This window comes from Streptomyces termitum, assembly GCF_014650175.1.
Taxonomy (GTDB): Bacteria; Actinomycetota; Actinomycetes; order Streptomycetales; family Streptomycetaceae; genus Streptomyces; species Streptomyces termitum.
Genome location: NZ_BMUL01000020.1, coordinates 57,672 through 113,786, shown reverse-complemented (window position 1 = coordinate 113,786; position 56,115 = coordinate 57,672). Strand labels below are relative to the sequence as shown.

Annotated in this window: 51 protein-coding genes, 5 tRNA genes, 1 other RNA gene and 2 pseudogenes (2 of these 59 running past the window's edge); 25 read left to right on the top strand and 34 right to left on the bottom strand. The window is 73.2% G+C overall.

Annotated features, from left to right (window positions below; all coding sequences use genetic code 11):
- The 5 genes from IE219_RS28310 to IE219_RS28290 all read left to right on the top strand — a co-directional run.
- Positions 1 to 575 carry the 3' portion of a sensor histidine kinase gene (locus tag IE219_RS28310; RefSeq protein WP_229850114.1) on the top strand. 940 nt of this gene lie to the left of the window's left edge, so only the last 575 of its 1,515 coding nucleotides appear in the window; its start codon lies off the left edge, out of view; the stop codon is at positions 573 to 575.
- Positions 576 to 601: 26 nt separating this feature from the next.
- Positions 602 to 1,885, top strand: a complete 1,284-nt coding sequence (locus IE219_RS28305; protein ID WP_229850100.1) for a bifunctional glycosyltransferase family 2/GtrA family protein — start codon at positions 602 to 604, stop codon at positions 1,883 to 1,885.
- Positions 1,882 to 4,125 (top strand): ArnT family glycosyltransferase, encoded by a 2,244-nt coding sequence (locus tag IE219_RS28300; RefSeq protein ID WP_189982597.1) that lies wholly within the window; start codon positions 1,882 to 1,884, stop codon positions 4,123 to 4,125. Before IE219_RS28305 ends, IE219_RS28300 begins: the two co-directional genes overlap by 4 nt.
- A 76-nt stretch (positions 4,126 to 4,201) precedes the next feature.
- Positions 4,202 to 5,737 (top strand): MFS transporter, encoded by a 1,536-nt coding sequence (locus IE219_RS28295; protein ID WP_189982595.1) that lies wholly within the window; start codon positions 4,202 to 4,204, stop codon positions 5,735 to 5,737.
- Between the two features lie 245 nt (positions 5,738 to 5,982).
- On the top strand, positions 5,983 to 6,774 hold the full coding sequence (locus IE219_RS28290) for a TetR/AcrR family transcriptional regulator (RefSeq protein ID WP_189982593.1): 792 nt from the start codon (positions 5,983 to 5,985) through the stop codon (positions 6,772 to 6,774).
- Between the two features lie 145 nt (positions 6,775 to 6,919).
- On the opposite strand, the pseudogene IE219_RS28285 reads toward IE219_RS28290, so the two are convergent.
- A pseudogene (locus IE219_RS28285) lies at positions 6,920 to 8,413 on the bottom strand (MDR family MFS transporter); the annotation flags it as partial.
- 123 nt (positions 8,414 to 8,536) lie between these two features.
- Positions 8,537 to 8,980, bottom strand: coding sequence for a MarR family winged helix-turn-helix transcriptional regulator (locus tag IE219_RS28280; protein WP_189982632.1), 444 nt, complete (start codon positions 8,978 to 8,980; stop codon positions 8,537 to 8,539).
- Between the two features lie 215 nt (positions 8,981 to 9,195).
- Between IE219_RS28280 and IE219_RS28275 the strand changes: the two genes are divergently transcribed.
- Positions 9,196 to 9,423 carry a hypothetical protein gene (locus tag IE219_RS28275; RefSeq protein ID WP_189982589.1) on the top strand — a complete coding sequence of 76 codons (228 nt, stop codon included), beginning with the start codon at positions 9,196 to 9,198 and terminating at the stop codon, positions 9,421 to 9,423.
- Positions 9,424 to 9,529: 106 nt separating this feature from the next.
- Here IE219_RS28275 and IE219_RS28270 read toward each other — a convergent pair whose 3' ends face one another.
- The 9 genes from IE219_RS28270 to IE219_RS28230 all read right to left on the bottom strand — a co-directional run bounded on the left by IE219_RS28270 (position 9,530) and on the right by IE219_RS28230 (position 15,112).
- A complete protein-coding gene (locus IE219_RS28270) occupies positions 9,530 to 10,333 on the bottom strand; it encodes a hypothetical protein (RefSeq protein ID WP_229850116.1) in 804 nt (267 codons plus the stop codon).
- A gap of 50 nt (positions 10,334 to 10,383) precedes the next feature.
- Entirely contained in the window at positions 10,384 to 11,316 is a 933-nt protein-coding gene (locus IE219_RS28265; protein WP_189982587.1) for an RNA polymerase sigma factor SigF, read from the bottom strand.
- Between the two features lie 236 nt (positions 11,317 to 11,552).
- Positions 11,553 to 12,401 (bottom strand): RNA polymerase sigma factor SigF, encoded by an 849-nt coding sequence (locus IE219_RS28260; protein ID WP_189982585.1) that lies wholly within the window; start codon positions 12,399 to 12,401, stop codon positions 11,553 to 11,555.
- A 243-nt stretch (positions 12,402 to 12,644) separates the two neighbouring features.
- Positions 12,645 to 12,938, bottom strand: a complete 294-nt coding sequence (locus IE219_RS28255; protein WP_189982583.1) for a Dabb family protein — start codon at positions 12,936 to 12,938, stop codon at positions 12,645 to 12,647.
- Between the two features lie 9 nt (positions 12,939 to 12,947).
- Positions 12,948 to 13,088 (bottom strand): hypothetical protein, encoded by a 141-nt coding sequence (locus IE219_RS28250; RefSeq protein WP_189982640.1) that lies wholly within the window; start codon positions 13,086 to 13,088, stop codon positions 12,948 to 12,950.
- A gap of 425 nt (positions 13,089 to 13,513) precedes the next feature.
- Positions 13,514 to 13,601: transfer RNA gene (locus IE219_RS28245), tRNA-Ser, on the bottom strand.
- Between the two features lie 65 nt (positions 13,602 to 13,666).
- A complete protein-coding gene (tadA, locus tag IE219_RS28240; protein WP_189982628.1) occupies positions 13,667 to 14,095 on the bottom strand; it encodes a tRNA adenosine(34) deaminase TadA in 429 nt (142 codons plus the stop codon).
- A gap of 68 nt (positions 14,096 to 14,163) precedes the next feature.
- Positions 14,164 to 14,688, bottom strand: a complete 525-nt coding sequence (locus IE219_RS28235) for a tRNA adenosine deaminase-associated protein (protein ID WP_189982581.1) — start codon at positions 14,686 to 14,688, stop codon at positions 14,164 to 14,166.
- A gap of 199 nt (positions 14,689 to 14,887) precedes the next feature.
- A complete protein-coding gene (locus IE219_RS28230; RefSeq protein WP_189982637.1) occupies positions 14,888 to 15,112 on the bottom strand; it encodes a hypothetical protein in 225 nt (74 codons plus the stop codon).
- A 92-nt stretch (positions 15,113 to 15,204) separates the two neighbouring features.
- Here IE219_RS28230 and upp point away from each other — a divergent pair, with 92 nt between their 5' ends.
- Positions 15,205 to 15,840 carry a uracil phosphoribosyltransferase gene (gene upp, locus IE219_RS28225; protein WP_189982579.1) on the top strand — a complete coding sequence of 212 codons (636 nt, stop codon included), beginning with the start codon at positions 15,205 to 15,207 and terminating at the stop codon, positions 15,838 to 15,840.
- A gap of 43 nt (positions 15,841 to 15,883) precedes the next feature.
- Here upp and IE219_RS28220 read toward each other — a convergent pair whose 3' ends face one another.
- The 8 genes from IE219_RS28220 to IE219_RS28185 all read right to left on the bottom strand — a co-directional run bounded on the left by IE219_RS28220 (position 15,884) and on the right by IE219_RS28185 (position 23,868).
- On the bottom strand, positions 15,884 to 16,507 hold the full coding sequence (locus IE219_RS28220; protein WP_189982577.1) for a LytR C-terminal domain-containing protein: 624 nt from the start codon (positions 16,505 to 16,507) through the stop codon (positions 15,884 to 15,886).
- Between the two features lie 144 nt (positions 16,508 to 16,651).
- Positions 16,652 to 16,948, bottom strand: coding sequence for a type II toxin-antitoxin system VapB family antitoxin (locus tag IE219_RS28215; protein ID WP_003949502.1), 297 nt, complete (start codon positions 16,946 to 16,948; stop codon positions 16,652 to 16,654).
- A 241-nt stretch (positions 16,949 to 17,189) separates the two neighbouring features.
- Positions 17,190 to 18,740 (bottom strand): M28 family metallopeptidase, encoded by a 1,551-nt coding sequence (locus tag IE219_RS28210; RefSeq protein ID WP_229850092.1) that lies wholly within the window; start codon positions 18,738 to 18,740, stop codon positions 17,190 to 17,192.
- 199 nt (positions 18,741 to 18,939) lie between these two features.
- Positions 18,940 to 19,905 carry a prolyl aminopeptidase gene (gene pip / locus IE219_RS28205; protein ID WP_189982573.1) on the bottom strand — a complete coding sequence of 322 codons (966 nt, stop codon included), beginning with the start codon at positions 19,903 to 19,905 and terminating at the stop codon, positions 18,940 to 18,942.
- A 10-nt stretch (positions 19,906 to 19,915) separates the two neighbouring features.
- Entirely contained in the window at positions 19,916 to 20,491 is a 576-nt protein-coding gene (locus tag IE219_RS28200; protein ID WP_189982572.1) for an RBBP9/YdeN family alpha/beta hydrolase, read from the bottom strand.
- A complete protein-coding gene (locus IE219_RS28195) occupies positions 20,488 to 21,216 on the bottom strand; it encodes a TetR/AcrR family transcriptional regulator (protein ID WP_189982570.1) in 729 nt (242 codons plus the stop codon). The genes IE219_RS28200 and IE219_RS28195 overlap by 4 nt, the downstream gene beginning before the upstream one ends.
- 136 nt (positions 21,217 to 21,352) lie before the next feature.
- Positions 21,353 to 21,640: a metal-sensitive transcriptional regulator gene (locus IE219_RS28190; protein WP_189982568.1), complete on the bottom strand. Its 288-nt coding sequence runs from the start codon at positions 21,638 to 21,640 to the stop codon at positions 21,353 to 21,355.
- A gap of 143 nt (positions 21,641 to 21,783) precedes the next feature.
- Positions 21,784 to 23,868, bottom strand: a complete 2,085-nt coding sequence (locus IE219_RS28185; RefSeq protein WP_189982566.1) for a TerD family protein — start codon at positions 23,866 to 23,868, stop codon at positions 21,784 to 21,786.
- Between the two features lie 252 nt (positions 23,869 to 24,120).
- Between IE219_RS28185 and IE219_RS28180 the strand changes: the two genes are divergently transcribed.
- Positions 24,121 to 24,747, top strand: coding sequence for a MarC family protein (locus IE219_RS28180; RefSeq protein ID WP_189982564.1), 627 nt, complete (start codon positions 24,121 to 24,123; stop codon positions 24,745 to 24,747).
- Positions 24,748 to 24,811: 64 nt separating this feature from the next.
- On the opposite strand, the pseudogene IE219_RS32015 reads toward IE219_RS28180, so the two are convergent.
- Positions 24,812 to 25,150, bottom strand: a pseudogene (locus tag IE219_RS32015) (aldo/keto reductase); the annotation flags it as partial.
- A 31-nt stretch (positions 25,151 to 25,181) separates the two neighbouring features.
- Entirely contained in the window at positions 25,182 to 26,021 is an 840-nt protein-coding gene (locus IE219_RS28175) for an alpha/beta fold hydrolase (RefSeq protein ID WP_229850090.1), read from the bottom strand.
- A 123-nt stretch (positions 26,022 to 26,144) separates the two neighbouring features.
- Here IE219_RS28175 and IE219_RS28170 point away from each other — a divergent pair, with 123 nt between their 5' ends.
- A complete protein-coding gene (locus IE219_RS28170) occupies positions 26,145 to 26,615 on the top strand; it encodes a carboxymuconolactone decarboxylase family protein (protein WP_189982562.1) in 471 nt (156 codons plus the stop codon).
- A gap of 421 nt (positions 26,616 to 27,036) precedes the next feature.
- Here the strand turns inward: IE219_RS28170 and IE219_RS28165 are convergent, their stop codons facing one another.
- Positions 27,037 to 27,711 (bottom strand): ABC transporter ATP-binding protein, encoded by a 675-nt coding sequence (locus IE219_RS28165; RefSeq protein WP_189982560.1) that lies wholly within the window; start codon positions 27,709 to 27,711, stop codon positions 27,037 to 27,039.
- 301 nt (positions 27,712 to 28,012) lie between these two features.
- Entirely contained in the window at positions 28,013 to 28,498 is a 486-nt protein-coding gene (locus tag IE219_RS28160) for a DUF1269 domain-containing protein (protein WP_189982558.1), read from the bottom strand.
- A gap of 188 nt (positions 28,499 to 28,686) precedes the next feature.
- Here IE219_RS28160 and IE219_RS28155 point away from each other — a divergent pair, with 188 nt between their 5' ends.
- On the top strand, positions 28,687 to 29,247 hold the full coding sequence (locus IE219_RS28155) for a hypothetical protein (RefSeq protein WP_189982556.1): 561 nt from the start codon (positions 28,687 to 28,689) through the stop codon (positions 29,245 to 29,247).
- Between the two features lie 70 nt (positions 29,248 to 29,317).
- Here IE219_RS28155 and IE219_RS28150 read toward each other — a convergent pair whose 3' ends face one another.
- Positions 29,318 to 33,151 (bottom strand): NACHT domain-containing protein, encoded by a 3,834-nt coding sequence (locus tag IE219_RS28150; protein ID WP_229850087.1) that lies wholly within the window; start codon positions 33,149 to 33,151, stop codon positions 29,318 to 29,320.
- 65 nt (positions 33,152 to 33,216) lie between these two features.
- Complete coding sequence (locus IE219_RS28145; RefSeq protein WP_229850084.1) at positions 33,217 to 33,597, bottom strand: hypothetical protein; 381 nt, start codon at positions 33,595 to 33,597, stop codon at positions 33,217 to 33,219.
- Positions 33,598 to 33,913: 316 nt separating this feature from the next.
- Between IE219_RS28145 and IE219_RS28140 the strand changes: the two genes are divergently transcribed.
- The 6 genes from IE219_RS28140 to IE219_RS28115 all read left to right on the top strand — a co-directional run bounded on the left by IE219_RS28140 (position 33,914) and on the right by IE219_RS28115 (position 40,436).
- Positions 33,914 to 35,257 (top strand): helix-turn-helix domain-containing protein, encoded by a 1,344-nt coding sequence (locus tag IE219_RS28140; protein ID WP_189982554.1) that lies wholly within the window; start codon positions 33,914 to 33,916, stop codon positions 35,255 to 35,257.
- 122 nt (positions 35,258 to 35,379) lie between these two features.
- Positions 35,380 to 36,162: a toll/interleukin-1 receptor domain-containing protein gene (locus tag IE219_RS28135; RefSeq protein ID WP_189982552.1), complete on the top strand. Its 783-nt coding sequence runs from the start codon at positions 35,380 to 35,382 to the stop codon at positions 36,160 to 36,162.
- Positions 36,159 to 38,114, top strand: a complete 1,956-nt coding sequence (locus IE219_RS28130) for a hypothetical protein (protein ID WP_189982549.1) — start codon at positions 36,159 to 36,161, stop codon at positions 38,112 to 38,114. Before IE219_RS28135 ends, IE219_RS28130 begins: the two co-directional genes overlap by 4 nt.
- Positions 38,111 to 39,379, top strand: coding sequence for a hypothetical protein (locus IE219_RS28125; protein WP_189982547.1), 1,269 nt, complete (start codon positions 38,111 to 38,113; stop codon positions 39,377 to 39,379). The genes IE219_RS28130 and IE219_RS28125 overlap by 4 nt, the downstream gene beginning before the upstream one ends.
- Entirely contained in the window at positions 39,376 to 40,143 is a 768-nt protein-coding gene (locus tag IE219_RS28120; RefSeq protein ID WP_189982544.1) for a hypothetical protein, read from the top strand. Before IE219_RS28125 ends, IE219_RS28120 begins: the two co-directional genes overlap by 4 nt.
- Positions 40,140 to 40,436, top strand: coding sequence for a hypothetical protein (locus IE219_RS28115; RefSeq protein ID WP_189982543.1), 297 nt, complete (start codon positions 40,140 to 40,142; stop codon positions 40,434 to 40,436). Before IE219_RS28120 ends, IE219_RS28115 begins: the two co-directional genes overlap by 4 nt.
- A gap of 44 nt (positions 40,437 to 40,480) precedes the next feature.
- Here IE219_RS28115 and IE219_RS28110 read toward each other — a convergent pair.
- Positions 40,481 to 40,568: transfer RNA gene (locus IE219_RS28110), tRNA-Ser, on the bottom strand.
- Between the two features lie 105 nt (positions 40,569 to 40,673).
- Between IE219_RS28110 and ffs the strand changes: the two genes are divergently transcribed.
- The 6 genes from ffs to IE219_RS28080 all read left to right on the top strand — a co-directional run bounded on the left by ffs (position 40,674) and on the right by IE219_RS28080 (position 49,225).
- Positions 40,674 to 40,768: signal recognition particle sRNA small type (gene ffs, locus IE219_RS28105), an RNA gene on the top strand.
- 204 nt (positions 40,769 to 40,972) lie between these two features.
- Positions 40,973 to 43,027, top strand: coding sequence for a DNA polymerase III subunit gamma and tau (locus IE219_RS28100; RefSeq protein ID WP_189982541.1), 2,055 nt, complete (start codon positions 40,973 to 40,975; stop codon positions 43,025 to 43,027).
- Between the two features lie 61 nt (positions 43,028 to 43,088).
- A complete protein-coding gene (gene purD / locus IE219_RS28095; RefSeq protein WP_189982539.1) occupies positions 43,089 to 44,339 on the top strand; it encodes a phosphoribosylamine--glycine ligase in 1,251 nt (416 codons plus the stop codon).
- A 262-nt stretch (positions 44,340 to 44,601) separates the two neighbouring features.
- Positions 44,602 to 46,563 carry a M48 family metalloprotease gene (locus tag IE219_RS28090; RefSeq protein ID WP_189982536.1) on the top strand — a complete coding sequence of 654 codons (1,962 nt, stop codon included), beginning with the start codon at positions 44,602 to 44,604 and terminating at the stop codon, positions 46,561 to 46,563.
- Between the two features lie 216 nt (positions 46,564 to 46,779).
- The gene (locus tag IE219_RS28085; protein ID WP_189982535.1) at positions 46,780 to 48,240 is read left to right on the top strand and encodes a N,N-dimethylformamidase beta subunit family domain-containing protein; all 1,461 of its coding nucleotides are present in this window, start codon (positions 46,780 to 46,782) and stop codon (positions 48,238 to 48,240) included.
- Between the two features lie 76 nt (positions 48,241 to 48,316).
- On the top strand, positions 48,317 to 49,225 hold the full coding sequence (locus IE219_RS28080; protein WP_189982533.1) for a phosphoribosylaminoimidazolesuccinocarboxamide synthase: 909 nt from the start codon (positions 48,317 to 48,319) through the stop codon (positions 49,223 to 49,225).
- 100 nt (positions 49,226 to 49,325) lie between these two features.
- Here the strand turns inward: IE219_RS28080 and IE219_RS28075 are convergent.
- The 8 genes from IE219_RS28075 to IE219_RS28040 form a co-directional block, all read right to left on the bottom strand.
- Positions 49,326 to 49,398: transfer RNA gene (locus IE219_RS28075), tRNA-Gly, on the bottom strand.
- Between the two features lie 22 nt (positions 49,399 to 49,420).
- Complete coding sequence (locus tag IE219_RS28070; protein WP_189982531.1) at positions 49,421 to 50,035, bottom strand: response regulator transcription factor; 615 nt, start codon at positions 50,033 to 50,035, stop codon at positions 49,421 to 49,423.
- Positions 50,032 to 51,399, bottom strand: coding sequence for a sensor histidine kinase (locus IE219_RS28065; protein ID WP_189982529.1), 1,368 nt, complete (start codon positions 51,397 to 51,399; stop codon positions 50,032 to 50,034). Before IE219_RS28065 ends, IE219_RS28070 begins: the two co-directional genes overlap by 4 nt.
- Before the next feature lie 63 nt (positions 51,400 to 51,462).
- Positions 51,463 to 52,302, bottom strand: a complete 840-nt coding sequence (locus tag IE219_RS28060) for an ABC transporter permease (RefSeq protein ID WP_189982527.1) — start codon at positions 52,300 to 52,302, stop codon at positions 51,463 to 51,465.
- On the bottom strand, positions 52,299 to 53,291 hold the full coding sequence (locus IE219_RS28055) for an ABC transporter ATP-binding protein (protein ID WP_189982525.1): 993 nt from the start codon (positions 53,289 to 53,291) through the stop codon (positions 52,299 to 52,301). The genes IE219_RS28060 and IE219_RS28055 overlap by 4 nt, the downstream gene beginning before the upstream one ends.
- A gap of 150 nt (positions 53,292 to 53,441) precedes the next feature.
- Positions 53,442 to 53,514, bottom strand: a tRNA-Gly gene (locus tag IE219_RS28050).
- Between the two features lie 81 nt (positions 53,515 to 53,595).
- Positions 53,596 to 53,667 (bottom strand) — tRNA-Gly (locus IE219_RS28045).
- A gap of 203 nt (positions 53,668 to 53,870) precedes the next feature.
- Positions 53,871 to 54,212 (bottom strand): histone-like nucleoid-structuring protein Lsr2, encoded by a 342-nt coding sequence (locus IE219_RS28040; RefSeq protein WP_189982523.1) that lies wholly within the window; start codon positions 54,210 to 54,212, stop codon positions 53,871 to 53,873.
- Positions 54,213 to 54,589: 377 nt separating this feature from the next.
- Between IE219_RS28040 and purS the strand changes: the two genes are divergently transcribed.
- The 3 genes in view from purS to purL are tightly spaced (each overlapping or abutting the next) and all read left to right on the top strand, a layout consistent with a single transcriptional unit that may run on beyond the window.
- A complete protein-coding gene (gene purS, locus IE219_RS28035; RefSeq protein WP_015035032.1) occupies positions 54,590 to 54,835 on the top strand; it encodes a phosphoribosylformylglycinamidine synthase subunit PurS in 246 nt (81 codons plus the stop codon).
- Positions 54,832 to 55,512, top strand: coding sequence for a phosphoribosylformylglycinamidine synthase subunit PurQ (purQ, locus tag IE219_RS28030; protein ID WP_189982520.1), 681 nt, complete (start codon positions 54,832 to 54,834; stop codon positions 55,510 to 55,512). The genes purS and purQ overlap by 4 nt, the downstream gene beginning before the upstream one ends.
- Positions 55,512 to 56,115 carry the beginning of a phosphoribosylformylglycinamidine synthase subunit PurL gene (gene purL / locus IE219_RS28025; RefSeq protein ID WP_189982518.1) on the top strand. It continues 1,646 nt past the right edge of the window, so only the first 604 of its 2,250 coding nucleotides appear in the window; the start codon lies at positions 55,512 to 55,514; the stop codon falls past the right edge of the window. The genes purQ and purL overlap by 1 nt, the downstream gene beginning before the upstream one ends.

The following is a 56,115-nucleotide window of genomic DNA, read 5'->3' as shown; positions in this document are numbered from 1 at the left end:
CCCGGATGACCGGCCTGGTCGAGGACCTGCTGCTGCTCGCCCGGCTCGACGCCGGGCGCCCGCTCGCGGACGACCCGGTGGACCTGGTCCCGCTGGTCGTGGACGCCGTCGGGGACGCCCGCGCGGCCGGGCCCGGCCACCACTGGCGGCTCGAACTGCCCCCGGACGGGCGGGAGGCGGCCGTACGGGGCGACGCGGCCCGGCTCCAGCAGGTGCTGGTCAACCTGCTCGCCAACGCCCGGACCCACACCCCGCCCGGTACCACCGTCACCGCCCGGGTGCGCGGCGGGGCCCGCGCCGTCGTCGAGGTCGAGGACGACGGGCCCGGCATCCCGCCGGACCTGCTGCCCGCCGTCTTCGAACGGTTCGCGCGCGGCGACGCCTCCCGCTCCCGGCAGGCCGGCTCCACCGGCCTCGGCCTCGCCATCGTGCGGGCCGTCGCCACCGCCCACGGGGGTGAGGTGACCGTCGAGTCGGCCCCCGGCCGGACGGTCTTCCGGATGCGGATGCCCGGAGCGGCCACGGCCCCCCGGCCGGACTCACAGGCGGGCCACAGGCTGATCACACAGCCGTGACAGCGGGCCCGGCGAGGGTCGTGGACATGCGAACCCACACCCTCGCGGGGCCCGCGACGCAGGCCCCCGGAGCCCTCCCCGCCCGGGAGCACCTGCCGGTGGGAGGCGCCGGACGGCCCGTCCTGGACGTGGTGATCCCCGTCTACAACGAGGAGAAGGACCTGGAGCCGTGCGTCCGCAGGCTCCACGCGCACCTCACGCGCACCTTCCCGTACGGCTTCCGCGTCACCGTCGCCGACAACGCCTCCACCGACACCACCCCCGACGTCGCCGCGGCGCTCGCCGCCGACCTGCCCGGGGTGCGCTCCGTCCGGCTCGAACAGAAGGGGCGCGGCCGGGCGCTGCGGACCGTCTGGTCGGCCTCCGACGCGCCCGTCCTCGCCTACATGGACGTGGACCTGTCCACCGACCTCAACGCGCTGCTGCCGCTGGTCGCCCCGCTGATCTCCGGCCACTCCGACCTGGCGATAGGCTCCCGGCTCGCCCGCTCCTCGCGGGTGGTGCGCGGGCCCAAGCGGGAGTTCATCAGCCGCGCCTACAACCTGATCCTGCGCGGTTCGCTCGCCGCCCGCTTCTCCGACGCCCAGTGCGGTTTCAAGGCGATCCGGCGCGAGGTCGCCGAGCGGCTGCTGCCGATGGTCGAGGACTCCGGCTGGTTCTTCGACACCGAGATGCTGGTGCTCGCCGAGCGGGCCGGGCTGCGGATCCACGAGGTGCCGGTCGACTGGGTCGACGACCCCGACTCGACCGTGCACCTGGTGCGCACCGCCACCGACGACCTGAAGGGCGTGTGGCGGGTCGGCCGGGCGCTGGCGACGGGGTCGCTGCCGCTGGACCGGCTGGCCCGGCCGTTCGGCGACGACCCGCGCGACCGCGAACTGCCCGGCGTCCCCGGCGGGCTCGCCCGCCAGCTCGTCGGCTTCTGCGTCGTCGGCGTCCTCTCCACCCTCTTCTACCTGGCGCTGTACTCGCTGTTCCGGCTCGGCGCGGGCGCCCAGGTCGCCAACGCCGCCGCGCTGCTGGTCTCCGCCGTCGCCAACACGGCCGCCAACCGGCGGCTCACCTTCGGGGTGCGCGGCCGGGACCGGGCCGTGCGCCACCAGGCGCAGGGGCTGGTGGTCTTCGCCATCGGCCTCGCCCTGACCAGCGGTTCGCTCGCCGCCCTCGGCGCGGCGAGCGGCGACCCGGCGCACTCCACCGAACTGGCCGTGCTCGTCGTCGCCAACCTCGCCGCGACCGTCCTGCGCTTCCTGCTGTTCCGGCTCTGGGTCTTCCCGGAGCGCCGCCACTCCACGGGGGACTCCCGATGACCTCACCCACCCTCCCCGCGAGCCCGGCCCCGGCCCCGGCCCCGGACCCGGTGCCGGTCCCGAGCGCGGGCCGGTTCGCCCGGCTCCGGCGGGGCCGGCCCGAGGACGCGCCCTGGGTCCGCCCGGCCTTCCTGGCGCTGCTCGCCGCCACCACCGCGCTCTACCTGTGGAACCTGAGCGCCTCCGGCTACGCCAACTCCTTCTATTCGGCGGCCGTCCAGGCGGGCGGCGAGAGCTGGAAGGCGTTCTTCTTCGGCTCGCTCGACGCGGCCAACGCCATCACCGTCGACAAGCCGCCGGCCGCGCTCTGGCCGATGGCGCTCTCCGTCCGCCTCTTCGGCCTCGGCTCCTGGCAGATCCTGCTGCCCGAGGTGCTGATGGCCACGGCCACGGTCGCCGTGCTGTACGGGGCCGTCCGCCGCCGCTTCGGGGCGGGCGCCGGCCTGATCGCGGGCACGGTCCTCGCGCTCACCCCGGTCGCCGCGCTGATGTTCCGCTTCAACAACCCGGACGCGCTCCTCGCGCTGCTGATGACGGTGGCCGTGTACGCCGTGCTGCGGGCCCTGGAGAGCGCCGAGGACGGTACGAAGTGGCTGGCGGCGGCCGGGGCCGCGTTCGGTCTCGCGTTCCTGACGAAGACCCTCCAGGCGTTCCTGATCCTGCCGCCGCTCGCCGTCGTGTACGCGGTCTGCGCGCCGGTCCGGCCGCTGCGCCGGTGCGGTCAGCTGGCCCTCGCCGGGCTGGTGCTGCTGGTCTCCGGCGGCTGGTGGGTGGCGCTCGTCGAACTGTGGCCGGCGGACTCGCGGCCGTACGTCGGCGGCTCGCAGGACAACAGCTTCCTGGAGCTGACCTTCGGCTACAACGGCCTCGGCCGCATCAACGGCGACGAGGTCGGCAGCGTCGGCGGCGGGGGCGGACCCGGCGGCGGACAGGGCGGCCGCTGGGGCGAGACCGGCCTGCTGCGCATGTTCAACGACTCGGTCGGCGGCCAGATCTCCTGGCTGCTCCCGGCCGCGCTGGTCCTGCTCGCCGCCGGACTGGTCGTCACCCGCCGGGCGCCGCGCACGGACACCGCACGGGCCGCGTTCCTGCTGTGGGGCGGCTCGCTGCTGATGACGCTGGGCGTCTTCAGCTTCATGGCCGGCATCTTCCACGAGTACTACACGGTCGCCCTGGCCCCGTACCTCGCCGCCCTCGTCGGCATGGGCGCGTCGGTGCTGTGGGAGGAGCGGACCCGGTTCGCCGCCTCGGCGACGCTGGCGGTCGCCGCCGGGGTCACCGCGTGGTGGGGCTGGGAGCTGCTGGGCCGTACGCCGGACTGGTTGCCGTGGCTGCGCTGGGCGGTGCTCGGCGCGGGTGCGGCGGGCGCGCTGGGACTCCTTGCGGCGGGCCGCGTCGACCGGCGCCTCGGGCTCGCCGCCGCCGGGCTCGGTCTGGCGGCGGGACTCGCGGGACCGTTCGCGTACACGCTGGAGACGCTCTCCACCGGCCACCAGGGCTCGATCGTCACGGCGGGCCCGGCGGGCGGCTTCGGCGGCCGGGGTCCGGGCGGCGGCTTCCCCGGCGGCGGCCCGCGCCCGGAGGGCGCGGGGCCGGACGGCCGGGGCGGCACGGCGATGCAGCCGCCGAACGGCTTCCCGAACGGTTTCCCCGGCGGCGGCCGGACGCCGGGCCAGGGCCAGAACCCGCAGCCGGGCCAGAACCCCCAGCAAGGCGGGAACCAGCAGCAGCCCCTCACCGGCTTCCCCGGTTCCGGCGGCGAAGGCGGCCGAGGCGGTATGGGCGGTGGCGGCATGGGCGGTCTGCTCAACGGCGCCAGTGTCGGTGCGGAGGCGAAGGCGAAGCTGCTTCGGGACGCCGACGCGTACACCTGGGCCGCCGCCACGATCGGCTCGCAGAACGCGGCCAGTTACCAGCTCGCCACCGAGAAGCCGGTGATGGCGATCGGCGGCTTCAACGGCAGCGACCCGTCCCCGACCCTCGACCAGTTCAAGCGGTACGTCGCCGAAGGAAAGATCCACTACTTCATCGGAAACGGAACCGGAACCGGAAGCGGAACCGGAGACGGCGGCACGGGCGGCGGCAGGAACGGCGGCACGGCCACCGGCCCCGGCGGCTTCGGCGGCCCCGGCGGCGGCAACTCCGCGATCAGCGACTGGGTGCGGGAGAACTTCGCCTCCACCACGGTCGGCGGAGCCGTCTTCTACGACCTGACCAGCCCCCTCGCCGCCCGGCGCTGAAAAGCGCTGTACCGCGCGAGGGCCCCCTTGTACGGTGTACGAGCTTCCGCCTCGTACACCGTATAAGGAGCTGCTCATGACGGCCACCGGCGGCCATCCCCAGCGCTGGCTGATCCTCGGCGTCATCTGTCTCGCCCAGCTCACCGTGCTGCTCGACAACACCGTCCTCAGCGTCGCCATCCCCTCGCTGACCACGGAGCTGCACGCCTCCACCAGCGACATCCAGTGGATGATCAACGCCTACTCGCTCGTCCAGTCCGGCCTGCTCCTGACGGCGGGCAACGCGGCCGACCGCTACGGCCGCAAGAAGCTGCTCGCCGCAGGACTCGCCCTCTTCGGCCTCGGCTCGCTCGCCGCAGGACTGGCCGGCTCCACCGCCCAGCTCATCGCCGCCCGCGCGGGCATGGGCGTCGGCGGCGCGCTCCTGATGACCACCACCCTCGCCGTCGTCATGCAGATCTTCGACGACTCCGAGCGGGTGAAGGCGATCGCGCTCTGGGCCACCGTCAGCTCGTTCGGCTTCGCCGCGGGACCGCTGATCGGCGGCGTGATCCTCAACCACTTCTGGTGGGGGATGATCTTCCTCGTCAACATCCCGGTGGCCGTGATCGGCCTGGTCGCCGTCCTCAAACTGGTCCCCGAGTCCAAGAATCCTCCCCCAAGCTCTCAACTTCGTTCGAGCAGGGGGGACCCCCAGGGTGAACGCCCCGACCTGATGGGCGCGCTGCTCTCCACGATCGGCATGACCGCCGCCGTGTACGCGATCATCACCGGCCCGGAGCACGGCTGGACCTCCGCCCAGGTGCTGGTCCCGGCCGCGATCGGCGTCCTGGTGCTCGGCGCCTTCGCCCTGTGGGAGCTGCGCGTCCCGCATCCGATGCTGGACATGCACTTCTTCCGCAACCAGAAGTTCGTGGGCGCGGTCGCGGGCGCCATCCTGGTGGTGTTCGGGATGGGCGGTTCGCTGTTCCTGCTCACCCAGCACCTCCAGTTCGTCCTCGGCTACGAGCCGCTGGAGGCGGGCCTGCGGATGGCGCCGCTCGCGCTGACCGTCGTCGTCCTCAACCTCAGCGGCATCGGCCCGCGGATCGTGATGAGGCTCGGCACCGCGCTCACCGTCGCCGTCGGCATGGCCCTGGTCGCGGCCGGTCTCGCCGCGATCGCCCTGCTCGGCGGCGGCACCGACGGCTCGTACGGCGGCATGCTGCTCGGCCTGGTCCTGATGGGCACCGGCCTCGCGGTCTCCAACCCGGCCATGGCCAACGCGATCATGTCCGCGATCCCGCCGGAGAAGGCCGGGGTGGGCGCGGGCGTCAACGGCACCCTCGCGGAGTTTGGCAACGGCCTCGGCGTCGCCGTCCTCGGCGCGGTCCTCAACGCCCGCTTCGCCGCGCTCGTCGCCGTCACCGCGACCTCCTTCCCGGCGGCCCTCGCCGCGGCCGGCGGCGACGCCGAGCGGGCGGCGATCTCCGACGCCTTCGCCTCCGGGCTCCGGACCAGCCAGCTCGTCGGCGCCGTCGCGGTCCTCGCGGGCGGCCTCCTCGCCGCCGCGCTGCTGCGCCGGGCCGAGCGGGCGGAGCGGTCCGCCGCACCGGAACCGGTGGCCGCCTAGGCCGTGTCCGGCGGATCTTCGCGGGCCCGCGACGCCTGGCACGCCCTCTCGCCGCACGCCCGGATCGCCCGAGTACGTCCAGTACGAGGGCGACCCGGGCGCACGCCGAGAGAACGCACCGGACGCCGCGGGCTGATCCACGAAGATCCGCCGGACAGGACCCAGGCCGCGCACCCCGGGCGCACGGCGGGATGTTCCGGACGCGACCTAGCATGGTCACCAGCGGTGACGGACGGAGGGCGACCATGGTCAAGGCGGCGGAACGGGCCAAGAACCCGGCGGGCTCCAGCGTCTGGCTGGAGCACCGCGCCCCCCGCGGCGGTGGCGGCCCGACCGGGCTCGACCGGGACCGGATCGTCGCCGCCTCGGTGCGGATGCTCGACGAGGGCGGGCTGGCGAAGCTGTCCATGCGGCGGCTCGCGGCCGAGCTGGGCGTCACCGCGATGTCCCTGTACTGGTACGTGGACACCAAGGACGACATCATCGAGTACGCCCTCGACACGGCGTACGGGGAGGTCGACCTGGCCGCCGTCGACGCGGCCGCCGACTGGCGGGCGCGCGTCCGGATCCTCGCCCGCCAGTACCGCGCGATGCTGGTCCGCCACCCGTGGATATCGCCGTGCGCCGGCTCGTACCTCAACGTCGGGCCGTACGCCATCGCCGTCGGCACCAAGATCCAGGAGGCGGTCCGCGCCACCGGCCTGCCGCTGCACCGGCAGCCGAGCGCGACCTCGGCCGTCTTCCAGTTCGTGTACGGCTACGGGACGATCGAGGCGCAGTTCGGGCGGCGGGCCGCCGAGGTCGGGATGTCCCAGGACGACTTCTACGACGCCTCGATCCGGGCCTTCCGCGAGGAGCCGCGGTTCGCGGCGGCGCTGGAGCCGATGACGGAGATCCTGGACGAGCGGGCCACGCACGGCGCCGTCGCCGACATCTGGGAGCGGGACTTCGACTACGCCCTGGACATCCTGATCGCGGGCATCGAGGCGATGGTGGCCCGGGAGGCCGGTACGCCCTCCGGCGGCGGCCGGGGATGACAGGGCGGAGCGGCGGGCCGTCCCCTGCCCGCCGCTCCGTGGTGACCCGGCCGCGCCTCCGCTCGAAGCACGGCCGGGAGTCTTTCCCGTGTTCCCGGGGACGTACCCCGGGACGGTGTTACTTCTTGTCGCCCGTCACCGTGCTGCTCTTGAGGGCGACCTCCTTGATGAAGAGCGTCACCACGAAGGCGAGCAGCGCGAACGGCGCCGAGTAGAGGAAGACGTCGCCGACGCCGTGCCCGTACGCGCTCTCGAAGACGGTCCGGATCGGTCCGGGCAGCGTGTCCATGTCGGGGATGCCGCCGCCGGCACCGCTCTGCTGCATCGCCTTCGCGGCGTCCGGGCCGAGGGCGGTGATGCCCTCCTTGACGTAGCTCGTGACCCGGTGGGCCATGATCGCGCCGAGCGCCGAGACGCCGATCGCGCCGCCGAGGGAGCGGAAGAAGGCGACGGTGGAGGAGGCGGCGCCGAGGTCGGAGGGGTCGACCTGGTTCTGGGTGCAGAGCACGAGGTTCTGCATCATCATGCCGATGCCCAGGCCGAGGACGGCCATGAAGAGGGCGATGTGCCAGTACTCCGTGTCGTACCGGATGGTGCCGAGGAGGCCGAGGCCGCCGGCGGCGAGGGCGCCGCCGCTGACCAGCCACGCCTTCCAGCGGCCGGTCTTGGTGATGACCTGGCCGGAGACGGTCGAGGAGACGAAGAGACCGGCGATCATCGGGATGGTGAGGACGCCGGACATGGTCGGCGACTCGTTGCGGGCCAGCTGGAAGTACTGGCTGAAGAAGACCGTGCCCGCGAACATCGCGACGCCGACGAAGAGCGAGGCGAGCGAGGCGAGGGTGATGGTCCGGTTGCGGAACAGGCGCAGCGGGATGATCGGCTCGGCCGCCCGGGACTCGACGAGGACGAAGACCGCGCCGAGCAGGACCGATCCGCCGACCATGGCGGCGGTCTGCCAGGACATCCAGTCGTACTTGTCGCCGGCGAAGGTGACCCAGACGAGGAGCAGCGAGACGGCGGCGCTGATGAAGAAGGCGCCGGCCCAGTCGACCTTGACCTCGCGCTTCACGACGGGCAGCTTGAGGGTCTTCTGGAGGACCAGCAGGGCGATGATCGCGAACGGCACGCCGACGTAGAAGCACCAGCGCCAGCCGAGCCACTCGGTGTCGGTGATGACGCCGCCGAGCAGCGGGCCGCCGACGGTGGCGACGGCGAAGACCGCGCCGAGGTAGCCGCTGTAGCGGCCGCGCTCGCGGGGGGCGATCATCGCGGCCAGGATGACCTGCGAGAGGGCGGTGAGGCCGCCGACGCCGACGCCCTGGACGACGCGGCAGGCGATGAGCATGCCGGTGGACTGGGAGAGACCGGCGACGACCGAGCCCGCGACGTAGATGACCAGGGCTATCTGGACCAGCAGCTTCTTGGAGAAGAGGTCGGCCAGCTTGCCCCAGAGCGGGGTGGTGGCGGTCATCGCGAGCAGGGACGCGGTGACGACCCAGGTGTAGGCGGACTGGCCGCCGCCCAGGTCGGTGATGATCTGCGGGAGGGCGTTCGAGACGATCGTCGAGGACAGGATGGCGACGAACATGCCGAGCAGCAGCCCGGAGAGCGCCTCCATGATCTGACGGTGTGTCATCGGAGCGCCGGAGCCTCCGGTTTCGGCCGAGGCGCTCCGCACACCGGTGTCAGGTGTGGTCGTTGCCATGAAATTCCTCTGTTTTCCAGCGAGTTCGGGCGCCGGTGGGCGTCCGGGTGCGGTTCAGGCGTGGGTGGCCCGGCAGTCCCCGAAGGAGTCGCGGAGTCGGGCGAGCAGGGTGGTGAGCCGGTCGACGTCGTCGTCGGACCATTCCGCGAGGTGGCGGGTGAAGGCATCGGTGACGCGCCGGTCCAGCTCGGTGAGCATCGCGAGGCCGTCGGGGGTGAGGCGCAGGATGCGGGAGCGGCCGTCGTCGGGGTCGGGCAGGCGCTCGACCCAGCCGCGCTCGACGGTGTGGGCCGCGTGCCGGCTGCACACCGACATGTCCACGGACATGAGCTCGGCCAGCCGCCCCATCCGCATGTCGCCGTGGTGCTTGAGCAGCGCGAGCACGGCGGCGGAGGCGCCCTGGCAGTCGACGGGCAGGACGCGGGCGAGTCCGCGTTTCACGGCGCCGAACGCGCTCACCGCGCGGGCGAGCTCCTCGTACCGGTTCCGCGGCTCCATCGCGAGCCCCCCGTCCGTCTCTCTCATCCAGTTTGTTGCTTAGGGCAACCATAGAGATGGATGGTTGCTCCAGGCAAACTAAATCGGTCAAACAGTGCTAAAGAATCGGCAAAGGCGGGCTGTGGCGACGGCCGTACGGGACCGGAGCGGCGTACGGGACTCCCGCGGCCCCCGGGGCTTGGGCCCCTCGGACCGCTTTCGCTAGGGTCCGGCTCATGGCACACAACCCGCAAGCACCGTACGGCCAGGGCGGACAGGCCCCCGAGGGCGGTTACGACCCCGCCGGCAGCACCCAGATGTTCCGCGCCTTCGTCGACGAGGGCACCCCGCAGCACCAGCCGCAGCAGCCCGCCGCGGCCGCCCGCGGTCCCAAGGCCGGTGTGATCGTCGGCGTCGTCGCCGCGCTCGCCGTCCTCGCGGTGGTCATCTGGCTCGCCGTCTGACCCCCTGATCCCCTTTCTTCTCCTTCCCCCCTCCTTCTTCCGTCCCCCACTCCCCGCGCGCCGAGGCCGGACCCGTTCCCACGGGTCCGGCCTCGGCGCCGTCGGGTCACTTCCAGTCGGCGGTCACCGCGCGGGTCTCCACCCGCATCCCCAGCGGCACCCGCCAGGACTCGACGCAGACCGTGTACGTACGGGTCCGCGTGGCGCCCGCCGGGATCGGGGCCGGCAGCGGCTGGGAGGTGGTGACCGTGCCCCAGTCCAGGCCGAGCGCGCCGATGAGGTGGGTGGCGAAGGTGGCCCGGCCGGAGGCGGCGGGGGAGCCGCCGGTGTTCCGGAAGGTCACCGTGACCCGCTCGCACCAGCGCTGGTCGGCGTCGGCGGTGACCGGGGCGGAGACGGTGAGTAGGGCCGGGCCCGGGGTGGTGGCCGGGGGTCGCGAGGGGGTGCCCGGGGTGGTGGCCGGCGGCCGGGACGGGGTGCCGGGCGCGGAGGTGCCGGGGCCCGGGGCCGGGGTGGTGCGGGACGGGGCGGGCCCGCCGCCGGAGCCCGTACCGCCGGAGCCGCCGGACGCGCCGCTTCCCGCGCCGTCGGAACCCGGCCCGGAGGCGGAGCCCGTACGGTCGGCGGGGTCCCGGCCCGGGGACGGCGCGCCGGACGTGCCGGTCGCCCCGGGGGACGCCGTCGGCGCGGGGCCCGGGGGCGGGGAGGAGGTGCTGGAGGTGGTGCCGCTCGCGGTGGGGGAGTCCAGCGGGACCAGCGTGACCGCGCCCGAGGGGCCGACCGCGCCGCCGGGCGAGGGCCCGGCGCCGACCGCCGTGAACCCTCCGCCGTCCCCGCCGCCGCAGGCGGTGAGCGCTCCGCCGAGGCAGAGCGCCACCGCCGCGAGTACCGGCTGCTTCCTTCGCCTCATGCGCCCCAGTCTGGCTGACGGGCAGTCAAGCCGGGGCGGATTCGGGGAAGTCAGTCGGAGATCAGGCCCTCGCGGAGCTGCGCGAGGGTCCGGGTGAGCAGCCGGGAGACGTGCATCTGGGAGATGCCGACCTCCTCGCCGATCTGCGACTGGGTCATGTTCGCGAAGAACCGGAGCATGATGATCTGCCGCTCCCGGGGCGGGAGTTTGGCGAGCAGCGGCTTGAGCGACTCGCGGTACTCGACGCCCTCCAGGGCGGTGTCCTCGTAGCCGAGGCGGTCCGCGAGGGAGCCCTCGCCGCCGTCGTCCTCCGGGGAGGGCGAGTCGAGCGAGGAGGCGGTGTACGCGTTGCCGACCGCGAGGCCGTCGACGACGTCCTCCTCCGACACCCCGAGCACGGCGGCGAGTTCGGGCACGGTCGGGGAGCGGTCGAGCTTCTGGGCGAGCTCGTCGCTGGCCTTGGTGAGGGCGAGGCGCAGCTCCTGGAGCCGGCGCGGCACCCGCACCGACCACGAGGTGTCGCGGAAGAAGCGCTTGATCTCGCCGACGACGGTCGGCATCGCGAACGTCGGGAACTCCACGCCCCGTTCGCAGTCGAAGCGGTCGATCGCCTTGATCAGGCCGATGGTGCCGACCTGGACGATGTCCTCCATCGGCTCGTTGCGCGAGCGGAAGCGGGCCGCCGCGTACCGCACGAGGGGGAGGTTCAGTTCGATGAGGGTGTCGCGGACGTAGGTCCGCTCCGGGCTGTCCGAGGCCGCGCCCGCGGAGTCCAGGGCGCGCAGCCGCAGGAAGAGGGAGCGGGAGAGGGTCCGGGTGTCGAGGTTCCCCGACGCGACGGGGGGCGCCGGGGCCGGGATCGCCGGCAGCGCCCCGCTCTCGGCCGAGGTCGCCGCGGTCGTCTGCGCGGGCACCGGGCCGGGCGCGAGGACCGGAACGGGCGTGAGCGTGAGCATCTTCGAGCTGCCCTGGTCTGCGGACATGCCACCCCCTGGAGGTCGCGGACGGTCGCGGTGGGCCGCGACCATCGGAGGAACGCAGCTTCCACCTGAATACCGGCCGTGGGGCTGCGGCAAACGCGTCCCCGGCAGAATGTCACATGTCGGCAACACGCTGTAGTGACTTGTCGACACTGCGTGGGCGCATATCCGCAGGAAACAAGGGGTGTACGGCATGTGGGGCGCCGGAGAACTGCTCCGAACCGGTCTACCCGTTCCGGTTACGCCTCGATCCTGTTTGCGGATCGCAGTCGGGCGAAGCTCCGGGCGAGGAGCCTTGACACGTGCATCTGCGAGACCCCCAGCTCCTGGCTGATCTGGGACTGGGTCAGGTTGCTGTAGTAACGGAGCATCAGGATCCGCTGCTCGCGCTCGGGGAGCTGGACGAGCAGGTGCCGGACCAGGTCGCGGTGTTCGACGCCGGCCAGCGCGGGGTCCTCGTAGCCGAGCCGGTCGAGCAGTCCGGGCAGCCCGTCGCCCTCCTGCGCGGCCTCCAGGGAGGTGGCGTGGTAAGACCGTCCGGCCTCGATGCAGGCGAGCACCTCGTCCTCGGCGATCCGCAGCCGCTCGGCGATCTCGGCGGTGGTGGGGGAGCGGCCGTGGGCCGTCGTCAGGTCCTCGGTGGCGCCGTTGACCTGCACCCACAGCTCGTGCAGCCGGCGCGGCACGTGCACGGTGCGGACGTTGTCGCGGAAGTACCGCTTGATCTCGCCGACCACGGTCGGCATGGCGAAGGTGGGGAACTGCACGCCCCGGTCGGGGTCGAAGCGGTCGATCGCGTTGATCAGGCCGATGGTGCCGACCTGGACGACGTCCTCCATCGGCTCGTTGCGCGAGCGGAAGCGGGCCGCCGCGTACCGGACGAGCGGGAGGTTGGCCTCGATGAGCGCCCCGCGCACCCGGTCGTGCTCGGCGGAGCCGGGCTCCAGCCCCTTCAGCTGCCCGAAGAGGACCTGGGTGAGGGCCCGGGTGTCGGCGCCCCGGGTGCTGCGCTCCCGGGGGCGCGGAGGGTCGGCGGGGTCGCCGCCCTCGTGCTGGGGCGGGACCTGAGGCGCTGTACTGGCCGGCACGTTCACGCCACCCCTTCGGCTGGTGTCGCGGGACCGGGGGGTCACGGGGCCTCGGCCACCGGTCACCTACGGTCAACTCATCCGTCAAAAGCGGTCATAGCATCACAAGACATGTCCACTGTGTGCAAGCACCCCATCACCACGTGTTGGGGGCGTCGGGGAGGGAAAAGCGGAGGCCAGAGACGTGCGAGGCCCCCCGCCGGAAGGGCGGGGGGCCTCGGAAGGTACGGGAGGGGCCGGCGACTAGAAGGGGTAGTCGGCGATCACCCAGGTGGAGAACTCGCGCCACAGGGCCACTCCGGCCTGGTGCGCGGGGTGGTCCAGGTACCGCTGGAGCGCGTCCAGGTCCTCGACGGCGGAGTTGATCGCGAAGTCGTAGGCGATCGGCCGCTCGGAGACGTTCCAGTCGCACTCCCAGAAGCGCAGCTCGGGGATCTGCCCGCCCAGCGCGCGGAACGCCTCGACGCCGGCGACCACGCGCGGCTCGTCGCGGTCGACGCCCTCGTCGAGCTTGAAGAGGACCAGATGGCGGATCACGGAGGGCTCCTAGTTGATGAGTTCGGTCATGAACTCTCCGACACCCTTGGCGGCGCTGGAAAGGCCCTCGAACCCTATCTGGACCAGCTCGGCGGAGCGGTCGGGGGACGTGATGATCGCGTACAGGATGAAGACCCCGAACGCGTACACCGCGACTTTCCTCGCCTGGGACATCCGTCCCTCCCCTCCCCGTACCGTGACCCCGCCTCGGCGCTGGCCACTCTAACCGAGGCTTTATGGACCAAGGACCCTGCCTTCGGGGTCTTTCGCCGTCACCCGGACGGCCGCACGGGGAGCAGGATGGATGACGAGCCCGGCGGATCTGGCAGGAATCCGCAGGGCCGAGGAACCGGTCCCCACTGCGGGGCCCGCGCCGCGAGCTTCCCCCCTGACTGCGGCGCAGGGCTTGCGGGTCCGGTTCTCATCGGGGGGAGCGGCTTGTCCCCCCGATGCCGCTCCCCCCGGCCCCAGCAGGACGGAGCGGGGCCCCGGTGGTGCGCCGGGGCCCCGCTCCCGTCTCGTCCGTTCCCGGGAACGCCGAAGGGCCCGGCGCTTTCGCGTCGGGCCCTTCGTGATGGCGGTAGCGGAGGGATTTGAACCCTCGGTGAGTTTCCCCACACTCGCTTTCGAGGCGAGCTCCTTCGGCCGCTCGGACACGCTACCGAGAGAGAGCTTAGCCCAAAGTCGCTCCGCGATGAAATCCGTATCCCCGCGCTGGTCAGCGGGTGTCAGCGGTCGCGGAAGAAGGCGGTGAGCCGCTGGGCGCACTCCTCGCCGAGGACGCCGCGGACGACCTCCGGGCGGTGGTTGAGCCGCCGGTCGCGGACCAGGTCCCAGAGGGATCCCGCCGCGCCCGCCTTCTCGTCGTCGGCGCCGTACACGACCCGGGCGATCCGGGACTGCACGAGGGCGCCCGCGCACATCACGCAGGGTTCCAGGGTGACCACGAGGGTGCAGCCGGTGAGCCGCCACGCGCCGGTGGCGGCCGCGGCCCGGCGCAGGGCGAGGACCTCGGCGTGGGCGCTCGGGTCGCCGGTCGCCTCGCGTTCGTTGTGCGCGCGGGCGAGGACGTCGCCGGCGGGGGAGAGCACGACCGCGCCGACCGGTACGTCACCGGCCGGCACGGCCGCGGCGGCCTCGCCGAGGGCGAGCCGCATGGCGTCCCGCCAGAGGTCGGGCACCGGCTCCGGCACGGGGTCCGGGACCGGGGGTGGCGCGAGGTGCACTAGCGGACGGCCTCCAGGATGTCGGAGGCGCCGATGGCGTCGGCGATCTCCCCGAGGGCGTCCTCGGTCAGGGCGAGGAGGTCCCGCTCGGACATGCCGAGGTCGGCGAGGATCCGGCCGTCGCCGAGCGGTCCGGCCGGCAGGACCTCGCCGGTGGCCTCGCCGTCGTCGTCGGCCGCCGTCTCCGGCTCGCCGTCCTCGGTCCCGTCGAGGTCGACGAGTTCGTCGAGGGCGCTGTCCCCGTCGGAGCCCATCAGCTCCGAGGTGAGGATCTCCCCGTACGAGGAGCGGGCCGCGGCGACCGCGTGGGAGACGAAGACCCGGGGGTCGTCCTCCCCGTCCACGCGGACGACGCCGAACCACGCGTCCTCCTGCTCGATGAAGACGAGCACGGTCTCCCCGTCGTCGGAGGCCGACTCGCGGGCCAGATCGGCCAGGTCCGCCAGCGTCTCCACGTCGTCGAGCTCCGTATCGCTCGCTTCCCACCCGTCTTCGGTGCGCGCGAGCAGTGCGGCGAAGTACACCTGACTCTCCCACTGATCAGAGGTGTGATGAACCGGTGGCGCGGTCCTGAGCCCCGCCCTTCGGCATCGTGACAGAAACGACGGCCGCAGGAGAGGTCTTCGGGTCTTGCGTCGTGCATCAGTCTGAACCACACCGCGTTCGGGCGGGCGTACGACCCCGGCGCGCGGAGGGGGCGCGCCGGGGTGCCGGAGACCGCCCTCACCAGCGGAAGGTCCGCATCCGCATGGCCTGTCTCATCCGGGCGGCCCGGGCGCGCCGGGGCTGCACGCGGTCGCGCAGCGCCTTGGCCTCGTGGAGCTCGCGGAGGAACTGGGCGCGGCGCCTGCGGCGCTCCGCGTCGGTCTCCGGGTCCTGCTCCGGCTCCGGCACCCCGGGCTCCGGGCCCGTCCGGGTCCGGCCGGCGGTGTTCTTCGGCTCGGCCATCGGCCACCTCACCCCATCGCTGGGTCCCTGTCCCCCCACCTTGCCGCAGCGGCGCGGGTCGGGGCCAGTGCGCGGCGGGCTACTGTTGAACCATGCGTCTCCACGTCGTCGATCACCCGCTGGTCGCCCACAAGCTCACCACCCTGCGCGACAAGCGCACGGACTCCCCGACCTTCCGCCGGCTCGCCGACGAGCTGGTCACCCTGCTCGCCTACGAGGCGACCCGGGACGTGCGGACCGAGCGGGTCGACGTCGAGACCCCGGTGACGGCGACGAACGGCGTGAAGCTGTCGTACCCGCGCCCGCTGGTGGTCCCGATCCTGCGGGCGGGCCTCGGCATGCTCGACGGCATGGTCCGGCTGCTCCCGACCGCCGAGGTCGGCTTCCTGGGCATGATCCGCAACGAGGAGACGCTGGAGGCGTCGACCTACGCGAGCCGGATGCCGGAGGACCTCTCGGGCCGCCAGGTGTACGTGGTCGACCCGATGCTGGCGACCGGCGGCACGCTGGTGGCGGCGATCCAGGAGCTGATCCGGCGCGGCGCGGACGACGTGACGGCCGTGGTGCTGCTCGCGGCGCCGGAGGGCGTCGCGGTGATGGAGCGCGAGCTGGCGGGCACGCCGGTGACGGTCGTGACGGCCTCGGTCGACGAGCGGCTCAACGAGCACGGCTACATCGTGCCGGGCCTGGGCGACGCGGGCGACCGCATGTACGGCACCGCCGACTAGGACGTTCCCGGGAGGCGCCCCGGCGGTCCGCCGGGGCACTTCCTCAGCAGCGGGTGGGCGCGGGCTTGGGCTTGTTCAGGACGGCCAGGGCCGCGTCCGCGGTCGCCTTGGGCGACAGGTTCTTGAAGGCTGTACCGATGATCAGGTCGACGTCCGCCGTGGTGCGGGTGTCGACCTTCGTCGTGGTGCCCGCGAGCTGGGTGCCGAGGACGGCGAAGGAGCCCTTGGTGGCGGCCGGCGCGCCGAGCAGCAGCCCGGTGCCGGTGACCTTCTTGTCGTAGGCGGCCGGCGCGTTCCCGATCTTGCCGATGGCGAAGCCGCGCTTCTTCAGCTCGTCGGCGGTGGTCTTGGCGAGGCCGCTGCGCGGGGTCGCGTTGTAGACGTTCACCGTGACCTGGCCGGGCTTGGGCAGCGCGACGGCCGGGGTGGGAGCGGGGGCGGGCTTGCAGTCGGCCCGTTTCCCGGCGGCGGTGGTCTTCGTGTCGTCGCCGCCGGAGAAGACGTCGACGAGCTGGTACGTGCCCCAGCCGGCCGCGCCCAGCAGGACCACGGCGGCGGCGGAGGCCAGAACGATCCTGCGCCGACGGTGGGGGCGGCGCATGCGCGGGTAGACATCCCCCGTGATGCGGTACTTTCCGCCCATGCCGGGGGGAGTGAGCATGCTCATGAACGCAGCGTAATGCCGCCCGTCCGCGATGCCTACTTGATGATCATGTGATCGCGCCCGGATGGGGGTGAACTGCCCCCGAAAGGATCAGCCCGCGGGGGCGGGGTGACCGGGCGGGCGGCCGGCCCGGGGGCCGGCGCGGACTCAGTCCAGTTCCAGCACGCGCGCGTGGAGCACCTGGCGCTGCTGGAGCGCGGCGCGGACCGCGCGGTGCAGCCCGTCCTCCAGGTAGAGGTCGCCCCGCCACTTCACGACGTGCGCGAAGAGGTCGCCGTAGAAGGTCGAGTCCTCGGCGAGCAGGGTTTCCAGGTCCAGCTGGCCCTTGGTGGTGACGAGCTGGTCGAGGCGGACCGGGCGCGGGGCGACGTCCGCCCACTGCCGGGTGCTTTCCCGGCCGTGGTCGGGATACGGCCGTCCGTTTCCGATGCGCTTGAAGATCACACGGAAAGCCTACCGTTCGAGCGGCTACCGGCGCAGCCAGGCGGACCGGGGGTGAAGACGGGATGAACCGGGACGTAACAGTCATATGGCTGCGGCGGGCGGTCCCGGACGCGGGCGAGGGCCCCCTGTCGGAGGCCCTCGCCGGCCGTGCGCGTACGAATGTGTCCGGAATGCGGACGGTGGGGTGCGGGTGGCGCGGGGGCGGGGTGTCAGCGGTTCCGCCCGGCCGCGCCCCGGGGGCCTACTCGGTCACGCCGCCGTGGTCGTGGGAGTGGCCGCCGCCCGCCGTGCCGCCGGAGGTGGGCACCGAGGCGACCGGCTTGCGCAGCGAGGAGATGTCGTGGGCGTAGGTGCCCACGGCGTTGGCGATGACGTCGATGTTGGCGTCGAACGCCTTCATGTTGACGTTCTTCAGGTCGTCGCCCTTGGCGTGGTAGTTCACGTCGAAGGCGACGCCCGCCTGGCCGCCGAAGAGCGCGGCCTGCTCCGGGGTCTTGATGCCCTCGGCGCCGGTGAAGGTGCCGCCGGACGGGATGCCGGTCTCGATGAACGGGCCGTAGTCGGAGCGGCCGTCGAAGTCGGTGCCCGCGTGCGGGAGGCCCTTCTTGTCCATGAAGTCGGTGATGTCCCGCTCCAGCTGGGCGGAGCCCGCCGGGCCGGGGCCCTCGCCGAGGCCGTCCGAGTCGTCGCCGTCGTAGACGAACAGGCCGTAGTTCGGCGAGGCGATCATGTCGAAGTTGAGGTAGAGCTTGATCTCCCGCTTGTCCAGCGCCGTCAGGTTGTTGACGTAGTGCTCGGCGCCGAGCAGGCCGTTCTCCTCCGCGGACCACCAGGCGAAGCGGACCTTGTTGCGGACCTTGTCCTTCGACTTGGCGAGCTCCAGGGCGGTCTGGAGGATGCCGGCCGAGCCGGAGCCGTTGTCGTTGATGCCGGGGCCGGCGGTGACCGAGTCGAGGTGGGCGCCGAGCATCACGGTGTTGGCGGCGTTGCCGCCCTTGGTCTCCGCGATGACGTTGTTGGTGGAGCGCGTCTCGTTGAGCTGGCGGACCTCGAAGGAGAGGCTGACCGGGCCGGCCGCCACGTCGGCGGCGAGGCGCTCGCCCTCCGCCTGGCCGAGGCCCGCGGTCGGGACCTTGGCCGAGGCGGCGTCGCCGAGGGTGCCGGAGAGCAGGCCCTCGGTGTTGTTGTAGATGATCGCGCCGGCGGCGCCGGCCGCGGCGGCGTTCTCCTGCTTGATCGCGAAGGTGCAGCCGCCGCGCTTGATCAGGGCGATCTTGCCGGTGAAGGCGCCCGCGGCGAAGTCGCCCGGCTCGCAGCCGGTGGTGCCGTCGGCGTCGACCGGGACGGCGGCCACGGCGGCGGTGATGCCGCCGACCGGGGTGGACTTGGTGTAGGTCATCGCGCTGATGTCGAGGTCGCGCGGGGCGGAGCCGAGGACCGACGCCTTCTCGGCCAGCGTCTCCGTGTAGACGAAGTCGAACTTCTGGTACGAGACGTTGTAGCCGGCCTTCTTCAGCTGGGTGTAGACGTACGCGGCCGAGGCGTCGTGGCCCAGCGAACCGGCGGCGCGGTGGCCGCCGGCCGAGTCGGCTATCGCCTGGAACTTCTGGAGGTGCTTGAAGGCGTCCTTGCCGGTGGTCTCGCGGACCAGCTTCTTCGCCAGCTTCGCCGCGTCCCGCGCGGGCGCCGCGTTGGGGTCCTGGCCGGCGGTGGCCGGAGAGGCGAGGACCAGGGGGGTGGCGAGGGCGGCAGCCGCGAGGATGGCCGCGGCACGACGCTGCGTTGCGTTCACAGAAGTCCTTCCCGATGGGGACGAGGTTGAGGGGGAAACTAGCCACCGGGAGGGGGTTCTGTGAACACGTTCTCCGCAATTCATGTCAGCTTGAGCAGGATTGACATCTGGAATTATCAATTCCCGGATGATTTGCGGCCCTTGGCGGCTTTCGGCTTCTTCGGCGCGGCGCCTCCGGAGAGGTCCGCGCCCGGCGCGATCAGTTCCCCGCGAAACGGGCGAGCGCGGACATGACGTGTGTACGGGTCGGATCGCCGCCCAGGTGCCCCGCACCCTCCACGACGTGCAGTTCGGCGCCCGGCCAGGCCCGCGCCAGCTCCCAGGCGGTGGTGAGCGGGCCGCCCATGTCGAGCCGGCCGTGGACCAGCACGCCCGGAACGCCGGCGAGCCGGTGCGCCTCCCGGATCAGGACGCCCTCCTCCAGGAAGGCACCGTGGGCGAAGTAGTGCGAGCAGATCCGTACGAAACCGAGCCGGGCGTCGTCGACGCGGTCGCTGTACGGGGTCCCCATGCCCTCCGTCGACAGGACGGCGTCCTCCCAGGCGCACCAGTCGGCCGCCGCCCGCTCCCGGACCGCCCGGTCGGGGTGGTTCAGCAGGGCCGCGTACGCCCCCACCGGGTCCCCGGCGTCCCCCGCCCCGGCGAGGAAGCGCTCGTACGCCTCCGGGAAGAAGCGGCCGACGCCCCCGTACAGCCAGGCCGTCTCGGAGCGGCGGGTCGTCGTCACGGCGGCGAGCACGATCCCGGTGACCCGCTCCGGGTGGGCCTGCGCGTACGCGAGGATCAGGGTCGATCCCCAGGAGCCCCCGTGCAGCAGCCACCGGTCGATGCCCAGGTGGACCCGGAGCCGCTCCATGTCGGCCACCAGGTGGGCGGTGGTGTTCACCGAGAGGTCGGCGGCCGGGTCGCTCGCGTGCGGCAGCGACCGGCCGCAGCCGCGCTGGTCGAACTGGACGATCCGGTACGCCTCCGGGTCGAAGAGGCGGCGGGCGCCCGGGGAGGACCCGGAGCCGGGCCCGCCGTGCACGACGAGCGCGGGCTTCCCCGCCGGGTTCCCGGAGACGGCGTAGTGGACCCGCTGGCCGTCCCCGACGTCGAGGAGGCCCTCCTCGTGGGGGTCGAGGGCGGGGAAGCGCGCGGGCGCGGGAGTCGTCTCGGTTCGCATCCCGCCGACGCTACCGAGCGCCGGTGACCCGCGCCTCCGGGTTCTCGCACCACTCCAGGACCGCCGGCCACGGACCGTAGCCGCTGTCCGGGTTGAGGTGCTCGCCGCCCGGCACGAAGTCGGTGTCCAGGCCGAGCGGAGCCCCGTACACGGTGCCGGCGCCCTCGGGGCAGTACGGGTCCCCGTCCCCGTACACCAGCCGTCCCGGCACGTCCTTCCGGGTGAGGTCGAGGCCGTCGGCGAAGGCCGCGATCTCCGGGATGGAGGCGGTGACGGCGGGCGAGGGCGGGGCGACGAGCAGCGCCCGGTCGGCCCCGGGCCGGCGGTCCCCGGCGCGCAGCCACAGCAGGACGGACAGGCTGTGCGCGAGGACGACGAACTCGCCCTTGGCGGGCCGCCCGCCGTGCGCGTCCAGCGCGTCCAGCCAGTCGGCGAGGACCGGCGCGTCCGGCTCCGGGAGCTGCGGGTAGCGCACCTCGTGGCCCCGGCCGCGCAGCTCGCCGGCGAGCCAGTGCTGCCAGTGCCCGGCCGGCCGGTGGTTCTGGAAGCCGTGCAGGATCAGGAAGGTCTTCGGCGTGGTGGTCATGGGGTGATCGTCGGACGCGGGGGCGGCGGGGTCCAGGGGGTGTCCACGGACGGGGACGCCGCCGGGGCGCGCAGCGCGAGCAGGTCCCGTACGCCCGCCTTGACCCGCTCGGCGGGCAACGCCTGTTCCACCGAGAGGTGGTGCATCAGGTCCGGCGAGAACGGCGCCAGCAGCAGGTGGGCGAGGAGGGCGGCGTCGCAGCCGGGCCGCAGCCGGGACAGCAGCATCGCCGTGTGCGTGTGCATCACCTGGTAGGCGCCGCTGTGGTAGCGGGCGCGGGGGGCGGCGGAGTGGGCGGCGAGCAGCAGGGCCCGCTGCTCGGCGACCCGGTCCACCAGCGCGTCGAGGAAGGCGTCGAGCCGCTCGCCGGCGGGGGCGCCGGGCCCGAGCGGCGGCGGCCCGCTCATGTACGCCTCCTGGAACCGGCGCTCGCGGTCGTCGAGGAGCGCCCAGAGCAGCTGCGAGACGTCGCCGAAGCGGCGGTAGACGGTGCCGACGCCGATTCCGCTGGCGTGGGCGACCTGGTTCATGGTGACCGCGTCGGGGCCCTTCTCGGCGACGATCCGGGCGGCGGCGTCGAGGATCCGGCGGCGGTTGCGGGCGGCGTCGGCGCGCTCGGGGGCGGGCGCGGGGGCGGCGCCGGTCCCCGGCGTGTTCCCGGCCGGGAGGAGGGCGAGCAGGGGGCCGGGCGGCCCGTCGCCGGCCTGCGGTCGTCTCGTGCTCATCGCCCGTTCCTGCCCTTCGTCGCGCCCCCGTCGTCGATGGTTCCGTCCTTCGAGCATACCTGGCGCGACCCAGGAAACGGATTCCTATCCGATTAGGTCGGACGCAGTGCCCCCGTGTACGGGGCACCGCGTCCGCTCAGGCCAGCGACAGGAACAGCTTCTCCAGCCGGGCCCGCATCTTGTCCGGGTCCTCGCCGTTCCGCTTCCCGTCCTCCATGTCCGTCAGGCACTGCTGGAGCCCGGTCGCGATGATCGCGAACCCGGCCCGGTCCAGCGCCCGCGAGGCGGCGGCCAGCTGCGTCACGACCTCCTCGCAGTCCCGCCCCTCCTCGATCATCCGGATCACCCCGGAGATCTGACCCTGCGCCCGGCGCAGCCGGTTGAGCACGGCCTTGAGCTCCGCGCCCGCGAGATCGAGTTGCACAGCCACTCCTCCAGCAGATACCCCAGGGGGGATTCATCCCCGCACCGGGGCCTGTCCTGTCAAGGATGACACCCGCCCCGCTGATTCCCGAGAGCCGTCGAACTCCCCGGCCCCGCGCCCCTGCCGGACCGCGTCGGTGCAGGTCAGCGGGGTGCGGACGGTTCGGAGGCGGTCTTCGCCCGCGCCGGGCGGCGCTGCTCGAACTGGCCGAGGTGGACGACGACGGAGCCGTGGAAGCGGTCGACCGCGTCGTCGATGCTGCGGATGAACCCGGACTCGGCGGAGCCGCGGGTGTTCCCCATCCCCTTGAAGAGGGAGAGCCGGAACCCGGCCGTCTCGGCGCCGTCCCTGGGCAGCAGGTCGCCCGGCTCGGGCCGCAGGCGCTCCAGTGTCCCGCGCGGCCCGGTGCGCCCCTCCACGAGCGTCTCGACGTGCAGGTCCGCGGGCGCCGTCTCCAGCGCGCGGATCAGCCGCTTCACCACCGACAGCGGGTAGGTGCCGTCCGGCGCGGGCACCTCGACGGACGTGCGGATCTTGCCGGTCCTGAGGTCGGCGGTGAGCGACAGGACGGTCGGGGTGCCGTCGATGCGGATCTCCGCGGAGAGCTTCCCCTCCTCGCACAGCCGGTCGGCGAGCTCGACGCGCCGGGACTTGGGGTCGGTGCCCCGCTTCGCGCGCTGCACCGGGAGGGCCTTCTGGCCGAGCTCCCCGCCGAGGCGCAGGCAGACCTGGCGGATCAGCCGCTCCCAGCTCTCCACGACCTCCACCGCGCGCGGGTCGCCGGGGACGAGGGTCTCGTCGTCGATCCCGTTGCGCACCGGGACCCAGGAGGGGCCCATGTTCTGGAAGCCGTGGCAGCCCGAGTTGTCGTGCTGGAGGTAGTGCAGGAGCTCCTGGAGCAGCCAGACGTGCGCCGCGTTGCCGACGCCCTCGTGCCGGATCAGCATCTGCGCCTGGTGGGCCACCTCGGCCCAGGAGAGGTGCCACAGCGAGACCTTGTGCTTGCGGCGGCCGTCGGTCTTCACCTCGACGAGCGGGATGCCCTCCAGGGCCACGTCGTTGGAGAGCGTGATCACGGCCTCGTACCCCCGCCGGGCGGCGATGTCCATGTAGTTCTGGACCTGCTCGCTCTTCAGCGGGTTGCCGTTGGTCTTCGTCTCGACCAGCGCCGTCCAGAGCTTGCCCGCCCGCTCCACCCGGATCACCCCGTCCGGCCGCTTCGGGGTCTCCCCGTGCGGCAGGGACACCTCGGTGAAGGTCTGCATGCGGCCCGCCGGGGCGCCGAATCCCGCGGTCAGGCGCCGGCCGAACTCCGGGACCTCGGCCATGACCGAGAGCAGCACCGAGGTCGCCCGCACCTCGCGCTCCTTGTCGCTGCGGTAGGAGGGGACGGGGAAGAGCCGGGCGGGCCGCCAGGAGTCGTTCTCCGCCAGGGACTTCTTCGCGGTACGGGGGAGGGTGACCTTCTTCTTCGCGGTACGGGTCCCACGGGCGCGCGCGCCCGCCGCCGGCGCGTCCGGGGAGCCGGCGGGGGCGGTGCCGGCCGGCTGCGCGGGGGTCGCGTCGCCGGGGGCGCCCCCGGCGGGGGCCGCCGCGCCGTCCCGTACGCCCTCCGGGGCCGCGGCGGGCGCGGTGGCCTCCGGGCCCGCCTCCGCCCCCGGCTCCGCCTCCTGGCCCTCGTCGTCCTCGGCGATCCGGATGCCGAAGTCCGTGGCGAGCCCCGCGAGCCCCGTCTCGTACCCCTGCCCGACGGCCCGGAACTTCCACTCCTCGCCGCGCCGGTAGAGCTCCCCGAAGATGAACGCGGTCTCGACGGTGGCGTCCGTGATGGAGAAGCCGAGCAGGGCCTCGCCCGAGCGGTCCGCGAGGGAGAGCCGCAGGTCGTTCAGGTCGCCGAAGGACGATTCGCCGTACCGGCTCGCCGCGATCACGATCCTGGTGACCTCCGGGGGGACCGCGGTCAGGTCGATGCTGATGCGGTCCTCGCTGCCGTCCTCCGTCGGGACCTTGCCGAGCAGCTGGACGCTGCCGTCCTCGGCGGACGGGCGGTTGTAGAAGTAGAAGTCGGCGTCGCTGCGGACCTTGCCGCCGTCGTCGAGGAGGAGGACCGAGACGTCGGCGTCCCCGTCCCCGGACGGGCTGCTCCAGCCCAGTCCGACGACCACCGACCCGGTGTCCTCGCTCAGCGCGGCGAGGCCGGTGTTGGCTCCCTTGGGCAGTTCCCGCATATGTCCGTCCCCCAGATCTCGCTCATGGACCGGTCCCTGGGGAACGGTAGCGTCCGGGCGAACGGAATGGGGAGGAGATGTGAAAGTCGGACTGCCTCGCGCGGGGGCGGTACCGGGTTCCGTGCGGGGCGGTGCCGGGGCGGTCGGGCCCGTTTCCGTCCCGGGGAGGAGACGGGCCGCCGTTCTCGACGCCGCGCGGGAGGAAACACGTCAATCCGCCCGGAATCACCCGGCCGCCGCATGATGTCCGCTGTGAACCCCTTCACCTTCTCCGCGGCCTTCATCACCTTCTTCTCCGTCGTCGGCCCGCCGAAGGTGCTCCTCGCCTTCGCCGGGCTCGCCCAGACCCACCCGGTCCGCCAGCTCCGCACCATCGCCCTGATCTCCTCGGGCGCGGCGGTCCTCGTCGGCCTGGTCACCGGCATCACGGCGCCGTGGCTGCTCGACCTCTTCCACATCAGCACCCCGGCGCTCCAACTCGCCGGTGGCGCGATCTTCTTCGTGTACGCGGTCGGGCTCGTGCTCGGCATGCACCTCGGCTCGGACGGCCCCCACCAGGACGCCCCCGACATCGCCGGCGGCGTCCGCGAACTGCTGATGCCGTACATCGTCAGCCCGCTCGCCATGACCGCCGTCCTGATCGAGGCCGCCGCCCGCTACTCGGTCGGCTGGCGCTCGACCGTGGTCGGCGCGTACGTGTGCGTCATCGCGCTCGACCTGGTCTGCGTCCTGGTCCTCACCCGGCTGCTGAGCCGCACCCACCACACCACCATCGAACTGCTCGGCCGCCTGCTGGGCCTGCTGCTCGCCGCGGTCGGCGTGGACCTCTTCCTCGACGGCCTGTCCGACCTGGGTGTGCACATCCTCGGGCGGCACTGAGCCCTTCTTCCCGGGGCGGTCCGGGGGCGGTCCGGGGGTCAGGAGAGCGGGTCGGCGGCGGCCCGGGCAGCGAGCAGCCGATCTCCTCGGCGAGCAGGGCGGGTTCCTCGACCGCGTCGAGCTTCACCGCGTTCTCGGGGAGGGCGGGGTCGAAGCGGTGCGGAGTGAGCGCGGCCCGCCCGGAGCCGAGGACGGCCGGCCGCCCCTTCCGGTACGCCCCCGACAGATAGCCGGAGGCCGGCGGGGCCCAGGCCGGCACGCCCATCCCGTACTCCCGGGCGACGGGCGGCACCGAGGTCTCCGCGCCGCGCGCGAGGAGCGAGTACGGCGGCTGCTCGGTGCGGAAGCGGCGCAGCCCGCGCCGCTCGGCCACCGCGTGCGCCTCCACGATCCGCTGCCCCGGCCCTCCCGCCCTCCCCGTACAGAGAGAACGCCTATCCATCCACCCCCGCGAACAGCTCCCGCAGGAACGGCGCCACCACCCCGTACAGCGCCTCCGGCGCCTCCAGGTGCAGGTCGTGTCCGGTGCCGGGCACGCTGACCGCGGTCAGCCGCCGTTCCTGCCGCCGGGCCATCCCGTCCCACTGCTCCGGGTCGATGATGCCGTTCTGGCCGAGGACGGCGAGGAGGGGCACGTCGATCGCGTCCCACTCCTCCCACCAGGAGCGGACGGCGTTCTCGGCGAGCGAGGCGGCCAGGACCTCGGGGTCGAACCGCGGCCACCAGCCGCCGTCCCGCTCCTCCAGCCCGCCGGCCCACCCCTCGCCGACCGGCCCGCCGCCGAAGTGCGCGACGGCGGCCTCCCGGTCGGGGAAGGGCACCGGCCATCCCCGCAGCCACCCGGCGACCTGCTCGGTCCGGTCGGGCGCGGACCCGCCGGGACCGGCCTCGACGAGTACGGCCCCGGCGACGCGGGGCGGCCTGCGGGCGGCGGCGAGGAGCGCGGCGTGCCCGCCGTAGGACTGCCCGACGAGCGCGACGGGCCCGCCGTCCGCCGTGAGGGCTCCGGCGACCTCCAGGACGTCGGAGGCGTACGCGGCCCGGGAGACGTCCCCGGGGCGGCGCTCGCTGTCCCCGTGCCCGCGCTGGTCGAGGGCGAGGACGCGGTACCCGTCGGCGGCCAGGGCCCCGGCCAGCGCGTCCCACTCGCCGCAGTGCCCGGCGAGCCCGTGCAGCAGCAGCACGGAGGGCCCCGGCCCGGCCCCCGTGTCCGTCCATTCCCGCCCGGACAGCGTCACCCCGTCCCGTACGAACTGCCATGTGACCCAGTTCACACCCACGTTCCGCCCCTCCCCGTCACATCGCCGTGCGGCGTTCCGTCAGTCCCATGAAAGCGCGGAAGAGACGGAACGATCCGCCTCCCGCCGCCACCGGCACTCTCGACCCGAGGAGCACCCATGGACGCCCGCCTCAACCTCTTCACCAGCCCGATCGCCTCCAAGGTCGTCCGTCACCTGGCCTCCGCCGGCTTCGCCATCCCGGAGACGGTCCTGCCGCACAGCACCCAGGAGCTGGTGAAGATCCGCGCCAGCCAGATCAACGGCTGTGGATTCTGCCTCGACATGCACACCAAGGACGCGGCGGCGGCCGGCGAGACGGCCCTCCGCCTCCACCTCGTCGCGGCCTGGCGCGAGGCCACGGTCTACACGGAGGCCGAGCGCGCCGCCCTCGAACTGGCCGAGGAGGGCACCCGCCTCGCGAACGGCACCGGCATCACGGACGCGGCCTGGCAGAACGCCGCCCAGCACTACGACGAGGAGCAGCTGGCGGCCCTGGTCTCGCTGATCGCGCTCATCAACGCCTTCAACCGCCTGAACGTCATGACCCGGCAGCCCGCCGGCGACTACGTCCCCGGCCAGTTCTCCTAGCCCGTACGCGAGCCGGGGCCGCGCCGCACCGAAGCGCGGCCGGAACGGCCTCCGGGAGGCGCGCCCCGCGGCCCCGGATCACGCCCGGCCCCGGTACCGGCAGCGCCCCGGCCGCCCGCGACGGCCCGCGCGCGGGACCCCCGGCCGCGCGTGCGGTGGGCGGGCGGCGCGGCCGAGGGGTTCCGGCCCGGCCCGGCCCGTCCCGCGCCCGGGGCCCTCCCTCGTACGGGACGGGAGGACCTGGATGAACGGCTCCGATCCGTACGGGCCGGAGGAGCGCGGGCGGCGGACATCGGCCCGCCCGGCTGGAAGGGGCCCGCGCGCCGCGAGGGCGGCGGGAGCCGTCGCCGCCGGGCAGGCGGGGCCCGGCACCGCCCCGGAGACCGTCAGGAGAAGACCCGGCCGGGGCCCGGGAAGGGCCTCACACCGTCACCCGTCGGCTGATCGCCCCGTCGGCCATCACGTACCGGGTGTCGGCGCGGGCGGCCACGTCCGGGTCGTGCGTCACGAGCACCACGGCGGTCTCCTGCTCCCGCGCGAGCCGGAGGAACTCCTCCAGGACCGCGGTGGCGTCGGCGCCGTCCAGCGCGCCGGTCGGCTCGTCCGCGAACACTACGTCGGGCCGGTGGACGAGGGCGCGGGCGACGGCGACCCGCCGGTTCTGGCCGCCCGACAGGTTCGCGGCCCTGCGCCGCAGATGGGCGCCCATGCCGAGCGGTTCGAGCACCCGGCCGGCCGCCGCGTGCGCGCGGTCCTTGGCGATGCCCGCCAGCCGCATCGGCAGGGCCGCGTTCTCCTGCACGGTCAGCTCGGGAAGCGGCTCCCCGGAGGAGGAGACGAACCCGAGGCGTTCGCGGCGCAAGGCGCTCAGATCGGCGCCGGAGAGGGACGACAGGACGATCCCGTCGAAGGTCACCGTGCCGCGCGCCGGGGGCAGCACACCGGCGAGGCAGTACAGCAGCGAGGACTTGCCCGCACCGCTGCCTCCCGTGATGGCGGCGACCTCACCGCCGGCCAGCTCGAAATCGGCGCCGTACAACGCCTGTCGCTCCCCGTAGAAGAAGTCGACGCCCCTGGCGCTGAGGATGTGGTCCATTCCGTGACTGCTTCCTGGAGGAGGGACCGACCGTCGCGGCCCCCTGGGCGAGCGGTGACCGGGCCCGGCGGCACCCTCGAAGCCGCGACGGCCCCGCCGACCACGGCGATGTCCCCGGCTTCCGCGCGGATCTCTCCTGCCCACCGGACACCGATCACAGAAAGTAGCGGCGCCGCCCTGCTCCGGACGGTGCAGGAACGTCCCTCTGTCCGATCACCCCCCGATCCGGTGAACCGACCCTCGCGAAGGGGACCGCCAGCGGCGATCCACCAGCGGCCCGATCCGTACCCCATCCCCTGCCTCAGCCGGCGAACACCTCCCGCAGCTTCTCCTCCTGGGCACGGTCCAGGTTGGACTGGATGAGCTCCGCGTGTCCCTGGGGGAACGCCTCCCGGACGCGGTCGACGATGGCGCCCTCGGAGAGCAGGAAGAGCGCCGAGGTGCCCGGCGTCACCTTCGCCTTGACCGACTCGATGAAGTCGTCGTCGATGCCGACGTCCGCCAGCTTCCCGCCCAGCGCCCCCGCCGCCGCGCCCACCGCCGCGCCGAGCAGCGGCATCAGGAAGAGGAGACCGAAAAGCATCCCCCAGAAGGTCCCGGAGAGGGCCCCGACCCCGGTCAGGTTGTTCAACTGCTTCGTCTTCGGCTTCGACGCCTCGGCCGGCCAGCTGACCGTCGCCGCGTCGAGCACCTTGATCAGCTCCTGCTTCTGCAACTGAAGAAGCGTGTCCTCCACCGCCGCCGCCCCCTCGGGCGCGTCGAACTTCCACACGGTCAACGTGGCCACACGAAACCTCCGAAAACCACCGCACGACACCTGCGCGGCACTGGGCAATGACTGCCCCCAGTAGAAGCGATCGTCCTATAAGCCGCATCTCGTGTCATTCATGGGGATAAAGGGATCGGATGGCTCGTAGGAGTGATCCCCGGTGTGCCTGCGTGAAGTGATCCACTTCCCTCCCCAGAGTGGCGCGCATGCGTCTCACCTCCCCTTTCACCTCCTCCCTCGCCGTACCGTTCGCCGCCGCGTTCGCCCTTCTCGGCATGGGCGCCTCGGCCACCGCGTCGGCGGCCGAGGCGTGCGGTTCGGTCATCACCGCCCCGCTCGAACGGCCCGTCTCCGCCGACGACCCCTGTCCGAGCAGCGATCCGGTGGTGTGCCGGATCCGCGTGATGCCGATGGACGAGAAGGTCGAGGCCCAGCGGACCCGGATGAGGTACCACGGACTCCTGGAGGACATGCACCGCACCGAGGCGGCCATGCGGGAGGCCGGCGCGACCGACGAGGAGATCGCCCGCGAACTGGTCGACATGCGCAACCAGGCCAAGTCGATCACCCGCGCGGGCATGACCCCGGAGGAGGTGCGCGTCCTGGAGGCCCGCAACCAGGCGAAGTACGGGAACCCCCTGGGCCCCACCGCCGACCAGCTGTACGTCAAGTACGGCTCGTGGCAGCAGGTCATCGACGCCTCCATGCGCACCAGCTACGCGGTCGACCGCGAACTGAGCCTGGAGTACCGGCCCTGCCCGGTGTGACGGCGACCGGTGGCGGTACGGCCGCTTCCTCCTTGTCCCAGGGCCCCGGGGTTCGTACGGAACGAAGGGCTCACCGCTCCTCGGAGAGGGCCTCGTCGAGCCTGCCCGTCGCCGCCCGGTAGAGCGCGTCGATGATGTCGAGGCACTGGGAGCGGATCCGCTCGTCCCCCCGCCGGTACAGCCGGAGCACCACCTCGATCAGGTGCTGGTGGATGATCCCGCGCTCGAACCGCCGAGAGGCGTTCGGCGACTCCGCCAGCGCCGCCAGCGCCTGTCCCGCCTCAAGGGTCCGGGCGGGCAGGCTCAGGGCCAGCGGGGCGAGCGACGCCGCGAGGCCCTCGGCGTGGTCGGGGAAGGCGCGGCTCGTCAGGAACGAACCGATCAGCTCGTCCGCGACGGCCGGTGGCAGCGACTCCAGCTTACGGAGGCAGCGGGACGCCGCTTTGCGTACCGAGGGGTCGTTGTCGTCGAACATGCCGCGGAGCAGGGAGACACCGCCCACCGGGTCGGTGGCGGTCATCTCTGCGGCTCCTCGCCGTGCCGCGACGGGCAGGGAGTCCCAGGTGCCGGGCAGCCCATGGGCGAGCCGCTCCCGGAGCGCGAGGACGGCCCACGCCGCTCCCGCGTACCGCGCGGCCTCATCGGGGCCGTCGAGAGCCCGGAGCAGTTCGGGGGCGAAGCGCGCGGTTTCGTGGATCAGGCTCCAGGTGAGGAGCCGGTGGACGGTCCGGGTCTCGTGGACATCGACGGGGGTGCCCGTGAAGAGCAGTTCCGCGAGGTCGAGCGCGGTCTCCGGGGCTCGACCCAGCAGGAACGTCACGGGTTCGGCGGCGCAGACCCGGACGGCCATGACGGGGTCGCATACCAGTCGGCCGAGTGCAGGGAGGAAGGGCTCCACGGGCGTCCCGGGGAGGCGGAGGAGGGCTCCGATAGCGATGGCGGCCTCTCCCCGGGTGGAGTTGATGCCGGCCATCAGAAGGTCGCCGCCGTAGTGGTATTTCCCTGGGCCGGAGCTGGTCCGCGCGGCTTCGGAAGCGGGGTGCGGGTCGTCGGCATAGTGGGCGAGCAGGGGGATCGCGACGGAGAGGTCCTGGAGATCTCGTGCGACGGTGCCGATGGCTCCGCACACGGATCGGCCCGCTTTCCCTCCGATCACGTCATGGGCGTGCGCGCAGAGTGCCAGCAGGCGGTCCGCTTCCACCTTCCCGGCCACCGCGTCGATCACGGCGACGAAGGCCGGAGCGGGGATGCTCCGGTCGAAGCCCTGGGCGAGGGCGGTGAACCGATCCGGCTGAACCTTGGCACAAGACCCGAGGAGCTGGGCCAGTTCCCGGGCGCCGCCCGTCGGAGGGTCCGTACGCCAGTTGTGCCGGTCTTCCGCGTGTTTGCGGAGCGCACGCAGCCATTGGGCGTCCGACATGTGCTCCCCCGCGGCGGAGGGGACGGGAGGGCCGAGGAAATCGGCCGTCACGGGTTTCGGGCCTACGAGGGGAAAGCCGGAGAACTTGCGTTCCAGCTCTCCGAGGCGGCGCCGCGCCTCCGGACTCCGCCGGTGGGGGGCGACCGCGTCGAGGAGGACGTACTGGGCGTGTCCGAACACCTGGCGGTTCTCGGGGAGGCGTTCCCAGGCCGGGTAGTGGTCGAGGAGCAGGTGGACGAACCGTTCGAGCAGTTCCGCGCCGCAGTCCCGGGTCGCCCGGGACACGAGTTCGCGGGACGCCCACCGTGCGCTGTCCACCCAGCCGAGGCGCAGGTTCTCCGGGTCGGCCATGAGCCAGGCGAGCGCTTCGTCCGGGCGGTTCCACACCGTGTGGACACGGCAGGCGAGAAAGCGCAGAGCCTTGCTGTCGCTCGTGGAGAGGGTCCTCATCGTCTCCGCGACGGAGTCGGGGTCCTGCTGCGCGAGGGTGCGCAGGGCGTCGTGCACCCCCCAGTAGAGGGCCTCGTCGAGGTCGGGGTGGACGGGCAGGAGGCGGTGGTACCACCGGGCACGTGAAGGGTGGTCAGGGCTGTGCCGTACGTGGCTGGCCTCGGCCACGGCGACCACGAAGGGCAGCAGGTGGTCGAGTGCGGCCCGGGGAGAGGCGGCCGCGGCTTTGGAGACGTCTTCGCCGATTCCGGTGCCCGGTGATGTGTTCAGGCGGTCGGAGTCGAGGGGATCCCCGCCGTTCGACGCCGTGTGTGCGGCCGCCCGCCGGAGGAAGGTGCCCAGGAGCCGGAGCGCGGTCTCCGCCTCCTGTTCGGCCACGCCCCGGAAGTAGTCCCAGAAGGTCCTGCCGGAACCCGGGACCTCCGCGTTCCCCTCGTCGAAGTAGCCCTGTTCGATGAGGGTCTCGACCATCTCCGCGGAGTGGTGGGTCGGCCACCGCCAGAGCCAGTCCTGCAACAGTCCGGGCCACGGGGCGGCGGCGTTCGCGTACGGCCTCATCAGCTCCGTCACCCGCTTCGGACGGTGGGCGGTGCACCAGGAGAGCTGGGGGAAGACGAGCGGTGTGGTGGCGGGGTCCCCCAGCCACCGCTCCCACCGGCCCGTGTCGGTGGCGTCGAACCACGCGGGCAGGCCGAGCAGCCCGCGCAGCTTGCGCGCGGTGACCCCGTCGTCCCAGGCCAGTGGGTCCAGGGCCGCCCAGTCCTCGTCGGTCGCGTCGAGCTGTTCGAGGACGGAGACGACGACGAAGCGCAGGTGGGGGCGGACCACGTCCGAGCCGAGGAGCCGTACCGCCGTCCGCCGGAATTCCGCCCGGTCGGTCTCCCGCAGGTGTTCGAGGACCTGCCGGGTCTGGGCCCTGCGGAAGAGGGCCTGCCCTCCTGTCGCGAGGAAGTCGTGGAGGTCCTTGCCGGACAGGACGAAGGAGCGCGCGAACAGGTAGTCGAAGTACGTCTCGTGGAAGAAGCCGATGCGGTCGTTGTCCCCGTGGAGGAGCACGCCCGCCGAGACGAGGACGGCCAGGTCCTCCCTCGCGAAGCGGTCCAGGATCCCGTAGGGGACGGTGACGGTCTCACGGCGGCTCATCTCGTCCACCAGCAGGTGGGTGACGGCCGGCCACAGGTCGGCGGGCAGGAACTTCTCGATCTTGCGGCGGACCTCGTCGGTGTAGGTGGCGTACAGGTCGGCGAGGTTCCGGTAGGAGGCGTTCCTCGCCCTTTCCGAGAGTCTGCAGAAGACCGACAGGTGCAGGGGGGTGCGCAGCAGCCGCAGGGTCTCCCCGCCGAGCCGCTGCGGGGGCGTACCGCCGCGCGCGAGGACCGCCGCGACGGCTTCGTCGTCGAGGAGCCCCACCGGGAAGCGCTTCGCCGGTCCCCGGTCGCCGACCAGGTTCATCAGCCGGGGGTCCTTCTCGACGTCGATCGTCCGGGCCACGAGGACGGTCCGTACGTTGGGGAAGGCGTCCAGCACCTCCAGCATCTCGTCCACGGCCTCGAACACCTCGGGGATCCGGCCGCTGTAGCTGCTGGCCGCGTCGAGCTGGTCCACGACCAGCAGCGCCGGGGCGCCGCGCGCGACGCGGGCGAGGAGCGAGGCGGGGCACCCGCCGAGCTGGACGCGCCCTCCCACGGCCTCCGCCGTCCGGTCGGCGGCCTCGACCTCGTCCATGCGGAAGGGGAGGACCGGCCAGCCCCGCTCGTGGGCGAGGGCGACGACCTCTCCGACGACCGCCGACTTCCCCATGCCCGCGGGGCCGTCGCAGACGAGGATCCTCGTCTCGTCATCGGTGAGCAGCCGGGTGAACAGCTCGTGCGCCGTAGCGCGGTCCGCCAGCCCGAAGAGGGGCCGCTTCCCTTTCTCGTGACGCAGGAAACGACGGCGGGCGGCCTCGACGGAGCGCCTGTCGGTCTCCGCCGGGTCGGGCACGGGGCCGGTCGGGAGGGCGGCGCCGACGAAGACGTAGTCCGCGCTCCCCACCGCGACGCTGTTGCCGGACGCCTGGACGTGACGGGGTGGGCCTGGGGTGGGGTCTCCCGGCTCGCTCAGCCCTGCGGCGAGTCCGGGGAGTGAGGGAACCCGATGCGCACGTCTCCGTTCACCGTGCCCGCCGCGACCGACCCGTGGTCCGCCTGGATCCGTACGTTCTCGCCGGAGACGAGGTTGAACTCCGGGGCGGCGGGACCGTCCCCGGCGGAGTGCTCCCGTACGAGCTGCCGCAGGCGGGCCGCGGCCGTCTCCCGCTCGGCGTCGTCGAGCCGTTGCAACAGGTCGGCGAAGCGCCTCTGCCAGTCCAGCGCGTGCCGGGCGGCGACGGCGGCGCTCCCGGCACCGCCGGCCTCCCGGAGCGCCGAGGCCGTGTCCGTCAGCCGGAGCAGCTCCGACCGCTCGCTCGGCCCGTCGCCCCGGCCGATCCACGCGGCCACCTGACGCCGAAAGGAATCCCAGAGATCCGTTCCGGCTGTTCTCACCACGGCGATGCCCGCCTCCGCCGCTGTTCCGGACAAGTCCTCCGGCACGTGTGGCTCCTCTCGTCGGTTTGCGGTCACGGTAGCCAGCTGATGTGCCGGGGAGCGCGGGATTCGGAGAAACGGCGAATTGCGATCGTTTCCAGGCCGTTCGAGGGTCCTGGTGCTCTGGTGCTGCGGAAGGGGTATCGGCAGGTCAAGGGCCGGAGGCCGCTGAGGGGCCCTACCGGAACCGTGTTCTCTCGAACGTGGCCATATTCCGTCGCGCCGAAAGATGAAACATGAAAATTCGCTGTTTCTGTTGCGGTGGAGGCAGTGGGTGCAGGACGCTTCGAGCGAAGCCGGCCGAGGAATAGCCGGAGTCCCGTCGAATGTGTGGAGAGGAGAAGTGGTGGAAACCCCCTTGCGTTTCGGTGCGGAACTGCGTCGTCTGCGGGAGTCCACAGGAATGACTCTCGATAAACTGGCGAAGGAGACGACCTACAGCATTGGTCATCTCTCGAAGATCGAGCGCGGCCTCAATCCGCCGACCCTCACGTTGATCCAGCGCTGCGACGTCCTGTTCCGTACCGGTGGGCGGTTGCGGAGGGAGTTCGAAACGGAGGCGAGAAGCGCGCGGAAGAAGCCGGAGACGACCCGGCGGAGGGTCCTTCAGGTGGGGGCGGGATCACTGGTCTCCGTGCCGCTCGTGCCGGGAGGGCCGGTTCTTCCTGCCGGAGGGGAAGTGCCACCGGTCGCCCTCTACGAGAGCCAGTTGCACGGGATGAGACAACTGGGGCAGACCCTCGCTCCCGCGACCATGCTTCCCGTCCTGCGCGCACAGGCGTCGGCGGTGCTGGCCCAGGCTGCCCACGCGGCGGGCTCGTCCCGGGACGGCCTCCTCGTCATGGCCTCCCGGTTCGTCGAGTACATCGGGTGGATGGCGCAGGAGAAGGGGGACGAGGCGGCGTCCCTCCGGGCGACCGGCGAGGCCGTCGAACTGGCCCGCGCCGGCGGTGACGCACACCTGGCCGACTACGCCTGGGTCCGGCGGGCCCTCGTCACGTACTACGGCGGGGACGCGGCCCGGACCGTCACCCTGGCCCGGCAGGCGCAGCGCTCCGGCGCCCCGCCCCGGATCAGGGGACTCGCCGCGCAGCGAGAGGCTCAGGGACATGCGCTCGCCGGGGACGAGCGGGCCTGCATGTCGGCCCTGGAGCGGGCCCGGGGGCTCCTGGAGCGGGCCAGGGCCGAGGACGGCGCGGAGGGCGCGGTACTCGGTACGACCCAGCTGGCGGACCCCGTGTCCATGGTCGAGGGGTGGTGCCTGCACGACCTGGGGCGCCCGCGCCGGGCGGCCGGAATCCTGGACCTGGAGTGCCGGCGGATCGCACCGGACGCCTTGAACACGCGGATGCGGTACGGCCTTCGGCGCGCGCTGGCACTGGCAGGGGCGGGAGAGGTCGAGTCCTCCTGCGAGGTGGCCGGAGAACTGCTGAGGCTGATGGGGGTCGTCCACTCGGCGACCGTCCGGACGGATGTGCACAGGCTGCACCGCGAATGGTCCAGGTTCCGCGGCAACCCCGCGGTGCGCAGGCTCCGCCCCGCGCTGGCCAACGCGCTGAGCGCCCCGGAATAGCCGGCCGTCCGGCGCTCGAAAACCTTCAGCATTTCCCATCGCGAGATCTGTCCGAATTCTTTTCGTGTGAAGTTGATGAAAAGAATGAGGGGGATTCTCGATTTGAAGAGAGCAGGAGAAAAATGAACCAGATCTTCGTGAACTACCGGACCGGTGACGGAGAGGAGACGGCGACGCTCGTGGACCGGGAACTCTCCCGTGTCTTCGGTGAGGACAACGTTTTCCGGGCCAGCAAGTCGATCGTCCCCGGGAGCCGGTTCCCGCAGGAACTCCTCACGGCCGTCCGGCGCAGCCAGGTGCTGGTCGCGGTGATCGGACCCGGCTGGACGAAGTCCTGGCGCGGCGAGGCCGAGCCGGGAGAGGGGCCGGAGGACTGGACGCGCAGGGAGATCCACGAGGCGCTCGAGACCGGGGCGGTGGTCGTTCCGCTGCTGGTCGGGGGCGTCGAACCGCTGCGCGCGGAAGACCTCCCCGCCGAGATCAAGGACCTCGCCGAGTGCCAGTACCGCAGGCTCGACCACCGCAACGCGGCGGCCGACCTGAAGCGGTTGGTCGACGACCTCGTCCGGCTCCTGCCGGACCTCGCCGCCTCTGCCCGGCGGAACGGATACGAGCCGGCGGGCGAGGAGGCCCGTACGAGGAACACCGGAGCGGACAAGGGCACCGTGGTGAAACACCGGCAGCGCGGCGGCATCGGCAACGTCAACGGCGACTTCTCCGGAACCTTCGTCAGCGAACCGCAGGGGCCGGTGCACACGGGGAGCGGGCATCTGTACCACGCGCGCGAGCAGCACCTCGGTGACAGCTTCACCAGCGCCGGGGGGACCCTGAACCACGTTGCCGACAACCACGGCACCCTGGACCAGGGCGACGACCGGAGCGGGCACCCGGACGGACGGCGTTGACCGGTCAGGGGTTCACCTGGGTCAGCGATCCGAGGGGGCCCCTGCACAGCGGAAGCGGGAACCAGTACGTCTACCAGTGGTCGATCGGACCGGAATCGCAGCTGCTGAGGCGCGGTACGGCCCGGCGGGAGATCGTGCGGGAGCACCGGCTGAGGCTCACCCGGTGCTACGTGCGACCGCGCGGGTACGCGCGGGCCGCGGAGCGGCTGGAACCGCCCGGAGCGGTGGTGCTGCTGGACGGGGCGGCCGGATCGGGGCGCCGCGCCACCGCGACGATGCTGCTGGAAGAGGCGCCGGAGCCGGACGGAGGGATCGAGGAGCTTCCGCTCGCCTCGGAGGACGGGTTCTCCGAACCGTCGCCCGGCCGGCGGTACCTGTTGGACCTCTCGCGCGTCGACGACACCGAGTACCCCTCCGTGCAGAAGACGCTCGCCCAGTACCGGACGATGGTCGAGAAGAACGACGCCCGCATGGTCGTGGTGGCCCCCGCCGGTCTCGAATGGATGCTGGACGCGGAGCTGGCTCCTCTGGTCGTGCGGATCGAGCGGCCGCGCGGACGGGCGGTCCTCGGCCGCCACCTCCGGGTGCGGGGCGTGGAGTTCACCCACGAGCAGCTGACCACCGACGACCTGGGAAGGCTGTGCGAGACGGCCCCCATGCGGGAACTGGACCGGCTGGCCGACCTGGTGGCCCAGGCACGCGACAGCGCCCGGTACGGAACTGACTTCGTGCGCTGGCGGGACGCGGCGCTCTCGGCCTCCACCAACTGGTCGCAGCAGGTGGCGCGGCAGCTCAGGGAGCACCCCGGAGCGCGGGAGCGCGCCCTGCTCCTCGCCGCCGCGATGCTGCACGGCGCCCCGGCGGAGACGGTCCTCGAAGCCGCGGGTGTCCTCCTGGAGGTCCTGAGGCACCCGGAGGACGGGGCGCCCGGACTGGCGGGGGAAGGACTCGGGGAGCGGTTCGACAAACTCGCGCTGCTCCGGGAGGACGACGGTCGCGTGGGATTCTCCGGACTCGCCTACGACGGCGCGGTCCGGAAGCACTTCTGGGAGAACTTCCCCGAGATCCGGCCCGAGTTCAGGGACTGGGTGGGACTCTGCGTCGCCCGCCGAGGGATCGCATCGGAGGAACGGGGCCGGCTCGCCGCCCGCTTCGCCGAGCAGGCGCTCGCGGCAGGGCGGCCGGACGACCTGCCGCTCCTCGTCGAGGCGTGGACGCGGCCCGTGGAGGGCGGGCGGCTGCGGGCCGAAGCCGCCGTCCTGCTGGAACTGGGCCTCAGCCACGAGCAGTACGGCCCCTGGTTCCGCAACCGCGTCTACCAGTGGGTGAAGGCGTCCAAGCTGGACCCGGACCTCGCGCGCGTGCTGACGGACGTCTGCCGGTACGTCCTTTCCGTCACCCACCCGGAACAGGCGATGGTCCGGCTCCGGTACCTCGCGCTCAACGGGGAGGCGCCGGAGGACGCCGTACGGGCCGCCAGGACGGCGCTTCTGGGGCTGGCGGCCGGCAGCCGCCGCCAGTACCGCCGCCTGGTCCACCGGCTCCTCGTCAGCACGGCCGGGGAGCGCCTCCTCGACGTCCTGGTGGGACTGGTGGACCCGGTCGGCCTGCGGATCGAACCGCCGTGGGAGGAATTCGCACTGGTCTGGAGGGCCGTCATGGCACGTGGGACCCCCGGATCGTGGACTCCGCTGGTCAAGCGCTGGCTGACCGCCGTCGCGGAGCGCCGGGTGAGCGACCAGGTGCTTGTCGCACTGCTGCTCGCGGCTTCGGGCGACCGGATGCTTCTGGACCAGCTCTATGCCACGGCGTGCGACTGGGTCGGCGAGACGCCGGCCGCGGAGGCCCGGGCGCGTACGGCGCGTGGATTCTGCCAGGAGATCGACACCGCACTGGGAATCGGCATGGTCCTCTCCGGTTCGGGTGCACGAGTGAACAGGGATGGGGAATGAACAGACTGCGCATCGCGCGAGCCGTCTCCGTATGTGCCCTTAGCGGCGTGGCGGTCTACGGATCGGCGCTCGACTGGCCCACATGGATCTGGTTCCTGTTACCGACCCTCGGAGCCGGTTCGCTGCTGGTCGACCTTCAACTCCAGCGTTCGGTGGACACCGCCTTTCCGGACGAGGAGGACGCCGGAACGGAGCCGGTCGACGAGAACCCGTACCGGGAGACGTCCGTGTCGGTGGTGCCCGTCCTGAGCTCCGTGGCGGACTGCCCCTTCCTCTTCTCCGCGACGATCTCGTGGCGTTTCCTCGCCCCGGCCTCGACCGAACCGCACGGGAACCCGGGAGCGCTGGCGGTGAACTCCTTGCTGGACCGGGTGCGCCGGGTGACCTCGATGGAGCACCCGAGTCATCACACGTTCCTCGAACGCGAACTGGAGGGGGTCCTGGGAGCGCCGTTGCCCGATGCCTCCGGTCTGGTGACCGCGTTCGCCACGGACGTCCGACTGGTCCTGCGGAAGAAGGACCAGGACTACCTCGAAGAACTCGACAGTCTGAAAAAGGCCATCAGCGCCTGGGAGAGCCGCCGCGAGCACGAGCGGAACCTCCGCGAATACCTGGGGGACGACGTTCTCCAGAGCCCGGGTGACGCGGTGGTGTGGTGGCTGGCGCGTCACGACGACCAGATCGAACGGGCGGTGGAGATGATCGCCCCCCTCACGGTGCTGTCCGCCGCGGCCAACAACGAGCAGCCTCCGGAGAGGTACCGGAACTTCTTGTCCGGGGCCGGGCACGACGCCGAACCGGAGACGGGAACCGGGTTCGGCCACCCGGAGCCGGTCGATGACGAACCCGCCCCCGTGCACACGGCCGAGGACGCCGCCCCGCCGGAGGCGGACCAGAGGGCGTCGCAGGAGCATCTCTCCGCCTGGATGGACGGGCTGGGATTCGAGGGAGGAACAGCCGAACGGGCGGCGTTCCTCCACAGGATCGCCGTCATCTCGGAGGCGGCCGGCCGGACGGACGCGGCGGAGAACATCCGCAGGGAGGCCCGCGGCGGAGTCGGGGAGGAGCCTCCCGGCCCTCTCGGCGGCCCGCTTGCGGACGAGGGGAGGGCGGGGCCCGTTCCCGAGGCGCGGGGGCCGCGCCGGAGCGGCTGGCAGGTCTCGCCCGAGGGCGTCGTGGACGAGGCCGAGGGGCCCGGCGCGCGGGACTTCGGAATGCCGCGGGAGCGGAAACGCGACCCGGAGCCGGCGGGGGAGGAGCGGTGAGCGCGTCGTTCACCGCCGACGTGTTCGCACGCGTCGAGCGGTCCGTCGAGGAGCGGCACGCCGGGGGAGTCTTCCCCTGCCGGGGCGGGGCCGCCGAAGGCGCCTGCGCCACCGGGGGCGGGGTCTCGCTCGTCGAAGCGCGGTCCAGGGCGCGCGGCGGTGACTTCACCGACTCCGAACGGCTCGCGGTCTGGCAGCACGTGGGACGGCACCTCCAGGAAGAGGCGAAGGACCCCGGCGACCGGACCTGGACGCTGATCGCGGTGTGGCTGCTCGCCTCCCGCTTGCGCGCCGCCTCCTACAAGATCTCCAGGGCGAATCCGGGCTCCGCGCTCGCCGATGTGGCCTCCGCCGTGCTGGAAGGCGTACTGGAAGGCGTCCGGACGATCGGGGAGAAGTCCCCCGAGGACGTCGGGCGGCACCTGGTGAACGCGGCGTACACGGCAGGCTGGCTCCAGGCCGTGTCCCCGCACCGAAGGGAGACGCCGGTGGGCGAGTGGGAGGTCCTCGGGGGCACCGTCGCACAGGGGCCGCAGGTGAGGGCCCCCGGTGGTGTCGTCGAGGTCGGTGACCTGTCCGGGGCGCTCGCCCGGCGGGCCCAGGGCGAGCGCCTGGGATCCCTCGCCCATCGGCTGGGACTGCTGGAACACGCCCGCCGGGTCCGCCGGGCGAACCGCGCCGGATCGCGGCGGCCGGAGGACAGGGGAGCACACGCGCGGAACGGGCAGTTCGTTCTGTTCGAGCTGGGGGAGGAAGAGTCATGAGGTACCACCGGGACGAGTACGTACCCTTCTCGGTCCTCTTCGGCCTGCCCGACGAGGTCGGGCTGCGGGTCGCCGCGGAGGCGCTGGACATGAAGCTCTCCCGCGCGTACAGGCTGGCGCGGAGCGATGCCTTCCCCTGCCCCCTGCGGCGGCCCGGGAGGAAGTACGTGGTGCGCATGCCCGACCTGCTCCGGGCCCTTCGCATCCAGGACGTACGCGTCCACTACGACGACTTCGAGGCCGGCGCGCGGTTCGCGGAGGAGGGCGAGGACCCGGTCCCGGACGGAACGTAGGAACGACGAAGGGCCGGACCGCTTTCGCGGTCCGGCCCTTCGGCTGGCGGAGGATACGAGATTCGAACTCGTGAGGGGTTGCCCCCAACACGCTTTCCAAGCGTGCGCCCTAGGCCTCTAGGCGAATCCTCCGTGGAGAACATTACATGACCTGGGAGGGTGCTCGCGAACCTGATCCGGAAGGGGGTGGGGAGGGGTGCGGGGTCGGGGGAGGGGCTGGGATCGGGTAGTCTGGGCGGAGCCCCTCACGCGGCGCTATCTGACTGAACTCCCCCAGGGCCGGAAGGCAGCAAGGGTAGGTCGGCTCTGGCGGGTGCGTGGGGGGCGCTTGCGTGGACGGGGTGTTCGTTCCCCCTCGTGCGGTGCCCCCCGGTGATGTTCCCCCGTGTGATGTTCCCTCCCGGGTGGTGCTCCTTCCTGTGCGGTGTTCCCTCCCGGGTGGAGTCTTCCGCTCTCCCGCGCGCGGGACGCTGGGGACGGGAAGTGCCGCAGCGGGTTTTCCCGGGTTGTCGGCGGGCGCCTATAACCTCGTAGGCGTGTCGTCTCTCGCGCTGTACCGCCGCTACCGCCCCGAGTCCTTCGCCGAGGTCATCGGGCAGGAGCATGTCACCGACCCGTTGCAGCAGGCCCTGCGGAACAACCGGGTCAATCACGCGTACCTGTTCAGCGGTCCGCGCGGGTGCGGCAAGACGACCAGCGCGCGGATCCTCGCGCGGTGCCTGAACTGCGAGCAGGGGCCGACGCCGACGCCCTGCGGGGAGTGCCAGTCCTGCCAGGACCTCGCGCGCAACGGGCCGGGGTCGATCGACGTCATCGAGATCGACGCCGCCTCGCACGGTGGTGTGGACGACGCGCGCGACCTGCGCGAGAAGGCGTTCTTCGGGCCGGCGTCGAGCCGGTACAAGATCTACATCATCGACGAGGCCCACATGGTCACCTCGGCGGGCTTCAACGCCCTGCTGAAGGTGGTCGAGGAGCCGCCGGAGCACCTCAAGTTCATCTTCGCCACGACGGAGCCCGAGAAGGTCATCGGGACCATCCGGTCGCGGACCCACCACTACCCCTTCCGCCTGGTGCCGCCGGGGACCCTGCGGGAGTACCTGGGGGACGTGTGCGGGCGCGAGGGCATCCCCGTCGAGGACGGCGTACTGCCGCTCGTCGTGCGCGCGGGCGCGGGGTCGGTGCGTGACTCGATGTCCGTCATGGACCAGCTCCTCGCCGGCGCCGGAGAGGAGGGTGTGACGTACACCATGGCGACCTCCCTCCTCGGCTACACGGAGGGGTCGCTGCTGGACTCCGTGGTGGACGCCTTCGCGGCCGGGGACGGCGCCGCCGCCTTCGAGGTCGTGGACCGGGTCATCGAGGGCGGCAACGACCCCCGGCGGTTCGTCACCGACCTGCTGGAGCGGCTGCGGGACCTGGTGATCCTGGCCGCCGTGCCGGACGCCGCCGAGAAGGGGCTGATCGACGCGCCCGCCGACGTCGTCGAGCGGATGCAGGCGCAGGCGTCGGTGTTCGGGGCCGCCGAGCTGAGCCGCGCCGCCGACCTCGTCAACGCCGGGCTGACCGAGATGCGCGGCGCCACCTCGCCGCGCCTCCAGCTGGAGCTGATCTGCGCGCGCGTGCTGCTGCCCGCCGCCTTCGACGACGAGCGGTCGCTGCTCGCGCGCCTCGACCGGCTGGAGCGCGGCGCCGCCGCCGCGCCGCCCGCCGTCCCGCAGGCCGCCCCCGCGCAGCACGCCGCCGCGCCGCCCGCCGCCGTCTTCACGCCGCCTCCGCCGGCCGCCCCGCCGATGGGGTACGTCCCCGGGCCCGAGGCGCACACGCCGGTCGCCCCGCCGCCCCCGCCGCAGCAGGCGCCCGCGCCGCAGGGCGCCCAGCCCGGGGCCTGGCCGGGTGCGGCCCGGCCCGGCGGCTGGCCCACCGCCGCCCCGCAGGCCCCCGCGCCCGCGCCCGTACAGCAGCCGCAGGCGCAGCCCGCCGGGCAGGCGCCGTCCGGGGACCCGGCCGCGGGCGCCGCCCAGGTGCGGAACATGTGGCCGTCGATCCTGGAGGCGGTCAAGAACCGGCGCCGCTTCACCTGGATCCTGCTCAGCCAGAACGCGCAGGTGGCCGGGTTCGACGGCACCACCCTCCAGCTCGGCTTCCTCAACGCCGGGGCCAGGGACAACTTCGCGAGCAGCGGCAGCGAGGACGTCCTCAGGGCCGCGCTCACCGAGCAGTTCAACGTGCACTGGAAGGTCGAGGCGATCGTCGACCCGTCGGGCGGCTCCGCGCCCCCGCCGGCCGCCGCCCCGTCCGGGAACTTCGGCGGCGGAGGCGGCTTCGGCCGGCCCGCCGCGCCCCCGCCGCCGGCCGCGCCGCCCGCCTTCGCCCCGGCCCCGGCGGCCGCACCCGCGCCCGCCCAGGCCCCCGCGCAGGCGCCGCCCGCGCCCGCGCAGCCGCCGCGCAGCCACCCGCAGCCCGTCGCGCCCGAGGACGACGTCCCGGAGGAGGACGATCCCGACCTCGTCGAGTCGGCGCTCTCCGGGCACGAGCTGATCGTGCGCGAGCTCGGCGCCACCGTTGTGGAGGAATACACGAACGAGTAGGGCCGTCTCGCTCGGTGGCCCGCACAAGGACCGCCGCGCCCGTCCGGCTACCCTGACCGGTGTGAAGGTCCTCGTCATCGGCGGCGGCGCCCGCGAACACGCCCTGTGCCGCTCTCTCTCCCTCGATCCCGACGTCACCGCTCTGCACTGCGCGCCCGGCAACGCCGGAATCGCCGAGGTCGCCGAGCTGCACGCCGTCGACCAGCTCGACGGCGCCGCGGTCGCCGCGCTCGCCCTGGAGCTCGGCGCCGACCTGGTCGTCGTCGGCCCGGAGGCCCCGCTCGTCGCCGGGGTCGCCGACGCCGTCCGCGCGGCCGGCGTCCCGGTCTTCGGCCCGTCCGGCGAGGCGGCGCTCCTGGAGGGCTCCAAGGCCTTCGCCAAGGACGTCATGGCCGGCGCCGGCGTGCCCACCGCCCGCAGCTACGTCTGCACCACCCCCGCCGAGATCGACGAGGCCCTCGACGCCTTCGGCGCCCCGTACGTCGTCAAGGACGACGGCCTCGCGGCCGGCAAGGGCGTCGTCGTCACCGAGGACGTCGAGCAGGCCCGCGCCCACGCGCGCGCCTGCGACCGCGTGGTCATCGAGGAGTACCTGGACGGCCCCGAGGTCTCCCTCTTCGCGATCACCGACGGCACCACCGTCCTCCCGCTCCAGCCCGCCCAGGACTTCAAGCGCGCGCTCGACGGCGACGAGGGCCCCAACACCGGCGGCATGGGCGCCTACTCGCCGCTGCCGTGGGCCGACCCGAAGCTGGTCGAGGAGGTCCTCCGGACCGTCCTCCAGCCGACCGTCGACGAGCTGCGCCGCCGCGGCACCCCCTTCTCCGGCCTCCTCTACGCGGGCCTGGCGATCACCGGCCGCGGCGTGCGGGTCATCGAGTTCAACGCCCGCTTCGGCGACCCCGAGACGCAGGTCGTGCTCGCCCGCCTCCGGACCCCGCTGGCCGGCGTGCTGCTGCACTCCGCCAACGGCACCCTCGCCGACCAGGCCCCGCTGGCCTGGCGCGACGAGGCCGCCGTCACCGTGGTCGTCGCCTCGCACAACTACCCGGGCACCCCGCGCACCGGCGACCCCATCGAGGGGCTGGCCGAGGTCGCGGAGCAGGACGCGCCGCACGCGTACGTGCTCCACGCCGGCACGAAGCGGGACGGCGACGCGGTCGTCAGCGCGGGCGGCCGGGTCCTCTCGGTCACCGCCACCGGCGCCGACCTGGCCGAGGCCCGCGAGCGCGCCTACGCGGCAGTCGGCCGCATCCGCCTCGACGGCTCCCAGCACCGTACGGACATCGCCCTCAAGGCCGCCGGGGCCTGAGCCGCGCCGGACCCGGAGGCGCGGCCGCGCAGTGAACCGCACGGCCGCGCCTCCGGCACCACCTTTACCCAAAGCCATTCGATCGGGTGACGACTCGCCCGTCCGGATGACGCCCGGCGACGCCCCAACTAGGGTGCGGCGCAGGCGTTCCGGCACTTGGCCCACCGGCATTGCGATGTCGGCGGCGGGTGCCACAGTGGGGGAATGAGCGACACCGCCACGGGTAGTCCCGTCGAGGACAGGTGAGGGGGTGAGGCACGGCGTGTCCGGCAAAGGCTTCGGAAACGACGACGCGCGCCACGGCGCGGGCGGCGGCCTCGGCGACGAATGGGGCGCGCGTGCCGCGCGCTCCCGCGCCCTCGCCGTCCTCCGCGTCCGGGGACGGGCGCTCGGCGCCGCGATCCTCCCCGCCGCCGTCGCGGTCGTCCTGTACGCGGGCGGGGTCACCGGCCACTTCACGGGGGCGGGCTGGACCGCCGCCCGCTGGGCCGTCACCGTCCTCGCCCTGGTCGTCCTCCTCGCGGGCGCGGCCGTCGCCCTCGTCGTCGCCCGCGCCCGCCCGGCCGTGACGCCGACCGTGGAGCTGACCGAGGCCGCCGCCCCCGACCTGCACCGCCTCGTGCGGGAGCTGGCCGAGCGGCTCGACGTGCCCGCGCCCTCCGCGATAGCCCTGACGCCGGACTGCGACAGCTGGCTGGAGGACCGCTCCCATCCGGCGCACGCCCGGTCCGGCGCCGTCGCCCGGCGGACCCCGGGCGCGCCCGTCCTCGTCATAGGCTCCCCGTTCCTGTGGTGGATGCGGGTCGCCGAGCTGCGCGCGGTCCTCGCGCCGGTCGTCGCGGGCACGGGCCCGGCCGCCGACCCCGACATAGCCGCCGCCCGCCGCTTCGTGCGCGGGCTCGACGCGGCCGTCGCGGTGCCCGCCGAGCCCGGCCTCGGCCCGCTGCGCCGGCTGGGCGCCCGGGGCGTCGGCCGGGTGGCCCGGGTGCTGCTGCGGGCCTGCGGGCCGCACGCGGCCGAGATGGAGCGCGGGGTCGCCGTCGCCGGTTCCGAGCGGGCCCAGGACGTGGACCACGGGGCGCGGACCGTCGCCCAGGAGCAGGTCGGCCTGGCGTACGCGGGCTGGGACCGGCTGCTGACCCGGGTCGCGCTGCCCGCCTGGCGGATGGGCCGCTGGCCGTCCGGCCTCGGCGCGGGCGTGGTCTCCGCCCTCACCGAACTCTCCCGCCGCGACCGGCTCGCGGAGGGCTTCTCCTCCCGGCTCGGCGAGCGCCCGGCCTGCGACCTCCTGGAGGAGCCCGGCGCGGTCGACGAGGCCGCCTCCCTGCTCGCGGCCCGGCTCTTCCACGGCGGCCCCGCCGAGGCGGGCCCCGACTGGGCGCCGGTCGACTGGAGCCGGTATCCGGAGGAGGTCGTCGACCGGAAGTGGCGTGCGGACGCCACCCGGCTGCACGAGGTCCTCGACCGGCTCGGACCGGACGCGCCGGGGACGCCGGAGGACCCCGAGGGGCCGACGCTGGCCCGCGTCCTCGACCACCTGACCACCGGGAACGCCTCCGGGGGAGCCGCCGGGGACGGGGAGCGGCGGGAGGCCGCGCCGCCCCGCCCGGCCGGACCGTCCAGGACGGCGGGCGCCGCCCCCGGCCGGACCGCCGTCGCCCACCGCGCGGCCACCGCCTCCGTACGGGACGCCGCCTCCGTGCGCGACGGCGCTTCCGCGCGGGACTTCGAGGACGACGACCACCTGCCGGTGGTCCCGGCCGAGCTGCTGGCCGCCGAGGCGGCGGGGCGCCCGGTGGACCCCGCCGCCGTCGGGAGCCGTACCGGCGACTGCGCGCGCAATCCGGCGGCCGACGCCCTCGCCGCCGCGCTCGGCGCCCGGGTGGCGCGGGAGGAGGCCCGTGGCGCCGAGGCCGCCTCCGGCCCCGGCTTCACCGGCCCGGACGGGCCCTGGCCGCTCTGTCCGCCCGCCCCGCCCCGTACCGGCCGGGACCTGCTCGCCGACCATGTGACCGCGCTGGTCTGCTGCGCCGCCGTGGACACCACCGGCGCCGAGCCCGGCCTGGACTGGCTCGACGGGCCCGCGCTGCTGGTCGGCGGCGAGCGGGCGGCCGACCTCGGCCCGAGGGTGCTCGCCCTGGTCGAGGACGGCGACCCCGGGCCGCTGCGGGCCTGGCTGGACCGCACGGGAGTGCGCCCCGAGAAGCCCGTCCGCCTGAGCTGACCCGCCGCGGCTCCGGAACCGCCCCGGCCGCTCCCGCCCCGCCGTGCCGCCGGGGCCGTCGTTTTCCGGAGGGGTGTCTTCCACCTTTGCCGATTCGCGACGAACGGTGACGGTCCGCGTGCTTTATGTGATGTGCTGGAGACCGGCACTGACAGGGGCACCACCCGCGGGCAGGGTCCGGCGGCACTGACCGGGGGAGCGAGGGAGGGGCGCGTCATGGGGGCGGAGCAGATCAGGCGCTGGGATTCGGGCGCGCTCGCGCACGCCGTCTCCGATCCCTTCGGCCAGGGCCCGCTGCCCTGGCTGCGCGGTTCGGACAACTACTTCGACGGCACGGGCCAGCTCGTGCCCTGGTACGCCGACGAGACCCTGGCCCGCGGCGGTTCGGGCGGCCCGCGCACGGCCGACGACGTCCGCCGGCAGATCAAGGGCTTCGCCTCCGGCGGCGCGGTCGCGCCCGGCGAGTCGATCGATTTCCACATCACCGTGGACCCGCCGCAGAACTTCTCGGTCGACGTCTACCGGATCGGCCACTACGGCGGCGACGGCGCTGCGAAGATCACCACGAGCCCCCGGCTCCCCGGCATCGTGCAGCCGCCGCCGCTCACCGCCGACCGCACGGTCTCCTGCCACCACTGGTGGCAGTCCTGGCGGCTCCAGATCCCGAGCTACTGGTCGATCGGCGCGTACGTCGCGGTGCTCACCACCGCCGACGGCTACCGCTCGCACATCCCCTTCACGGTCCGCGACTCGCACCCGGCGGACCTGCTCCTCGTCCTCCCGGACATCACGTGGCAGGCGTACAACCTCTACCCGGAGGACGGGCACACCGGTGCCAGTCTCTACCACGCCTGGGACGAGGAGGGGCGGCTGGTCGGCGAGGAGGAGGCGGCCGTCACCGTCTCCTTCGACCGGCCGTACGCGGGCGCGGGCCTGCCCCTGCACGTGGGCCACGCCTACGACTTCATCCGCTGGGCCGAGCGGTACGGCTACGACCTGGCGTACGCGGAGACCCGCGACCTGCACGCGGGCCGGGTGGACCCGGCGCGCTACCGGGGCCTGGTCTTCCCCGGCCACGACGAGTACTGGTCGGCGCCGATGCGGAAGGCCGCCGAGCGCGCCCGCGACCAGGGCACCTCCCTCGTCTTCCTGTCCGCCAACACCCTGTACTGGCGGGTGGAGCTGGGCCCCTCGCCGTCCGGGGTGCCGGACCGGCTGCTGACCTGCCGCAAGCGGCGCGGTCCCGGCCGCCCCGCGCTCTGGCGCGAGGTGGACCGGCCCGAGCAGCAGCTCCTCGGCATCCAGTACGCGGGCCGGGTCCCCGAGCCGCACCCGATGGTGGTGCGCAACGCGGAGCACTGGCTGTGGGAGGCGACCGGCGCGGGCGACGGGGACGAGCTGCCGGGCCTGGTCGCGGGCGAAGCCGACCGCTACTTCCCGCGCACCGCGCTCCCCGAGCACCAGGGCCGGATCCTGCTGGCCCACTCGCCCTACCGGGACGGCGAGGGGGCGCTGCGGCACCAGGAGACGAGCCTCTACCGGGCGCCGTCGGGGGCGTGGGTCTTCGCCTCCGGCACCTTCGCCTGGTCGCCGGCGCTGGACCGGCCGGGCCACGTCGACGCCCGGGTGCAGCGCGCCACCGCGAACCTCCTGGACCGCATCTGTAAGAGGGACTGACCGGGCCCGGCCGCGTGCGCGCGAGGCGCGTGCGAGAGAATCGGACCGTTCCTGGATCAACCTACGCGGAGGAACCGTGTCCGGATTCGTAGAAAAGCCCGAGCCCGTCGAGGTTCCGGGCCTGACCCACCTGCACACGGGCAAGGTGCGCGACCTGTACCGGAACGAGGCCGGTGACCTCGTGATGGTGGCGAGCGACCGCATGTCCGCGTACGACTGGGTGCTGCCCACCGAGATCCCGGACAAGGGCCGGGTGCTCACCCAGCTCTCGCTGTGGTGGTTCGACCAGCTCGCCGACCTGGTCCCGCACCACGTGCTCTCCACCGAGCTGCCGGCCGGCGCCCCCGCCGACTGGGCGGGCCGCACCCTGATCTGCAAGTCGCTCGCCATGGTCCCGGTCGAGTGCGTGGCGCGCGGCTACCTGACCGGTTCCGGGCTCGCCGAGTACGAGGTCTCCCGGACGGTCTGCGGCCTCGCGCTGCCCGAGGGGCTGACGGACGGCTCCGAGCTGCCCGCGCCGATCTTCACCCCGGCCACGAAGGCCGCCGTCGGCGACCACGACGAGAACGTGTCGTACGAGGAGGTCGCCCGCCAGGTCGGCGCCGAGACGGCCGCCCTGCTGCGCCGGACCACGCTCGCCGTCTACGGCCGGGCCCGGGACGTCGCCCGCGAGCGCGGGATCGTGCTGGCGGACACCAAGTTCGAGTTCGGCTTCGACGGGGAGACCCTGGTCCTCGCGGACGAGGTCCTCACCCCGGACTCCTCCCGCTTCTGGCCGGCCGACCAGTGGCGGCCGGGCCGCGCCCAGCCCTCGTACGACAAGCAGTTCGTGCGCGACTGGCTGACCTCCCCGGCCTCCGGCTGGGACCGCAGGAGCGAGCAGCCGCCGCCGGCGCTCCCGCAGGAGATCGTGGACGCCACCCGCGCCAAGTACCTGGAGGCGTACGAGCTGCTGACCGGCACCACCTGGTCCGGCTCCTTCTGAGACGGCGGGGCCGGTACGGACTCCGTACCGGCCCTCCGGCCGTCTCTCCCCGGGCACACGAAGAAGGCCCCGGTTCCTGAGAACCGGGGCCTTCACGCTGAGCGGACGACGAGATTCGAACTCGCGACCCTCACCTTGGCAAGGTGATGCTCTACCAACTGAGCCACGTCCGCATGCGCCGTAGCGCGCTGCTAACTATACCCAACCTTTCGACCGTGCGAGACGCACCGCCGCATGACGGTTCTCCGCACCGAGCTTCGCGGCGGCGGAGGAGAGGTAGTTGCGGACGGTCCCCGGGGAGAGCGCGGCCCGCTTGGCGATCTCCGCGACGGGGGCGCCGTCGGCGGCGAGTTCGAGCACCTCGGCCTCGCGGGCGGTCAGCGGGGAGTCCCCGGCGGCGATCGCGTCGGCGGCCAACTCGGGGTCGACGTAGCGGTTTCCGGCGTGGACCGTACGGATCAGCTCGGCCAGCCGCTGGGCGCTGACGGTCTTCGGGGCGAAGCCGCGCACGCCCGCCGCGAGGGCCCGCTTGAGGTGGCCGGGGCGGCCGTGGCTGGTCACGATCATCGTGCGGCAGCCGGGGAGTTCGTCCCGGATCGATGTGGCCACGGTCACACCGTCCGCGCCGGGCATCTGGAGGTCGAGGACGGCGACGTCGGGCCGGTGGGCGCGGGCCATGGCGAGCGCCTCGGGGCCGGTGGCGGCCTCCGCGACGACGACGAGGTCGTCCTCCAGGGCGAGCAGGGCGGCGAGCGCGCCGCGGATCAGGTGCTCGTCGTCGGCGAGCAGGACGCGGACGGGCTCGGTCACGCGACCGTCACCTCTTCCTCGGTCGGGTCGGTCGGGTCGGTCGGGCGGGACGCGTGGTCCGGATCGGCCGGGCCGGTCGAGTCGCCTGGATGGTTCGGGGCGGCCGGACCGGCGGGCGTGGTGCGGGGTGTCGGTACGGCGGTGGGCAGCGGCACGCGCGCGGTGACGCGGAAGGAGTGCGGGGCGGCCGGTCCGGCCTCCAGGGCGCCGTCCACGGCGCCGAGCCGCTCCCGGAGCCCGGCGAGGCCGGAACCGGTCCGGCCGGGGGTGTCGGAGCGGGTGTCCGCCCCGTCGTTCTCGACGGTGAGGACGGCCTCGCCCGCCTCCGTGCGGAGGGTGATCGCGCAGTGGCGGGCGTCGCCGTGGCGCAGCACGTTGGTGGTGGCCTCGCGGACGACCCAGCCGAGCGCGGACTGGACCGCGGCGGGCAGGGCGACGGCCTCGGCGGCGGGGGCGTCGACGGCGCAGTGGATGCCCGCGGCGTCGAGGACGCCGCGGGCGCCCTCCAGCTCGACCCGCAGGTCGGCCTCGCGGTAGCCGCGTACGACCTCCCGGACCTCGCGCTGCGACTCCCGGGCGATCCGCTGGACCTCGACCATCTGGTCCACGCCCTCGGGGCGGCCGCGCCGGGCGAGCTGGACGGCGAGTTCGCTCTTGAGGGCGATCACCGCGAGGTTGCGGCCCATGACGTCGTGCAGGTCGCGGCCGAAGCGGAGCCGTTCCTCGGCGACGGCGAGCCGGGCCTTGAGGTCGCGGGAGCGTTCCAGCTCGTGGACGACGCCGAGCAGCCAGGAGGAGAAGCCGCAGGCGGAGGCGATGGCGCTGCCGCCGACGAAGACGGCGACCGCGGTGGCGGTTCCCTCGGCCAGGCCGTGGCCGAGGAGGACGACGGGCAGGGCGGTGACGAGGGCGGCGGCCCCGGCGGTCCAGGCCAGCCGGCGGACTCCCTCGATGCAGAGGGAGAGCGAGCCGACGCTGAAGACGGCGGTGCCGACGACCACGGCGCCGTTCACGGAGGCGTCGGGCAGGGCCCCGGTCGTCCACAGCACGATGATCAGGAGGTTGGCGGCGGCGGTCACGACGGCGAGGGCCGCCGCGAGCCGGACGGGCCGGGGGCGGGTGCCGCTGGTGTGGTCGAGGGAGCGGGAGGCGAGGGCCGCGCAGAGCACGGCGTGGACGAGGACCCACAGGCAGATCCCGGCGGCGCCGGCGGAGCCGAGGGGGCTGTCGTCGCCGCGGCCGAGCGGTACCGCGCCGAAGGCGGCCACCTCCAGCGGTACGAACGTGTGGAAGGTCCACCGGGTGTACAGCTCGACCTTTCCGGCGATGCTGCGCCGGGACCACCATCCGGTCATCGCGGACATAGGTCCGTCCCCCGTCTCCGTACGTTTTCCACGTTCTTCGCGTGCGCGCGTGCGTGCCGCTCGCTAGCGCCGGGGCTCCCAGCGGAACCAGCGGCGGACCGCCCACCCCGTCAGGACCGCCCAGGCCACTGTATTGAGGGCGGCCGTCAGCAGACTGCCCGACTGGGCGGTACCGAGCCAGCCGGCCCGGACGAACTCCATGACGCCGCTGAGCGGCAGCAGGTCGGAGAGGTCGGCGGCGAGGCCGGGAAGCGCGTCGCGGGGGACGAAGAGGCCGGAGCCGAAGGCGGAGACGAGGAACAGCGGCAGGGTGGTCAGGCCGGCGCTCTCGACGCCCCGGGTGATGGAGGTGGTGACGGCGGCGAGCCCGACGAGCAGCGCGATCATGCCGAGCATGCCGAGGATCAGCAGGTCGGGGCGGGTGGGGGCGTCGGCGTTGAGCAGGGTGAAGCCGCCGACGGTGAGGATCGCGCACTGGGCGAGTGCGATGGCGGTGCCCGGCAGGGCGGAGCCGGCGAGGATCTCGGCGTCGGTGGCCTCGCCGGTGCGCAGCCGCTTGAGGACGAGCTCCTCGCGGCGGGCGACGAGGCTGGAGGTCAGGCTCATGTAGACGACGAGGAGCAGGACGGTGCCGGTGCCGCCGATGACGGTGGCGGCGCTGAGGGGGATGCCGAGGGTGGCCTCGTCGACGCCCTTGAGGCTGGTCCGCATCAGGAAGATCATCAGCAGCGGCATGAGGACCGCGATGAAGAGGTTGTTGCGGTTGCGGCCGAGGAGGGTGAGCTCGGCCCGGCCGAGGGCCGCGAGCCGGGTGGCGGTGGTGGAGGCCCGGCCGGCCCCGGCCGCGCCGCCCGTACGCGCGGGCGTGTGCGTGTCCGTGTGCGTCTGCTTCTGCGTGCTCATCGGGCTGCGGTCTCCTTCGGGGCGGCCGGGGCGTCGGTGTCCTCCGTGCGGGAGGCGATGTCGAGGAAGGCCTCTTCGAGGGAGGCGGAGCGGGCGTCGAGCCCGCCGAGGCGGACGCCGTGCTCACGGGCCCAGCCGAGGAGGTCGGCCAGGTCGTCCTGGAGGGCGTGGGTACGGATCTCGATCCTGGTTCCGTCGGCGGCGGCCCGCAGCCGCGTGGGCAGGTGCGCGGCGGGCACGTGGGCCGGGAGCGTGAAGCGGATCCGGGCGGGCTGGGCGGCGGTGACCTCGGCGGGGGTGCCGGAGAGGACGATCCGGCCCCGGTGCATGATCGCGAGCCGGTCGGCGAGGGTTTCGGCCTCCTCCAGGTAGTGCGTGGTGAGGAGGACGGTGGTGCCCTGGTCGCGCAGGGCGCGGACGAGTTCCCAGGTGTCGCGGCGGCCTTCGGCGTCGAGGCCGGTGGTGGGCTCGTCGAGGAAGAGGACCTCGGGGCGGCCGAGGAGGGCGCAGGCGAGGTCGAGGCGGCGGCGCTCGCCGCCGGACAGCTGCTTGATCCGCACCTTCTCGCGGCCGGTGAGGCCGACGGCGGCGAGCGCCTCCCCGGTGGGCCGTGCGCCGCTGGTGCAGCCGGCCCACATGCGGATGGTCTCGGCGACGGTCAGGTCGGAGGGGAAGCCGCCCTCCTGGAGCATCACGCCGATGCGGGGGCGGACGAGACCGCGCTCCCGGTACGGGTCGTGGCCGAGGACCCGGGCGGTGCCGCCGCTCGGGGCGGCGAGGCCCTCCAGGAGTTCGACCGTGGAGGTCTTGCCGGCGCCGTTGGTGCCGAGCAGGGCGAAGACCTCGCCCCGGGCGACGGAGAAGGTGAGGCCGCGCACGGCCTCGAAGCCGCCGCCGTAGCCGCGCTTGAGGTCGGTCGCCTCGATGGCGGGGGCCTCGGCGGCGGGCGCCTGGTGCTCGGTGGCCGGGGTGCGGGCTTCGTCTGTCATGGCTCAAGCCTCCCGCCGCCGGGTGCCCCCGGGCAGTGCGCGGTGTCATGAGCCGCACTGACAAATGTCATGGGCGCGCGGGGCGGGGAGGGCGAGGGGAGGAGGAAATGCAGAAGGCCCCGGTTCCTGAGAACCGGGGCCTTCTCCCTGAGCGGACGACGAGATTCGAACTCGCGACCCTCACCTTGGCAAGGTGATGCTCTACCAACTGAGCCACGTCCGCATTGCTCCCGACCGGCTTTCACCGGGCGGTGCGAGCACCACTCTACCTGATCCACCGGAGTGGTCGGGAAGTGTGATGCAGAGCGGGTGACAGGGATCGCACACTGCGCCTTCCCCCTGGAAGGGGGCTGTTCTGCTACTGAACTACACCCGCACGCTGTCGTGGGACTCGGCTTTTCGGCCTTGCCCCTCGGCGTGATCCAGACTCTAGCGGATCATCGGGGGTGGAATGCAAATCGGCTCCGGGGCGGGGGCCGGCCGGGGGCGCGGGGAGGTGCGGGGAGCCGCGCTGTGGATCCAGGATCCCGGATCCCGGATCCACGATCCTGGATCCACCACGAGCCCCGCCCCACACCCTCAGCTCGCCTCGCGGAACGCCTCGTACACGCGCTTGGGGATGCGGCCCCGGGCGGGGACGTCCATCTTGTTGGACTGGGCCCAGGCGCGGACCGCCGCCGGATCGGGGGCGAGGGCGGTGTGCTTGTAGGTGACCGTGCTTCCGGTCACACCGGCGGCCGCCTTGCCGGTGAGCTTCCGGCCGGCCGCGAGGTAGGGGGCGAGGGCCTCGCGGAGTTTCTCTGCATTGGCAGCATTCAGGTCGATCTCGTACATCTTCCCGTCGAGGCCGAAGGCGACCGTTTCCGCTGCTGCTCCACCCTCGATGTCGTCGGAGAGGGTGACCACGACTCGCTGTGCCACGGATATCGGTCCTTTCCTGTGGCCCGCCGCCGTATCGGAGACTGGGGTACGTCTCTGACGTGCGGTGATGCCGGGCCTATGGCCGTCCAGGGACAATTCTGCCCGCCTCTGGAAACATTTGTACAGCGCACGGCGTCGCATTGTGAAGCCCTGGCAATTGTCCCCGCGTGTCCCGGGCAATCGCGAGTGCAATATTTCACGCGCATTTCATGTGGGGGCGGCCGGTGGGGCCGGGTGGCGGAGGTTTGCGTACCGGTCTTGATCGTTCCGGCTTCCTTCCTGGGCTTTTGGAGGATCCTTCAGATCTCTACCCGCGTAGAATTTGGAGGCAGGTACGCTGAGGGAACCGCCCACGCAACACACCACCGGGAGTGCCAGTGGCACGCGTCGTAGTCGACGTCATGCTCAAGCCGGAGATCCTCGACCCGCAGGGACAGGCGGTGCAGCGTGCACTGCCCCGCCTCGGGTTCGCCGGAATCGCCGACGTCCGTCAGGGGAAGCGCTTCGAGCTGGAGGTGGAGGGACCGGTCGACGACGCCGCCCTCGCCCGCATCCATGAGATGGCCGAAACCTTCCTTGCCAACACCGTGATCGAAGACTTCGTCGTGAAGGTCGAGTCGTGACCGCTCGCATCGGCGTCGTCACCTTCCCCGGCACGCTCGACGACCAGGACGCGCTGCGCGCCGCCCGTCTCGCGGGCGCCGAGCCCGTCTCGCTGTGGCACCGCGACAAGGACCTCAAGCAGGTCGACGCCGTGGTCCTCGCCGGCGGCTTCTCCTACGGCGACTACCTGCGGGCCGGCGCCATCTCCCGCTTCTCGCCGGTGATGGAGACGATCATCGAGCAGGCGAAGGCGGGCATGCCCGTCCTCGGCATCTGCAACGGCTTCCAGATCCTCACCGAGGCCCACCTGCTGCCGGGCGCGATGCTGCGCAACAACCACCTCCACTTCATCTGCCGCGACCAGAAGCTGCGGGTGGAGAACGCGGAGACCGCCTGGACCTCGGACTACGTCCGGGGGCAGGAGATCGAGGTCCCGCTCAAGAACATGGACGGCCGGTACGTCGCCGACGAGCGGGTGCTCGACGAGCTGGAGGCCGAGGGCCGGGTCGCGTTCCGCTACCTGGACGTGAACCCGAACGGCTCGCTCCGTGACATCGCCGGCATCACCAACGCCGCGGGCAACGTGGTCGGCCTCATGCCGCACCCCGAGCACGCCGTGGAGCCGCTGATCGGCACCGGCAAGACCGACGGCCTCGGTTTCTTCACCTCGATCCTCAAGAAGCTGGTCAACGCCTGATGAGCCTCGACACCGTCAAGCACGCCACCGACACGCCCGACGTCGAGCAGCCCTGGAAGGAACTCGGCCTCAAGGAGGACGAGTACGCGCGCATCCGCGAGATCCTCGGCCGCCGGCCCACCGGCGCCGAGCTCGCGATGTACTCGGTCATGTGGTCCGAGCACTGCTCCTACAAGAGCAGCAAGGTCCACCTGAAGCAGTTCGGCGAGAAGACCCCGCAGAACGACGCCATGCTCGTCGGCATCGGTGAGAACGCGGGCGTCGTGGACGTCGGCCAGGGGTACGCGGTCACCTTCAAGGTCGAGTCGCACAACCACCCCTCGTACATCGAGCCCTACCAGGGCGCGGCCACCGGCGTCGGCGGCATCGTCCGCGACATCCTCGCCATGGGCGCCCGCCCGGTCGCGGTCGTGGACCCGCTGCGCTTCGGCGCGGCCGACCACCCCGACACCAAGCGCGTGCTGCCCGGTGTCGTCGCCGGCATCGGCGGCTACGGCAACTGCCTGGGCCTGCCGAACATCGGCGGCGAGGTCGTCTTCGACTCCTGCTACCAGGGCAACCCCCTGGTCAACGCCGGCTGCATCGGCGTGATGAAGCACGAGG

Bases quoted from the DNA above. Each gene is read 5' to 3' on its own strand.
- IE219_RS28170 (WP_189982562.1), top strand. From the start codon at position 26,145: ATGGACGCCCGCCTCAACCTCTTCACCAGCCCGATCGCCTCCAAGGTC.
- IE219_RS28165 (WP_189982560.1), bottom strand. From the start codon at position 27,711: ATGGACCACATCCTCAGCGCCAGGGGCGTCGACTTCTTCTACGGGGAG.
- tadA (WP_189982628.1), bottom strand. From the start codon at position 14,095: ATGCGGCTCGCCCTCGGCGAGGCCGCCGCGGCCGTGCCGGCCGGTGAC.
- IE219_RS28195 (WP_189982570.1), bottom strand. From the start codon at position 21,216: ATGAGCACGAGACGACCGCAGGCCGGCGACGGGCCGCCCGGCCCCCTG.
- IE219_RS28290 (WP_189982593.1), top strand. From the start codon at position 5,983: ATGGTCAAGGCGGCGGAACGGGCCAAGAACCCGGCGGGCTCCAGCGTC.
- IE219_RS28300 (WP_189982597.1), top strand. From the start codon at position 1,882: ATGACCTCACCCACCCTCCCCGCGAGCCCGGCCCCGGCCCCGGCCCCG.
- IE219_RS28155 (WP_189982556.1), top strand. From the start codon at position 28,687: ATGCGTCTCACCTCCCCTTTCACCTCCTCCCTCGCCGTACCGTTCGCC.
- IE219_RS28275 (WP_189982589.1), top strand. From the start codon at position 9,196: ATGGCACACAACCCGCAAGCACCGTACGGCCAGGGCGGACAGGCCCCC.
- IE219_RS28060 (WP_189982527.1), bottom strand. From the start codon at position 52,302: ATGAGCACGCAGAAGCAGACGCACACGGACACGCACACGCCCGCGCGT.
- pip (WP_189982573.1), bottom strand. From the start codon at position 19,905: ATGCGAACCGAGACGACTCCCGCGCCCGCGCGCTTCCCCGCCCTCGAC.
- IE219_RS28125 (WP_189982547.1), top strand. From the start codon at position 38,111: ATGAACAGACTGCGCATCGCGCGAGCCGTCTCCGTATGTGCCCTTAGC.
- IE219_RS28280 (WP_189982632.1), bottom strand. From the start codon at position 8,980: ATGGAGCCGCGGAACCGGTACGAGGAGCTCGCCCGCGCGGTGAGCGCG.
- IE219_RS28115 (WP_189982543.1), top strand. From the start codon at position 40,140: ATGAGGTACCACCGGGACGAGTACGTACCCTTCTCGGTCCTCTTCGGC.
- IE219_RS28200 (WP_189982572.1), bottom strand. From the start codon at position 20,491: ATGACCACCACGCCGAAGACCTTCCTGATCCTGCACGGCTTCCAGAAC.
- IE219_RS28265 (WP_189982587.1), bottom strand. From the start codon at position 11,316: ATGTCCGCAGACCAGGGCAGCTCGAAGATGCTCACGCTCACGCCCGTT.
- IE219_RS28270 (WP_229850116.1), bottom strand. From the start codon at position 10,333: ATGAGGCGAAGGAAGCAGCCGGTACTCGCGGCGGTGGCGCTCTGCCTC.
- IE219_RS28085 (WP_189982535.1), top strand. From the start codon at position 46,780: ATGGGGGCGGAGCAGATCAGGCGCTGGGATTCGGGCGCGCTCGCGCAC.
- IE219_RS28230 (WP_189982637.1), bottom strand. From the start codon at position 15,112: ATGGCCGAGCCGAAGAACACCGCCGGCCGGACCCGGACGGGCCCGGAG.
- IE219_RS28140 (WP_189982554.1), top strand. From the start codon at position 33,914: ATGAAACATGAAAATTCGCTGTTTCTGTTGCGGTGGAGGCAGTGGGTG.
- IE219_RS28305 (WP_229850100.1), top strand. From the start codon at position 602: ATGCGAACCCACACCCTCGCGGGGCCCGCGACGCAGGCCCCCGGAGCC.
- IE219_RS28295 (WP_189982595.1), top strand. From the start codon at position 4,202: ATGACGGCCACCGGCGGCCATCCCCAGCGCTGGCTGATCCTCGGCGTC.
- IE219_RS28220 (WP_189982577.1), bottom strand. From the start codon at position 16,507: ATGAGCATGCTCACTCCCCCCGGCATGGGCGGAAAGTACCGCATCACG.
- upp (WP_189982579.1), top strand. From the start codon at position 15,205: ATGCGTCTCCACGTCGTCGATCACCCGCTGGTCGCCCACAAGCTCACC.
- IE219_RS28135 (WP_189982552.1), top strand. From the start codon at position 35,380: ATGAACCAGATCTTCGTGAACTACCGGACCGGTGACGGAGAGGAGACG.
- IE219_RS28055 (WP_189982525.1), bottom strand. From the start codon at position 53,291: ATGACAGACGAAGCCCGCACCCCGGCCACCGAGCACCAGGCGCCCGCC.
- IE219_RS28185 (WP_189982566.1), bottom strand. From the start codon at position 23,868: ATGCGGGAACTGCCCAAGGGAGCCAACACCGGCCTCGCCGCGCTGAGC.
- IE219_RS28065 (WP_189982529.1), bottom strand. From the start codon at position 51,399: ATGTCCGCGATGACCGGATGGTGGTCCCGGCGCAGCATCGCCGGAAAG.